Origin of the sequence: Rhodococcus gannanensis (genome assembly GCF_042681175.1) — a bacterium.
Taxonomy (GTDB): domain Bacteria; phylum Actinomycetota; class Actinomycetes; order Mycobacteriales; family Mycobacteriaceae; genus Rhodococcus_G; species Rhodococcus_G gannanensis.
Genome location: NZ_JBHUFB010000010.1, coordinates 398,540 through 453,988, shown reverse-complemented (window position 1 = coordinate 453,988; position 55,449 = coordinate 398,540). Strand labels below are relative to the sequence as shown.

Below are 55,449 nucleotides of genomic sequence, written 5' to 3'. Positions count from 1 at the left end.
TGTCGTGGGGAGTGACACTCGGACTGGCCTACGCGCAGGCGCACCCCGATCGGGTGCTCGCAATGGCGCTGGGAGCCGTCACGGCCGGCACCCGGAAGGAGGTCGAGTGGGTCACGCGTGACATGCGGCGCGTCTTCCCGCGTGAATGGGAGCGGTTCATCGAACCGGTGCCCGAGAACGAACGTGAGGGGAACATCGCCGCCGCGTACGCGCGCCTGCTCGCCGACACGGATCAGGGGGTACGTGAGCTGGCCGCTCGGCGGTGGTGCGAGTGGGAAGACGTCCACGTCTCGCTGATGCCCGGCTGGACGGCCCGCGCGAGCTATCAGGACCCGTCGTTCCGAATGATGTTCGCGCGAATGGTCACCCACTACTGGGGCAACGACTGCTTCCTCGTCGACGGCCAGATCCACGACCGGATGGACAGGCTGGCCGACGTACCCGCCGTCCTCGTTCACGGCAGGTACGACGTCTCCGGCCCGCTCGACACCGCCTGGGGCCTGCATCGCCGGTGGAAGGGGAGCACTCTCGTCGTCGTCGACGACGCCGGGCACGGCGGTGGCAGCTTCGGCGATCGGTTTGCAGATGAGATCAGCGCCATCGCTGAATTGGACATCCCTCGGGCGTGACACCTACTGCCGACAGGTGAGTCCGGCCCAGCAGGTCGGTACACGCAGCGGCGAGCAGCCTGTGTGCGGTCGGATGCGCTTCCGGGTCGACTTCAGCAGGTCCACGTAAGTGCCTGACAGCGACGCCGATTCGCCAGGCTCCGACGAGCGCGCTTCACACATCTGGGACGTCACCTGTTCACTCGCGTGAATTGCTCTGGAGGCATCGCCGTCCCGGACGCGTCGGGAATGCTGCCGGCTCCTCGATGCTCGAGCACCCCCGAGCCTGAATCCGCGATCCGACGCGCAGGTCCCCGACCTGTGTACGCAGGTCGGGGACCCGTTGTCGTCGCGGTGACCGAGGTCGGGACCTTCGGCCCTGTTTCTGCCGCGTCGAAGGTGGAACCCTCGCATTGTCGAGGAAAGGCGATGGAAATGAGGCAGAACTCGCGAACTCCGGCGAGTACCCACCTGTTGGCACCGCGCGACGCCGATGAGCACGTCGCGCGCACACAGTTCGTCCTGGCGATGCTCATCGCGCTGTCCGTGGTGGCCGCAGGCGTCCTTCTGCTCCTGGCGTTGAGCTGACCGACCGCCGGTGTCGGCGCCGACGGCGATGGCCGGTAGCATTCCCGTGCGCCCGCATCGATTTCCGGATCCGCGGGCGGACGGGGCGGTAGCTCAGTCGGTTAGAGCCGTGGACTCATAATCCATTGGTCGCGGGTTCGAGCCCCGCCCGCCCCACCGTTTCCCGCTGCGATCGCGGCGCAAGGCTGACACCCCACAGCTTAGGTAAGGCATGCTTAACTCCGTCGAGTGACAACAACTCTGCGCACCTGGCTGACAAACAGCAGCGACTACGTGATCGCGACGTTCCGGATCGTCATCGGATTCCTCTTCCTGTGCCATGGCACCACGAGCCTGTGGGCCTGGCCTGCCGAGCCGTACGGCGGCAACACGGCCGAGCTCGGCGCCTGGCCCGGTTGGTGGGGCGCCGTCATCCAGGTCGTCTGCGGTGCGGCCCTGGTCGTCGGGTTCGGCACCCGCCTGGCCGCGTTCCTCGGGTCGGGTTCGATGGCCTACGCATACTTCTGGAGCCACCAGGCCGACGGCGCGCTCCCCATCCAGAACGACGGCGAGTCCGCGGCCCTCTTCTGCTGGGCGATGTTCGTGCTCATCTTCATCGGTTCGGGAGCCCTGTCGGTCGACCGGATTCTCGAGCGGCGCCGCAGACCGGCCGCCGAGTCCGCGCCGTCGCCGTCCGGAGACGTGGAACTCGTCGACGCCTGAGTTCGTCACCCTCTGATCCGTAGGGGCGCCGCCAACGATGTCGGCGCCCCTTCTTCGTGTCCGGGCCCGGTCGTCACTCGTCCCATCGTGGAAGTGGATCCGGCCATCGCGTCCACGATTCGGCGCCCGCGAGCAACTCGTCGTCGTCGAGGACGCAGGCGTCGAGTTCGGTGGTGAGCCGAGCGACGTCGAGATCGACGCCCGTGAATGCGATGTCCTGCCCGATGGTGAGCGGCTCCCCGTCGGAGTGGTCGTGTCGGAGGAGTGAGAACGTCATCGCGGTTCCGCACTGGTCCCACAGCGCGACCTCGTCGGGCCGGCTGGAGATCGTGAAGAAGCCGGCGGACCGGACGATGCGACCGCCTCCGTCGGAGTCGTCCGAGAACAGTTCCGCGAGCCTGCCCGGGTGAAATGGGCGCACATTCTCGTAGCGGAACGTCGCCACCCGGTCGTGAACCGTTCGGGGCGTGAAGGTTCCGCTCAACACGTGCATCCAGCCGGCGTTCGCCATCACCGCCGACGCGATGTCCCGATGGCGGCCGTCGTCGACTCCGATGGACGAATCGGAGCCGAGCAGCACAAGGGAGGCACTCGGATTCAGATGGCCCAGTAGAGCGACGAGCAGTGTGACCGATTCGGTGTCGAGGGCGCGCCACTCGGTGAGGACCACGGTGGTCGCGTGCTCGATCTGTGCGGCGACCGTGACCGCGGACGCGGTTCCGGGTGACCGGCCGGTCAGGGCGTGCCAGGTCGATTCGGTGTCGAGGGTCGTGACGACGGATGCAAGTGCGATCGGGTCGTCGGAACTCAGGCGGGCAGTCGTGAAATCGGTGAGGACGTGGCGTGGACACGCATCCGATGGGCATCGAAGCAACGTGTCGTCGTGGAACTGGTCCAGGCGATCGATCGCATCGGCGAAAGGGGTGGGTGCGCCGATCCCGGCTCGGACGACCGCGGCGTCGAATGCGTCTGTCGCCTCGGTCTGGATGAAGTGCAGGTGTGCGCGGGCTGTCATCGGGTGTCCTTGTCTTCGCGGTGTATCGTGAACGATAACCGTTATCGATAAGGAGATGAAGTGAAGGTTCGCAACTCGTTGAAGGCACTGAAGGCGCAGCCGGGGTCGCAGGTGGTGCGCCGCCGTGGCCGGGTGTTCGTGATCAACAAGAAGAACCCGCGCATGAAGGCGCGGCAGGGCTGAACGACGGCAAGTCGCGGAAGGGAGGGGATGCGCGCGCAACGCGAGCATCCCCTCCCCTCGTGTCACAGGCCGTGAGACGCCTTGTACTCCAGCGCGTACCCGATCTTGCCCGGCTTGGCATCCGAGTACGGCTTGGACAGCTTCGCGAACTCACCCTTGTCCGCGGCCTTTCCGTCGTTCCACGCCGCGAGCACGCCGAGTTGTGACGCGGTGAAACCGGCCGTCACCACCGAGTCGGTGGGCAGCGCGGTCTGTGCCCGGGTGACCCGGTCCACGGCGGCGAGATAGCTCGCGGAGTCGTTGTTGTCCCACCCGGCGACACCGCCCGCGCCGCCGCCGCGCAGCCAGTCGCCCCAGTAGAACTCCTGGAACGGGATGGTGCCCGCGGTGTAGCCGATGTCGCGGCCGAAGTACATGAGGCTCCGGTACGGATCGTCGGCGAAGTTCGCCAGCCCCACACCCTGGGGGAGTGCGGCATACGCGACCTCGTTGCCGTTGACGTCGTGGTTCCACACCCATCGGTTCGCCTGCATCTGCGCCCAGAAGTCGGGGATGCTCAGGGTCGACAGGTTGCCGAGCACCCGCAGGCGCACGTGCACGTCGGGGCCCTCCACCTCCTGGAACGAGGTCAACGTGTGGTGGCCGTCGGTCAGGTACAGCAGGCCGCCCGGGCCGACCACGACGGTCTTCATCGGCGCGATGGTCTCGGGGGTTTCCTGACCCACCGCGACCTCGCAGGTGAAGGACGCCGGATCGCTCAGGCGCGCCTCCGGATTCGCGGCGATCGCGGTGCCCTGGCCGTTCGCCTCGCACCAGTCCTCGAACTTCTTGTTGATCTCGTCCTTGCCCAGTGTGTAGCGACCGAGCTTGTAGTACACCTCGTCGTACCCCAGGGACGGCTGCGTCGTCCGGACGTCACCGATCCGGACGTCGAGCAGATCGCCCTCCTGTGCGCACAGGTACGGGGAATCGGTCGACCCGCCGGCGGATCCGGTGGCGAGGAGAGTGGTGAGGCCGCCGGTCGTGGTGCAGGGTGCGGTCGGAGAAGCGGCGGCGGTGCCCACGGTGACACCGGTGAGGGCGAGCGCGGCGGCGCCGAGGGCCGCGACGCGCGAGGCGAGGGACATGGGTGGTGATCTCCTGTCGTTGGGCATTGGCCGGGCCACCGTCGCGGACGCCGGTGAGCGTCGGGTGGCCGCCATGCGACGGTTGTCCGGACGATGGGTGAACGCGCGGCTAGGGTGGCGGCATGGCGATCACCCCGGATTCGAAGAACTGGACCTGGGTGGTGGAAAAGCCGTGCCCCGAATGCGGATTCGATCCCTCGGAGGTCGAGTTCGAGCGGATTCCCGATCGGGTCCGGGCGAACGCGGCGCGGTGGCCCGTGGTGCTCGCCCGGCCCGACGTCGCGGCGCGGCCCGACGACCGGACCTGGTCCGCGCTGGAGTACGGCGCCCACGTGCGCGACGTGTTCCGGATCTTCCGCACGCGGCTCGACCTGATGTTGTCCGAGTCGGACCCGACCTTCGCGAACTGGGACCAGGACGAGACCGCGATCGCGGAGAACTACCGCGCCCAGGACCCGACGACGGTCGCGGCGGATCTGGTCGCGGCGGCCGAGGCGATCGCGGCCGCCTTCGCGGCCGTGCCGGACTCGGCTCGGAGCCGGCGCGGATTGCGCAGTGACGGGTCCGCTTTCACCGTCCGAACCCTCGCCGTGTACTTCCTCCACGACCCGGTCCATCACCTTCATGACGTGCGGGGCTGACAATCGCAACGCGATGACCTGGTAAAACGTAACTACGTTAGACCCTGTTACGAAACTCTTCTAGAACGTGTTCCAAATTGGGGACTTTCCGGCTATGGTGGGCCCTTGTGATCGCCGTCACCTCGATCACCTGTAGCTGCTGTGGACGAAAGGCCGGAACAAGATGAAGACAAAAGGCGCGCTCCTGTGGGGACTGAACGAGCCGTTCTCGGTCGAGGAGATCGAGCTCGGTGACCCTCGTGAGGGCGAGGTCCAGATCCGCATGGAGGCGGCCGGAATGTGCCACTCCGACTACCACATCGTCACCGGCGCCACCCCGATGCCGTCCTTCCCGGTGCTCGCCGGGCACGAGGGCGCGGGCGTCGTCACCAAGGTCGGCCCGAACGTCAAGCGTCTCAAGGAAGGCGACCACGTCGTCCTGTCGTTCATTCCGGCCTGTGGCACCTGCGACCCGTGCCGAAAGGGTCAGTCGAACCTCTGCGATCTGGGCATGGGCCTGCTCACCGGACAGTCCATCTCCGACGGCTCGTACCGCGTTCAGGCTCGCGGCCAGAACGTCATCCCGATGTCGCTGCTCGGGACCTTCTCGCCGTACATGACCGTGCACGAGTTCTCCGCGGTGAAGATCGACGAAGCCATCCCGTTCGACGTCGCCGCCCTCGTCGGTTGCGGTGCAACCACCGGCTGGGGTTCGGCCACCCGCGTCGCGCAGGTGAGCCCGGGCGACACCGTCGCGATCGTCGGCGTCGGCGGCGTCGGCATGTCGGCTCTCCAGGGCGCGGTCGTCTCGGGTGCGCGCAACATCATCGCCATCGACCCCGTCGCGTTCAAGCGCGAGCAGGCACTCAAGTTCGGTGCGACCCACGCCTACGCCAGCCTCGAAGAGGCCATCGTCCCGGTCATGGAACTGACCTGGGGCAAGATGTGCGACAAGGTCATCCTCACCATGGGTGAGATGGACGGCGCGATGATCGATCCCGCGCTGACCCTGACCGCCAAGGCCGGAACCTGCGTCGTCACCTCCATGGGCAAGATGTCCGACATGGACGTGAAGATGAATCTCTTCCTCTTCGCGATGCTGCAGAAGACGCTCAAGGGCAACGTCTTCGGTGGGGCCAACCCGCAGACCGAGATCCCGATGCTCCTCGACCTGTACAAGTCGGGTCAGCTGAACCTGCAGGACATGATCTCCAACACCTACAGCCTCGAGCAGATCAACGAGGGCTACCAGGACATGCTGGACGGCAAGAACCTGCGCGGCGTCATCAAGTACACCGACGCCGATCGCTAGATCGCACACGGCACACCGGCGCCGGGTCGCTCCCAGGAGCGGCCCGGCGCCGTCGTGTCCGGCGTGCGCCGCAGCAGGATTCGGCGACCTCGTACGCTGACGGGATGCACGCACTCGACGCACTCGACACCTGGCCGGTCGACCACGCCGCCGCGGCCGTCATCGGCGCCGACGGCGCCCTCGCGACGGCAGGCGACCAGGATCGCGTGTTCGAGCTGGCGTCGGTGACCAAGTTGCTCGTCGCCTACGGAGTGCTCGTAGCGGTGGAGGAGGGTGCCGTCGACCTCGACACGCCTGCGGGGCCACCCGGCGCCACGGTCCGGCACCTGCTCGCGCACGCCTCGGGGCTCGCATTCGGTGATCGCACCGTGGCGGCGGAACCGGGCGCCAAGCGGATCTACTCGAGCGCAGGGTTCGAGGTGCTCGCCGAACTCGTCGCGTCGGAGAGCGGGATCGCCTTCCCCGACTACCTGCGTGAGGCGGTGTTCGAGCCGCTCGGCATGACCGGGGCCGAACTGTCCGGGCCGGCCGGTCACGGTGCGCGCGCGTCGACCGCGGACCTGACGCGGTTCGCCGCCGAGTTGCTGCGGCCGACGTTGCTCTCCGCGCACACCGTCGCCGAGGCGACGACGGTGCAGTACCCCGGTCTGCGAGGGCTACTGCCCGGCTACGGGGTGCAGCGGCCCAACGACTGGGGGCTCGGCTTCGAGATCCGGGACGGCAAGTCGCCGCACTGGACGGGGCTCACGAACGCCCCGTCGACCTTCGGGCACTTCGGGCAGGCGGGGACGTTCCTCTGGGTCGATCCGACCCGTGACCTGTCCTGCGTCGCCCTCGCCGATCGCGCATTCGGGGACTGGGCGAAGGACGCGTGGCCACCGCTGAGTGACGCCGTCGTCGCGGAATTCGCTCCTCGCTGATTCGTCCCGCTCACAACGAAACTCTCGTTCAACTGGCGCACCACCGGTAACAGGGGGCACACTGTTATCGCGCCGTTGCTCCGCTGCGACGACAGAGGCCGTTGGGGAAGACGACCCTCGTCGACGCTGGAGGTGCCCCGTGCGCGAATTGGATCAGTTCGCCGACGTGACGACCGGTGTGCTTCACGTGCACTCGTCGCCCGCGGCTCTGTGCCCGCACATCGAGTGGGCCCTTGCGGCCACACTCGACTCCCAGGCGAACCTCAAGTGGACCTCCCAACCCGCCTCGTCGGGCCTGCTGCGTGCCACGACGGACTGGATGGGTCCGATCGGCACGGGGGCGCGCCTCGTCAATGCGCTCCGGGCGTGGCCGATGCTCCGCTTCGAGGTGACCGAGGACGCCAGCGAGGGAGTGGACGGTGAGCGCTTCGCACATGCGCCGGGACTCGGCCTGTGGCACGGCGCGATGAGCGCGAACGGCGACGTCATCGTCGGTGAGATGCGACTGCGCACCCTGCTCGCGGAGCACGGTGGGTCCGGCTCGCTCGCACGCGAACTCGAGTTCGCACTCGGTTCCGCCTGGGACGAGGAACTCGAGCCGTACCGGAGCGGCGGTGAAGGCGCCGAGGTGACCTGGCTGCGGCGCAACGTCGGGTAGGCCACGATGAGTCCATGATGGTTCTCGGACTCGTCACGCTCGTCCTTCACGGCACGCTCGCCGGGCTGTATTACGCGTTCTCGATGTCGGTGATGCCGGGACTTCGGGCGGTCGACGCGACCGCGGCCGGAGAGGCGATGCGCGGCATCAATCGAAAGATCCAGACGCCGTGGCTGTTCGTGCCGTTTCTCGGTGCCCCGGTCGCGGCGCTCGTCGCGGGATTCCTGGCATCGGACCCGGCGGCGCCCTGGTACTTCGCCGCGGCAGGCGTCAACCTCGTCGGATCGCTCGTCGTCACCGCCTCGATCAACGTGCCGCTCAACAATGCACTCGACGCCGGACGAATCACCTTCGGTGACTACGCTCCACGCTGGACGGCCTTCAACACGGTGCGTGCGGTCGCGACGGTGGCCTCGCTCGTTCTGGTCGGGGTGGCGCTCACGAGGTGAGAACGCAAACGAGGGTGCGCCCCGGTGGGCACACCCTCGATCGCCTCGGAATCCGCCGTCCTACAGCGGAATGTTCTTGTGCCGTCCACGGCGCGCAGGCGCGGCCGCCAGGGCGGCCGTGAGCATGCTGCGGGTCTGCGCAGGCTCGATCAGTTCGTCGACGACGCCGATCGCGATCGCGCGTCCGACACCGCCCGCGATCGCCTCGTGCTCGGCGGCGAGGCGGTCGTGCAGCGCCTCGCGCTCCTCCTCCGGCGCGGCGGCGAGCGCGCGCTTGTGGAGGATCCCGACAGCGGCCTTGGCACCCATGACGGCGACCTCGGCCTCCGGCCAGGCGTACACCTTGGTTGCACCGAGCGCACGCGAGTTCATGGCGATGTAGGCGCCGCCGTAGATCTTTCGCGTCACCAGCGTGACGCGGGGAACGGTGGCCTCCGCGAACGCGTGCAGCAGCTTGGCGCCGCGCCGGACGACACCCTCCCATTCCTGGCTGACGCCGGGGAGGTAGCCAGGGACGTCGACGATGACGACCAGCGGAATGCCGAACGCGTCGCACAGGCGCACGAAGCGGGCGGCCTTCTCGGCGCTCTCCGAGTTCAGGCAGCCGCCGAGGCGCAGCGGATTGTTCGCGATCACGCCGACGGTGCGGCCGCCCATCCGGCCGATGCCGGTGACGATGCTGCGGGCCCAGTTGCCCTGCAACTCTTCGAGGGTGGACTCGCCGTCGACGTTGTCGAGCAGCTCGTGGACGATCGGCCGCACGTCGTAGGCGCGCTTGGCCGACTCGGGCATCAGCGCCCGCAGGTCGGTGTCGCCGCGACGGGCCGCGTTCTGGTCGAACTCGCCCTGGTCGGCGATCATCGACACGAGCCGGCGGGCGCGGTGCAGGGCGTCGAGTTCGTCGCGCGCCGCGATGTGTGCGACACCCGACTTCTTGGTGTGTGTCGCCGGTCCGCCGAGGGACTCCATGTCCACTTGCTCGCCGGTCACCGAACGCACGACGTCGGGACCGGTGACGAACACGCGACCTTCGGGCGCCATGATCACGACGTCCGTCAGCGCCGGACCGTAGGCTGCGCCGCCCGCGGCGAAGCCGAGGACGACGGAAATCTGGGGGACGAGGCCGGACGCGCGGACCATGGCCTCGAACACGAGGCCGACGGCGTGCAGGGCTTGGACGCCCTCCGCCAGGCGGGCCCCGCCCGAGTGCCAGATTCCGACGACGGGGACCTGCTCTTCGATCGCGGTGTCGATCGCCGCGACGATGTGCTTGCAGCCTTCCACGCCCATCGCGCCGCCCATGACGGTGGCGTCGGAGCAGTAGGCGACGGTGCGGACGCCGTCGATCTCACCGGACGCGGCCAGCACACCCGACTTGTCGCGGGGGTGGAGCGTGACGGTGGTGCCGGCGTCGAACAGCTTCTCGAGCCGGGCCAGGGGATCGCGGGGGTCGAGCTGCGAATCGGATCTGGTGATCGGATCAAGAATGGTCATCGCCGGTCCTCCTTCAATGCGAGCCGCTGACTGCGGAGTGGGTGGTGAGGGGCCCGGTGGATTGCCGAGCCCCTCACCGTCGAACGTCGAGCCGATCCGTCAGGCGCGGCCGAAGGCGAGCGCAACGTTGTGCCCACCGAATCCGAACGAGTTGTTGAGTGCGAAGTCGATCTGACCGTTGCGGGCCTCGCCCGCGACGACGTCGAGATCGATTTCTGGATCCTGATTCTCGAGATTGAGCGTGGGGGGAATGACCCCGTCACGCACACTCAGGACCGTGAGCACTGCCTCGAGCGCACCGACGGCGCCGATCGAGTGCCCGAGTGCGGACTTCGGTGCGTACACCGCGGTGTGATTGCCGACGGCAGCGTTGATTGCCTTCGCCTCCGCGATGTCACCGATCGGGGTGGCGGTCGCGTGGGCGTTGACGAACGAGATGTCCGACTTCGACAGCCCGGCGGACTGGATGGCCCGGGTCATCGCCCGCGCCGCTCCGGTGCCCTCGGGGTGCGGTGCCACGATGTGGTAGCCGTCCGAGGTGATGCCCGCACCCAGCAGTCGTGCGTGGATGGTGGCACCGCGAGCCTTCGCGTGCTCCTCGGTCTCGAGGACCATCATCGCGCCGGCCTCGCCGAAGACGAAGCCGTCACGATCCTTGTCGAACGGGCGCGACGCACCCGCGGGATCGTCGTTGCGCGTGCTCAGCGCCCTCATCATCGCGAAGCTGGCCGTTGCGACGGCATCGAGTTGCCCCTCGACACCACCGGCCACCACGATGTCGGCGTCGCCGAGGGCGATCATCCGGTACGCGTGCGCAATGGCCTCGGACCCCGACGAACAGGCGGACACCGGTGTGATGACGCCGGCACGAGCGCCGAGTTCGAGTCCGACGGTGGCCGACGGACCGTTCGGCATGACCATCTGAACAGCGAACGGGGACACCTTGCGGTACCCGCCGGTGTTCAGCTTGTCCACCGCGTCGATGAGGGCTTCGCCGCCACCGAGTCCGGTGCCGATCACGACGCCGAGGCGATCCTTGTCCACCTCCGGGCTGCCCGCGGACTGCCAGACCGCCCGGCTGAGGGTAAGCGCCACACGCTCGGCGAACGCCATCCGGCGAACCTCGACGCGGGAAAGGCCCTCGTCGGGGCTCACCTTGAGGCGACCGCCGATACGCACGGGGAGGTCGTACTCGTCGACGAATCCGTCGAGCGTGCCGATCCCGCTCTCACCGGCGAGCAGCGACTTCCACGTGGCATCCACGTCACCCGCGAGCGATGTCGTGGCAGCGAGGCTGGTGACGACGACGTTGGGCAACGTGCGGGGAGAGGTGGAGGACACGTCGGGGCTCACTCGCCGTCGGTGGAGCCGGTCTGGATGCCCTCGGCCTCGAGCTTCTGGATGTAGGCGACGGCGTCACCGACGGTGCGCAGGCTGGCGAGATCCTCGTCCGGGATCTTGACGCCGTACTTGTCCTCGGTCTGGACGGCGATCTCGACCATGGACAGCGAGTCGATGTCGAGGTCGTCGACGAAGGACTTCTCGATGGTCACCTCGGACGGCTCGATACCGGTGACCTCCTCGATGATCTCCGCGAGACCGGCGATGATGTCTTCCTGGTTGTGCGCCACGGGGTGGCTCCCTTCATTGGTGTGTTTATTTTCGGGTCCTGCGTTCGGCCGATATCTCTACCGGCCGAGTGATGCAAGCATTGGTGTACTTCGAGCACGGCATGGGGCCGTGACGAGTCAGGCCGGCTGTGCGAGCTGCGCGAGCGCGTCCAGGTCGGCGGGGGTCTTCAGGGCGAGCGTGGGGGTGCCCTTCATCTCGCGCTTGGCGATACCCACCAGCGTTCCGGCGGGCGGCAGCTCGACGACCGCGGACGCCTCGACGTCACGGAGGTAGGCGCTGCACAGATCCCACCGCACGGGGCGGGTGACCTGAGCCGCGAGCTTCGCGAGGGCATCGGCGCCCGAGATGACCGGCTGCCCGTCCGCGTTGGACAGCAGCGTCTGGGTCGGGTCGTTCGGCACGATCCTCGAGGCCGCTTCCGTCACAGCGTCCTGGGCCGGGCCCATGAACCGGGTGTGGAATGCGCCGGCGACGGGCAGTGCACGCACCCGCGCCTTCTCCGGCGGGTTCGCCGCGAGCTCGTCGAGCTGCGTCAGCAGTCCGGCCGCGACGATCTGCCCGGCGGCGTTGCGGTTGGCCGGCTCGAGGTCGAGTTCGGCCAGTCGGGCGAGGACGGCCTCCTCGTCGCCACCGAGGACCGCGGACATGCCAGTCGGCTCGAGGGCGCACGCCTTCGCCATCTCCGATCCGCGGATCGCGGCGAGTGTGACGGCGTCGTCGGCGGTGATGACGCCGGCGATCGCGGCCGCGGCGAGTTCGCCGACGGAGTGGCCGGCTGCGATGAACTCCGCGGGGAGTTCGCCGCGGCGCTCGAGCTCCTCGAACGCGAGGAGCGCGGACGCCACGACCAGAGGCTGGGTCACCGCGGTGTCGGTGATCTCCTCTGCGGTGGCGGTGGTGCCGAGGCGGACGAGATCGAGTCCAGCCGCCTTCGACCAGATCGCAAGGCGATCAGCGGTGCCCGGCAACTCCAGCCAAGGGCTGAGCATGCCGGGGCTTTGGGACCCCTGACCCGGGGCGAGCATCGCAATCACAGGAATAAGGGAACACTGAGAGGGCGGTTCTGCGGGGTGTTGTTGACGATGAACCTTCGACAAGTGTTTTAGAGGGTTCCAACAAAACTCCTAGTCGGCGGCCGCCATCGTTGTTGGCCTTTGTGCCGTTACAGCCGGTTCCCCTGACTTGTTACAGATGTTACTGCTGTGACTGAATGGAATGGTTCGTGATGGTTTCGAGTCAGTCTTCCCACTGTTGCCGCAATACGGAGTACGTAGGCGTCCCTGGGGTTGGTGGGATCCCTGCCGGTCACCTCCGCGATTTTCTTCAGGCGATATCTCACAGTATTTGGATGGACGAACAGTTGCCGTGCGCAGGTCTCGACCGCGGCGCCGCAGTCGAGGTAGGCGTCCAGGGTGTCCGACAGAGCCGAGCCGGAATCCTCCAGCGGTCGCACCAGCTGGTCGTAGAGGGCGTCGAGGGCGGCCCGATCGCCGAGCAGCGCCCGCTCGGGCAGTAGTTCGGCCGCGTGCACGGGTCGGGGGGCACCCCGCCAGCCCGGCACGGCGTCCATGCCTGCCAGCGCCTCCACCGCGCTGAAGTGCGCCGCGCCGAGCGTCCCCGTCGTCGGGCCGATCACGACGGGCCCCGGTGAGAACGCCGCGAGCAGGTCGCCCAGGAACGGTCTGTTCTCGGCAGTCGGCCGCATGTCGCCGCTCACCACGGTGACCAGGCGCGACCCCTGCACGACCGCGAGTGCGGCGCGACCGTGGCGCCCGGCGACGGTGTGCACGGTGCCGACCACGGACACACCCTGGTCGGGGGGCGGTGTACCGACGAGGACGGTCGCCGGGGCGTTCGCGTCCCAGTTCAGGGTTGCCGCCCGCGAGAGCATGTCCGGGCCGGTGTCCCCGCGCACCACCGCGTCGACCACGAGCGCCTCGAGGCGTGTGTCCCACGCACCCCGGGACTCCGCGGCGCTGGCGTACACCGACGCCGCGGTGAAGCCCAGTTCACGGCCGTACCGCAACACCGCCTCGGTCAGCGCGACCAGTTGCTGCTCGTTGCGGGCGAGCGCGGGAAGCCACTGTTCGAAGAACTCCATCGCGACACGCACCATGTCGACCGTCTGGCGGAGGGTCAACCGCCGGGCCAGGTCCTGCGGAATCACCTGGAAGGCGTCGAGGCTGAACCGCATGTCGCTGTCCGCGGGGTTCTGCAGCCAGTCCAGGAAGTTGACGATCGCGGTCTGTACCAGCAGTTGCACGCTGGCCCGCTGATCGGCGTCGAGGTCGTCGAAGAACGGCAGCTGCGTCTGCATCGACGAGACCGCCTCGGTGGACAGTCGGCCCGAGAATTGCTTGACCCGGCGCAGCAGCGCGTCGGGCAGCGGATCGCGCTGTACGCGCCGCCGCGCGAATGGTGGCGGCGCGATCGGTGCCCGTGCGGGCGTCGGTTCCGCGGCCTCGGAGCCGTCACGCGGGTCGGTCGGCTCGGCGTGTGGGGCCGCGTCCTGATCACCCATGACACCGAAACCTACGCCACCGGGTCCCGGAGATGTGCGACACACGGTGGCCGGGCACCGACTGTTACAACGGCGGCGCCCCGCCACCGTGACCGGTGGCGGGGCGCTCGTGGGCTGTCGGATCAGGCGCTGCCGGGATCCTTCATCGACGTCGGCGCGGCGAGCACGTCGTCGATGCGGTACTGCTTGGCCGCGGCGGCAGGGGTGTTGTGCTCGACCTTCCCGGCGCGGGCGAGGCCGGCGAGCGCCGCCACCGCGATCGACTCGGCGTCGACGTTGAAGTAGCGGCGGGCGGCCGTGCGGGTGTCGGAGAAGCCGAACCCGTCGGTGCCGAGGGTGGTGTAGTCGCCGGGCACCCACTGCCGGATCTGGTCCGGTACCGCGCGCATCCAGTCGGAGGCGGCCACGAACGGGCCCTCGGCGTCGGCGAGCACGGAGGCGACGTACGGCACCGGTGCCGGCTGGTCCGGATTGCGCAGGGCCTCGCGGTCGCACTCGATGCCCTCGCGGCGCAGCTCGCCCCACGACGTCACCGACCACACGTCCGCGGCGACACCCCAGTCGTCGGCGAGCAGCTGTGCGGCGCGCAGGCCCTCCGGCATTCCGACGCCGGACACGAGGATCTGGGCGCGCGGTCCCGTTCCCTCTGCTCGCTGGTACAGGTAGATGCCGTTGAGGAGGCCGTCGACGTCCAGGTCCTCGGGCTCTGCCGGTTGCACGTACGGCTCGTTGTAGATCGTCAGGTAGTAGAAGACGTTCTCGCCGCCGAATCCGGGGACTCCCGGGGTGCCGCCGAACATGCGGCGGATGCCGTCCCGGACGATGTGCGCGATCTCGTAGGAGAAGGCGGGGTCGTAGGTGACGGCCGCGGGGTTGGTCGACGCGAGCAGCAGCGAGTGGCCGTCGGCGTGCTGCAGGCCCTCACCGGTGAGGGTCGTGCGGCCGGCGGTGGCGCCGAGGACGAATCCGCGGGTCATCTGGTCGGCGGCCGCCCAGAAGCCGTCGCCGGTCCGCTGGAAGCCGAACATCGAATAGAAGATGTACAGCGGGATCATCGGCTCGCCGTGGGTGGCGTAGGAGGTGCCGACCGCCGTGAACGACGATGTCGATCCGGCCTCGTTGATGCCCTCGTGCAGGATCTGGCCGACGCTCGATTCCTTGTAGGCGAGCATCAGCTCCGCGTCGACGGACGTGTAGAGCTGTCCGTTGCGGTTGTAGATCTTCAGCGACGGGAACCACGAGTCCATACCGAAGGTGCGGGCCTCGTCCGGGATGATCGGCACGATGCGGTGACCGATCTCCTTGTCCCGCAACAGTTCCTTGATGACACGCACCAGCGCCATCGTCGTCGCCACCTCCTGCTTGCCGGATCCCTTGCGGATCGGGTCGAGGGCGGAGATGTCCGGCACCGGCAGCGGGGCGGCGTCGGTGTTCCGGGACGGCAGGAACCCGCCGAGCGCCTTGCGGCGGTCGAGCATGTACCGGATCTCCGGGGCGTCCGGGCCGGGGTGGTAGTACGGCGGCAGGTACGGGTCCTTCTCCAACTCGGCGTCGGAGATCGGGATGCGCTGCAGGTCGCGGAACGCCTTGAGGTCGTCGAGCGTCAGCTTCTTCATCTGGTGGGTCGCGTTGCGGCCCTCGAAGTGCTTGCCGAGGGTGTAGCCCTTGATGGTGTGGGCCAGGATCACCGTCGGCTGGCCCTTGTGCGCCATCGCCGCCGCATACGCCGCGTGGATCTTGCGGTAGTCGTGACCGCCGCGCTTGAGGTTCCAGATCTCCTGGTCGGAGAGGTCCTTGACGAGTTCCTTGGTGCGCGGGTCGCGGCCGAAGAAGTGTTCGCGGACGTAGCCGCCGTCGTTGGCCTTGTACGTCTGGTAGTCGCCGTCGGGGGTGACGTTCATGAGGTTGACCAGGGCGCCGTCCTTGTCGGCGTGCAGCAGCGAATCCCATTCGCGGCCCCAGACGACCTTGATGACGTTCCAGCCGGCGCCGCGGAAGAAGGACTCGAGTTCCTGGATGATCTTGCCGTTGCCGCGGACGGGCCCGTCGAGGCGCTGCAGGTTGCAGTTCACGACGAAGGTGAGGTTGTCGAGCCCCTCGGTGGCGGCGACGTGCGCCAGACCGCGCGATTCGGGTTCGTCCATCTCGCCGTCGCCGAGGAACGCCCACACGTGTTGCTGCGAGGTGTCCTTGAGGCCGCGGTCGTGCAGGTAGTGGTTGAATCGGGCCTGGTAGATGGCGTTCATCGGGCCCAGGCCCATGGACACCGTGGGGAACTCCCAGAACTCGGGCAGGAGCCGCGGGTGCGGGTACGACGGGAGGCCGCCGCCTGCGTCGGCGTGGCTGGCCTCCTGACGGAAACCGTCCATCTGCGAGGCCGGGATGCGGCCCTCGAGGAAGGCGCGGGCGTAGATGCCGGGGGAGGCGTGGCCCTGGATGAAGATGTGGTCGCCGCCGCCGGGGTGGTCCTTGCCGCGGAAGAAGTGGTTGAACCCGACCTCGTAGAGCGCGGCCGACGACGCGTAGGTGGAGATGTGACCGCCGACGCCGACGCCGGGGCGCTGCGCCCGGTGCACCATGATGGCCGCGTTCCAGCGGATCCAGGCGCGGTAGCGGCGCTCGACCTCCTCGTCGCCGGGGAACCACGGCTCGTTCTCGGTCGGAATGGTGTTGACGAAATCGGTGGACGTCAGTGCGGGGATGGCGACGCGGTTCTCGCCTGCGCGCTCGAGCAGTCGCAGCATCAGGTATCTGGCGCGCGCGGGCCCCGACCGTTCGAGCAGGTCGTCGAAGCTCTCGATCCATTCACCGGTTTCGTCCGGATCGATGTCGGGGAGATACGACGCGACGCCCTCTCGGATGACGCGGACCCGGCCGTCGGAACCGGGTGTGGGACCGGGTGTTGCTGGAGATACCGGGTCCTGGATCTGCTCGGACAACATTTGCTCCTCATCGCGGTGGGCGCTCGGTGTGGCGCCCGTTCCATTCCGGTTCGCCAACTGTGACGGCGTCCCGGTTCGTTCATGATGGTGACCTGTGTCCAATCCTGCCAAACCCGGTCGCCGGTTGCGCGTGGGAGTCTCGATCGCCGGGCGTCTGACCACCGGAAGCCGCGAATCGGGACATTAGTTGGGGCAAATCGGCGCGGCCCGCTTGCGCGAGCGGCCCTGAGCATGTTCGCTTTCACTACCGATCAACACCGATCGGGAAGCTGGAGGTTCAGCTGTTCGACTTAGAGGAGGACACCACCGTGGTCGCCGCGGCCGACGCTCAGAGTTACATCCAGAAGCTGGGCATCACCGAAGACATGGCTGTGCAGGAACTGGGTTGGGACGAGGACACCGACGACGACCTGCGGTCCGCGGTGGAAGACGTCATCGGCGGGGAGATGCTCGACGAGGACTCCGACGAGGTGATCGACGTCGTCCTGCTGTGGTGGCGGGACGGTGACGGCGATCTGGTGGATGCGCTCATGGACGCGATCGGTCCGCTCGCCGACGAGGGATTCGTCTGGGTGTTGACCCCGAAGACCGGGCAATCCGGGCACGTCGAGCCGAGCGAGATCGCCGAGTCGGCGCCGACCGCAGGGCTGACGCAGACCTCCGCCGCCAATCTGGGATCCTGGTCGGGAAGCCGCCTGGTGCAGCCGAAGGCACGTCCCGCCAAGCGCTGACGGACGCGGTAGCACCGGCTTCACCACCCGAGATTCGAGGAGTTCGTCATGCCGTTGGCCGTCGGTACCGTCGCGCCCGATTTCACGCTCAAGGACCAGAACAACCAGGAAGTGACGCTTTCCGACTACCGCGGAAAGAAGAACGTCCTCGTCGTGTTCTACCCGTTGGCGTTCACCGGAACGTGCCAGGGCGAGCTGTGCAAGGTACGTGACACGCTCCCGACCTTCGAGAACGACGACACCGCTGTCGTCGCCATCTCCGTCGGGCCCCCGCCGACCCACAAGATCTGGGCCGCGGAACAGGGGTACACGTTCCCGCTGCTGTCCGACTTCTGGCCCCACGGCGCGGTCTCGCAGGCGTATGACGTCTTCAACGAGAAGGCCGGGTTCCCGAACCGCGGAACCTTCGTCGTCGACAAGGAGGGCGTCATCCGGTTCGCCGAGATGAACGGCCCCGGAGAGGCCCGTGACCAGGGGGCTTGGGAGAAAGCGCTCGCCGCGCTAGATTCCTGAGTGCAACTCGGCGTGCGGTCCGGCACCGCGCGCCGGGTTTCGGGCGTGTAGCTCAGTGGTAGAGCTCTGGTTTTACACACCAGCGGTCGCAGGTTCGATACCTGTCGCGCCCACCCGAGAATCCCGCACCCCCACGGTGCGGGATTCTGCGTCTTCCGCTCAACCGGGGTACTGGTCGCTCCACCAGGCTCCTTCGGATGCCAGTCGATTCGCGACGGACTCGGGCATGGTCGAGCAGCTGTCGGGGTCGTCGAGCGGGTTGTTGTCGCTCGCGGAGTCGAGGATGCCGACCGTTTCCACGGTGCCCTCCCACCCGCCCATCTCCTCGACCCGCTGCGGCACCTTCGTGCGCGCCCGCGTCACGGTGCTGGCGACGACCCACTGGCCGTCGCTGGTGATGTCCACGCCGCCCCCGGGGGCTCGCTTCGCGTCCTCGCCGAGGGGTAGCAGACCCGCCAGAGTCGCTGCGTCCGCGCCGTTTCCGTCCCAGGGCGGGCGGTTGAAGTAGTACCAGCTCGCGGCGCAGATGCCGTACAGGTTCGGTCCGAACTGCGCGTAGTTCAGGTACAGCTCGAGCTGCCTGCGATCCCCGATCAGGTTGAACGGCCATGCCAGTACCGCCTCGACACCCTTGCGGACGGCTTTGGTGACGACCCACTCGCCCCGGAACAGGAAGATGTTCTTCACGAGTTGCTGCGGGATCGTCGATCCCGAGTTGTCCTCGCCGGTACCGAGATAATTCGTCGTGCGATCGACGAACTCGCCCAGGTGGTACGGACCCGTGCGGGTGCCGAGCTTCGCGTCCTCGTGGACGATGACCGCGGCGACGTAGTGCCTGCTGATGTAGTCGAGGGAGACGTCCTGGAAGACGGTCGGGCCGTCGGCCTCGTCGGTCAGCATGAACAGCGTCCGGGGCGGTGTCGCGACGCGGTACACGATCGGCATCAGGACGCAGAGGGCGAGGAACGCGGCCATCCCGCGCAGCCCCCAGCCGATCGAGGACCGGCGGAGTCGATCCCAGTCCGGTTTCCCGGGCGGAGGCGGTGGCGGTGTGCCCGGACGGACCTCGTCCGGGGGAAAGACAGGCGGCGAGCCGGGGGGAGTGGTGACGACCGAGGACGGTGGTGGCGATGACGGCCACATCGGTGGGCGCCGGCGTTCGACCCGGGGTCCAGGCGTCCCGCTGCCCGGTCGAGGTGGCGTCGGTTGCGGTCCAGGCCATCGTTGTGGTGGTTCGCCCTGCGGGACCGGCGGGGTCGGCAGGGGGTTCCGGCTGTCGCCTGGACGTATTCTCATGACTCCTCGGGTGGCGGTGGTGCGGGGCATCCGAATCTGGCGGATCGCCGTGACGACGATGGTAGCCGCGGTCGAACCGTCCGATTCTCACGCGGCCGCTGCCTGCGACAGCGCCGGTCTCCGCGTTCGTCGCGCGAGCGAGAAGTGCTCGCGCGCGGTCGATACGGAGTGATGTCTGTCGTGGAGCCGACGGCCTCGGCGCAGCCTGAGGCCGGCGAATCCGCCCCCGCGTGGTTGCGAACCCCCGGCACCGTGCGTGCGCCGGGCTACCTCACTTGTAGAAGCCGTCGCGCAGGTTGATCCCGTGCTCGACCCACACCTTGAGCGCGGCGAGCATTCCGGTCCATCCCATGCAGTTGCCGAAGGCGTTCTTCGCGCCTTCTTCGGTCGGCTGCCACGACGACTCCGTGATCGAGACGCGGGTGCGGGTGTCGTCGTCCACGGGTTCGAACTCGAACGTCGTCGTGGTGGTGCCGGTCGCTGACGTCGTTGCGGACCCGTCCCATTCGACGACGATGCGGCGCGGTGGGTCGGCGTCGACGACCGTGACCGGGAAGGCGCCGGGGAAGTCGTGGAAATCCCAGGTGACGTCGGAACCTGGTTCGAGGCGGCCGCGCGCACCGCCGGTGGTGAAGTACTTCGACAGTTGCTCCGGGTCGGCGACTGCTTCGTAGACCTGTGCGCGTGGTCGGGCGACGTGACCGGAGACGCTGAACGTCAATTCGGTGAGCGGGCTGTCATCTGCCATGGGTCAAGAATTCACGATGGATGCTGCGGTGGCCAGGGCCTGTGCGCACTTCTGGTAGCTCCAGCTACCAGAAGTGCGCACAGGCCTAGCCGCGGAAGGTCTTGCGGTAGGCGGACGGCGACACCCCGAGCTGTGCGGCCATGTGCTGGCGCAGGGACGTCGCGGTTCCGAAACCGGCGTCGGAGGCGACGGCGTCGACGGACCGGTCGGTGGTCTCGAGCAGTCGCCGGGCGTGGTCGACCCGCTGTGTGATCAGCCACTGCGTCGGGGTGGTGCCGGTCTCGTCGGCGAAGCGGCGGGTGAAGGTGCGCACGCTCATGTTGGCGTGCCCGGCGAGCCGGGTCAGGGTGAGCGGTTCGTGCAGGTTGGCCGCGGCCCAGTCCCGCGTCGCTGCAGTCGAATCCGCGGACCGGGCGGGAAGCGGCCGGTCGATGAACTGGGCCTGTCCGCCGTCCCGCCATGCCGGGATCACCGACCGTTTCGCGACACGGGTCGCCACCTCGGCGCCATGGTCGCGGCGCACGATGTGCAGGCAGAGGTCGAGCCCGGCAGCGACACCGGCCGAGGTGAGGACGTCCCCCTCGTCGACGTAGAGCACGTTCGGGTCCACCTGCACCTGCGGATAGGCGGCCTGGAAGTGGTCGGCGTGCCACCAGTGGGTGGTCGCCCGCCGTCCGTCCAGCAGTCCCGCCGCTGCCAGGACGTACGACGCGATACAGATCGAGACGTACCGGCTTCCGGGTCGAACGTGGTCCAGCGCCGCCGCGATCGGCGCGGGGAGCGTTCCTTCGTAGGCGCTGCCCAGATCGTGCGACGCGGGAATCACCACGGTGTCCGCGGTCGCAAGCAGTTCCGGTCCGTGGTCCACGGCGACCGTGAAATCGGCGTCCGTCCGCACCGGGGCACCGTCGGCGGTGCAGGTGAGCACCTCGTACAGGAGATCGCCTGAAGGGCCTTTCGCGGCTCCGAACACGCGTGCGGGGATGCCGAGCTCGAACGGGATCACCCCGTCCAGCGCCAGGACCACCACGCGATGCATGGCTGGATTCTTTCACATATTGGCATTCAGGCCAATGGTTCGTCCGGGTCACGATCGAGCAGACTGATCGCCGTGACCTCCGAACTCGCGCCCGACCGGCCCACCGCGACGGGTGGTCGCTTCCGCCTGCACCCCGCCTGGCTCGTCGCCGCCGTCGCCTTCCTCGCCCTCGTCGGCGCCGCGGGATTCCGGGCGGCGCCGTCGATCCTCATCGACCCGCTGCACGCCGAGTTCGGATGGTCGCGGGCCGCGATCGCGTCGGCGGTGTCCGTCAACCTCGTCCTGTACGGGCTGACGGCACCGTTCGCAGCCGCGCTCATGGAACGGTTCGGGCTGCGGCGGGTGGTGTCGTTCGCCCTGCTGCTCGTCGCGGCAGGCAGCGGACTGACAGTGTTCATGACCGAGCAGTGGCAACTCGTGCTGCTGTGGGGTGTGCTCGTCGGCCTCGGCACGGGCTCGATGGCACTCGCCTTCGTCGCGACCGTCGTCGACCGCTGGTTCGTCGCCCGGCGCGGACTCGTCACCGGCGTCCTCACCGCGGGCGGTGCGGCCGGACAGTTGGTGTTCCTTCCCGTGCTCGCGATGATCTCCGAGCGGTACTCGTGGCAGGTGGTGGCACTGACCGTCGCGTTCGCGGCACTCGCCGTCGTCCCCCTGGTCGTGCTGTTCCTGCGCGACCGCCCGAGCGAAGTCGGGTTGCAGCCGTACGGAGCGCCGGACGGGTACGCGGCGCCCACGCCCGTCATCGCCGGTCGAGGTGGCGCCGTCGGGCGCGCACTCTCGGTTCTCGGATCGGCCGCACGGACCCGCGTCTTCTGGCTGCTCGCAGGCACGTTCGCGATCTGCGGCGCCAGCACCAACGGGCTCGTCGGAACGCACTTCGTACCCGCCGCCCACGACCACGGGATGCCGACCACCGCGGCCGCGAGCCTGCTCGCCGTCATCGGCATCTTCGACGTGGTGGGCACGATCGCTTCCGGCTGGTTCACCGACCGATTCGATCCGCGAATCCTGCTGGGCGTCTACTACCTGTTGCGCGGGGTGTCCCTCGCGTTCCTGCCCATCCTGTTCGCCGACAGTGTGCACCCGCCCATGATCGCGTTCGTGATCTTCTACGGGCTGGACTGGGTCGCCACGGTGCCGCCGACGATAGCGCTGTGCCGCACGCACTTCGGTGCGGATTCGCCGATCGTGTTCGGCTGGGTCTTCGCATCACACCAGATCGGCGCCGGGATCGTCGCCTTCCTCGCCGGGCTGGTACGGGACGAGCTCGGCGGGTACGACGCCGCGTTCTTCGTCGCCGGGGGACTGTGCGCGATCGCGGCGGTGATGGCGCTGGCCGTGTCCCGCACCGTCCGAGAGCCGGCGGTGCGGTGAGGTGGTCTAGACGAGATCGACCGTCGTGATGCAGGTCGGGTCGTCCGGACCCGTGCCGACCGTCGTCCGGCCGGTGCGTCCGGCGTACTCGACCACCACGTCGGCCTCGATGTCTCGCGGGAGCCAGAGGCCGACGAAACCGTTGTCGTAGGTGCGGGTCGTCGAGTCCGCCAGGACGGCCCCGTCGGCGCGGTTGGTCGCCAGCACCCGGACGGGCTCGTCGCGGAGCTCGCCGAGGCACGTGGTGAGGCTGTGGAAGTAGCACTCGTGCGTAGTGCCCACGTAGGGGGCGATGGACAGGTAGAACTCGTCGACGGGAAGAGGGACGGCCGTTTCCGGGCCCTCGTCGTCGGATACGAGCACGGCGTCGGGTCGGACCGACGCGATCAACCCGTCCGGACGATCCGCGACGGGCATCGTGTCGAGTCGTTCGATCAGCGCCCGGCCGTCGAGGCCGTTCAGCCCGTTCGCGGAGAGTGCGTCCGGTGCAGGCGGGACCGGATCGGCCGAGCATGCCGTCAGGGACAGTGCGCCGACGGAGAGGGCGGCCGCGAGCAGGTACTTCGAGCGCATCGGGAAACGTGCCATGACCACACGGTATCCGGCGTGTCCGCTTTGCCGGTTTCGGGGTGGGGTGGATGAGGATGGAGAGACGTGGATCACGTCTGACCTGCGGAAAGTGCGGGATGTCACAGGCGGAGTTCACGTTGCATTCACCGTGGGATGCGGTCGGGTCACTACCGTGATGTGAAGGGCGGTTCGCTGGCGTTGGAGAAGCCCGAGGGCGCCACGAACGCCCGCCTGCAATCGTCCGACATCTGCCCACGGAGGTGCCCATGACGCTCCTCGCAGTGCTGACGCTGATCTTCGCGCCCGTGTGCGTGATCGCCGCCTACGCCACCGTGTGCGCCGTGTACCTGCTGGAGTTGCGCCGCAACGAGCGAGAGCAGGCAGCCGCGCAGGTTCCCACCCGCCCGACACCGGACATCTCATTGCGGTCGCGGCGCCGTCAGCCCTTCTCGGGTCCGAGGTCGTGGCGCTCCAGGAAGTCCAGTGCGAGGTCCGCCACCTCGCGCCAGCCGTCGTCGCCGGCCAGTGAGTGGCCGCGATCGGGCAACACCGCGTACTCGGTGGCGCCAGTGTTGCGTCGCTGAATGTTGTACTCCGACTTCACGATCGACTCGGGAACCATCCGGTCCTGACCGCCCGCCACGATCAGCAGTGGACCCCGTGCCGTCCGTGTGTCGATCTTCGCGGGGCTGCCGAATGCGACATTGGCGAGCGCCGCCTGGAACAGGGGTCGCGCAGGGGCCGGGATCGAGTGGGCGTCGAACAACCGGTCCGACTCCTCGCGCGAGATCGCGTTCGCGAAGCTGCGGTGGAACGACTCCGGGGTGTGCGTCCACGTCTTGTTCCGTAACAGCGGATTCCGCAGGATCGGCATGACGCTGCGCACCTGGTCGAGGGGGAGTCGCAGGACGCCCTTGAACTGGGCGGGGGCGATCGCCACCGCACCGCGCACCCCGCCGTCGCCGAGCAGCTTCTGCGCGATCAGGCCACCGAAGGAATGGCCGACGACGATCGGCTGCGAGGGCAGGGCGTCGATCACGGTCCGGTAGTGGCGCGTCACCTCGGCGATGCCGACTCCGCCCAGCCGGTCGGGATTCTCGCGTGTCGCGACCGCCGAGTCGCCGTCGCCGGGCCACCCCGGCGTGATCGGCACGTAGCCACGTGCGGCGAACAGTTCGGTCCACGGCTGCCAACTGCTCGAGTGCATCCACAGCCCGTGCACGAACACCACGGGGATCGGGTCGGACTCCATGGACGCTCCTCGGCTCGACGTTTCGTCCAGCGTAGAACGGCGACGCCGTTATCGTGACGCGGTGCGTTTCATCACGATCGTCCAGGCGTCCCCGTTCGTCCCGGTGTGGTTGCGGATTCTGCTGCTGCTCGCTGCCGGAGCGCGTGTCTGGGGTGCGGGCATCTACTCCGGATGTCACTTCGGCGGCAAGGACATTCGGATGGGGCTCGGCACCTTCGTCAATCGGGGTGTGCTGTTCGACGGGACCGCGCCGATCACCCTGGGCACCCAGGTCGCGGTCGGACACGGGGCCAGGTTCATCACCAGCACTCACGAGATCGGCCCCGAGGACGGACGGGGTGGACGGGTCCGCAACCTGCCGATCACCATCGGTGACGGGTGCTGGATCGGCGCGGGAGCGATCGTGCTGCCCGGAGTCACCGTCGGCCCGGGTTGCATCGTCGGGGCTGGTGCCGTCGTCACCCGTGATTGTGAACCCAACGGTCTCTACGCGGGCAACCCCGCCCGGCGGGTGCGGGACCTGCCGGTTGGTGCCGCACGATCCGGACTGCCCGGCTGAGAGCGGGCTCGTTCCGGCCGAGCAGTCGTCACGCCGAATTCTTCTTCTTTCGCTTCGCCCGCTTCTTCTTGCGGGCCTTGGCCTTGGAGCCGCGACGACATGTGGCGGTCGCCGACGACGGATCCGCATCGGCGGACCGATCCGGCGCAGGCGGAACGAGGGTGCGGGCCAGCTCGCGGCGCAAGCTGTCCATCAGCTCGGGGGAGCGGAGCAGGAACGTGGCCTCCTGAAGGGCCGTGTAGTGGGCGAGAGAGACGAGCACCGCGCTGTCCGTCTTGCCCGTGATCTCGACCGCGACGGTGCCGGTGTTGACCTCGTGGACGAGGGACGCCAAGCGCTTGCCCGCGGACTTCACCGTGGTCGCTGCCACCGCTGTCGACTCCCATCCCCTGCTGATCGTGTCGTCGGGCATCTTCGCATCGCCCGTGCCGGTTGCGGCCACGGACACGACGGGCGGCCGAATCGAGAGCACACGGGATTGATAGAACTGGTGCCGTGAACAGGCCCCACATCTCCGCACGCGCGACAGGTATCGTCCTGGGATACGCGGCCGACCGGGTGTTCGCCGACCCGACCCGGCGGCACCCCGTCGCAGGGTTCGGACTGGCGGCGGCCGCACTGGAGAACCACACGCATCGCGATTCCCGTCCGGCAGGTGCGGGCCATACGGCGCTGCTCACCGGCGCGGTGGTCGCAGGCGCGGTCGTCGCGGGCCGGCTGACGCGCGGCCTCGGCTGGGCGGGGGAGGCGGCGCTCGTCGCGGCCGCGACCTGGACCGCGCTCGGCGGTACGTCGCTGTCGCGGGTAGGGGACCGGATGGCCGACCGGCTCGACGCGGGAGACCTCGACGGTGCACGCGCACTCGTCCCGTCCCTGTGCGGTCGTGACCCGAATTCCCTCGACGAGGCCGGGATCGCCCGCGCCACCGTCGAATCGATCGCCGAGAACACCTCCGACGCCACCGTCGGCCCCCTGGTGTGGGCGGCGATCGCCGGGGCACCCGGCGCGCTCGGATATCGCGCGGTGAACACCCTCGACGCCATGATCGGATACCGCTCGCCGCGTTACCTGCGCTTCGGCTGGGCCGCCGCCCGCCTCGACGACGTCGCGAACCTCGTCCCGGCCCGGCTCACCGGACTGCTCGCGGTCGCGTCCGCACCGGTGGTCGGCGGTTCCCCGGCTGCCTCCGCCCGGGCATGGCGTCGTGACGCGTCCGCCCACCCCAGTCCCAACGCGGGTGTCGCGGAGGCGTCGATGGCGGGAGCGCTCGGCGTCCGGCTCGGCGGGCGCACCGAATACTCCCACGGCATCGAGGAGCGGCCCTCGCTCGGTGACGGACCGGTACCGGAGGTTCGCGACATCGCGCGGGTCACCCGGCTGTCCGAGGTGGTGCAGATCGGAGCCACCGTGGTGTGCGCGACGGTGGTTGCAGTCGTCGCCCGCAGTCGGGTGCGGTAGCGGTCAGCGCCGCTTGCCGTAGCGGTCGGCGAGCTTCGCCTCCGCCGCGGTCATCGGCGCCGGTTCGGCCTCCGCCTGGCGTCCGAAGCGTCGACGCGGCACCGTGACGTCCTCGACGGGTGCCGGTTCGGTGGCGACGGACGCGACATCTGCGATGGGAACATCGGCCGCGACGGGCTCGGCGGCGACGACCGTGCTCGCACGCTCGCGGCGCCGTTCCCGAATCTCTGCGCGGACGAAGTAGGCCAACCCGAGCGGTGCCATGATCCCGAACGCGAGCCACTGCAGCCCGTAGGAGAGATACGGGCCCGCGTCGAGTTGGGGGAGCGGAATCGGATTCAGCGCGCCCGGCTCGCCCGCCGAGAGCTGGAACCACGCGTCGACGAGTGGCAGACCCACTGTGGTGCCGACCTGCCCGGCGTCGAGGAAGTACACCTGCGGGATGCCGTTCTCGACGATCGGATCCTTCCCGGGGACGGTTCCCTCCGACACGCGGGCGCGGGCGTTGACGGTGACCTCGCCGGCGGGTGCGGGTTCGATCGGCGGAGCCAGGGTGCCCTGGACCGGACGCACGAAACCGCGGTTGACGAGGATGACCTCGCCGCCGGCCAGACGCATCGGCGTCAGCACCTCGTATGCGGGATCGCCCTCGATCGACCGCAGTCGCACCAGCGCCTCGCGGTCCGACAGGTACGTGCCCGTCGCCGTCACCTGCCGCCACTCGTCGTCGGGGTTCAGCGGCCCGGATTCCGGCAGGATCGACTGGACGGGCACGGGATCCGCGTTCACCGACTGCTCGATCAACGCGTTGCGGTGCTCGGTGTTCGTGTTCTTCCCGAGCTGCCACGGTGCGAGCACGGTGAAGCACATGTAGGCGAAGCCCGCCACGACGACGGCGAGCACCAGCCAGCCCGGACGCAGCAGAAAACTCAGTCTTCGCACGCCACCACGGTACTGGGAGCGTCGGCTGAGACCGAAATGTCGGTGTTCGGAATCACTCGGTCACAGGTGCTCGCGAACCCACGCGAGCAGGCCGGGGACGGCCGCCTCGATCTGCTCCCGGACCAGATCGAAGTCGGTGGCATCGCCGTAGTACGGATCGGGAACCGAGGCGTCGTCCGCGTCCGGGTCGAAACTGCGGAGCAGCCGCCTGCGGTCCGTCGGCACCCCGAGGTGCGCGAGCTCGCGGTCGTGGCCGGTGTCCAGGGCGACGACCAGATCCGCGTCCAGATGGTCGTCGTCGACCTGCGCGGCGCTATGCCCGACCGGGTAGCCGTGCGCCCGCAGTACCGCCGTCGTTCGGTGATCGGCCTCGTCGCCGACGTGCCAGCCGCCGGTCCCCGCGCTCGACACCCGCACCTCGTCGGCGAGGCCCGCCTCACGGAGATGCCCGAGCAAGATCTTCTCCGCCATCGGGGAGCGGCAGATGTTGCCGGTGCAGACGAACGTGACGTGCAGGCGCGCCGAGTCGGCGGAAGATGCGTCCAGGACCACGGCGGCAGGTTACCGCGGTGGTCCGTCAGTGCGTGGGCAACAGGATCGCGTGCAGGTCCGCGACCGTCTCCGCGGTCCACGCGGCGTCGTCGGCCTCCGAAGCGTCCCCGTATCCCCACCGCACGAACACCGTCGGAATGCCCCAGTGCGCCGCGCCGTGCACGTCGTGGATGCGGTCGCCGACCATCACCACACCGTCGGTGCCGCCCGCGACGGGGTCGACGCCGAGCGAACGCAACGCGTGTTCGATGACGTCCGCCTTCGCCCGCCGCGACCCGTCCGCGGACGCCCCGGCGATCACCTCGAAGCGGTCGGCCAGCCCGAAGTGGTCGAGGATCCGGTGCGCGAACCGCTCCGACTTCGACGTCGCGACCGCCAGCCGCCGATCGGTTCCCGCCAGCGTGCCGAGGAGCTCCGCGATGCCGTCGAATACCGCGTTCTCCGCCCAGCCGACGCGGTCGTACCGGTCGAAGTACACGGCGAGCGCCCGTTCCGCCCGCTCCTCGTCGAGACCGACGGCGCGCAGGGAGTCGGCCATCGGCGGACCGAGCACCAGGCGGGTCAGATCGCCGTCCGGCTCCGCGGCGCCGACCGATGCCAGCGCGTGCCGGAAACCGGTGACGATGCCGGGAGCGGAATCGGTGAGGGTGCCGTCCAGGTCGAAGAGGGTGATGGCGGAGGAACTCACGGCGACCATCCTGCCTCCCAGTCGGGAGCTGCGCCGGACCGCCATAGACTCCGGGCGTGGACTCACCGCCCCCCGACGGGATCGACCGCCCCCGCTCCGACGGAATTGATCTCCGCCATCACGGCGACGTGGACGCCGTGCCCGGACTGCTCGACTTCGCCGTCAACGTCCGCGGCGACGGCCCGCCCGACTGGCTGGTCGATCGGCTGGCCGCGTCGCTGCCCGTCCTCGGGCGGTACCCGTCCGCGGACGCCGAGCGTGCGGCCCGTGAACAGGTCGCCGCGCGGCACGGCCGCAGTCCTGACGAGGTGCTGCTGCTCGCCGGCGGCGCCGAGGGGTTCGCGATGCTGCCGAGACTCGAGCCGCGACTCGCCGCGTTGATCCATCCGTCGTTCACCGAACCCGAATACGCGCTGCGGCAGGCGGGCGTCCCGGTGCAGCGGGTGCTGCTCCCGCCGCCGTATCTGCTGGACGCCGCGGCCGTTCCCGCCGCCGCGGACCTGGTGGTCCTCGGCAACCCGACGAACCCGACGTCGGTACTGCACCCAGCAGACGAGATCCTCGCCCTGCGTCGCCCCGGCCGCGTCGTCGTCGTGGACGAGGCATTCGGGGACGCCGTCCCGGGCGAACCCGAGTCCCTCGCCGCTGCGGCTTCGCGCGACGTGCTGGTGCTGCGGTCCCTGACCAAGACGTTCGCGCTGGCCGGTCTGCGGTGCGGGTACGCCCTCGGGCATCCCGACCTGCTGGCGAAGCTGGTCGTCGGCCGTCCGCACTGGCCGCTCGGCAGCCTGCAACTCGAGGCGATCAGGGCCTGCAGCGAACCGGCCGCGGTCGCGTGGGCCGAACGCGAGGCCGAGGTCATCGCATCGGAGCGCGCCGAGATGATCGACGTGCTCACCGGCGCCGGGATCGAGGTCACCGGACCCGCGCGGGCACCGTTCCTACTGCTCCGCGTCGGCGACGCCGACCGCGTCCGGCAGGCACTGACCGAGCGAGGTATCGCGGTCCGGCGCTGCGACACTTTTCCCGGACTCGATGCGGACCACATCCGCGTCGCGGTCCGCGCGGCCGAACCGGCGCGACGACTCGCCCTGGCGTTGGAATCCGTTCTGGAGGTGGTGGCATGACCGTGGCCCTGTCCGAGGTGATCTCGGCGCTCGAGGAGGCGTACCCGCCGGCGCTCGCACACGGGTGGGACTCCGTCGGCCTGGTCTGCGGCGACCCGACCGAGCCCGTCGAGAAGGTGATGGTCGCGGTGGACGCGACCGCCGCCGTCGTCGACGAGGCTCTCGCCGCGGGCGCGCAACTGCTGCTCGTGCACCATCCGTTGCTGCTGCGCAGCGTGGACACCGTCGGGGCGCACACCCCGAAGGGGGCGCTGCTGCACCGACTGATCCGCGGTGGCTGCGCCCTGTACACCGCGCACACCAACGCCGACTCCGCGGACCCGGGTGTCTCCGACGCCCTTGCGGAAGCCGTCGGCGTCACCGTCACCGGTCCGCTCGACCCGTCCGCGTCCGAGCCCCTCGACAAGTGGGTGGTGACGGTCCCGCAGTCGGCGAGCGCGGCGGTCCGGGACGCCCTGTTCGCGGCGGGCGCCGGCCAGGTCGGGGACTACAGCTGCTGCAGTTGGACCGTCGCGGGCACCGGACAGTTCCTGCCCGGCGACGGCGCCACCCCCGCGATCGGCACGGTCGGTGCGGTGGAGGAGGTCGTGGAGGATCGGATCGAGGTCGTCGCGCGGCGGCCGCTGCGGTCGAGGGTGCTCGCCGCCTTGCGCGACGCCCACCCCTACGAGGAACCCGCATTCGACGTCCTCGAACTCGCCGACACCGGGTCGGCGCTCGGCATCGGTCGTATCGGTGTCCTCGACACCCCGCTGACGCTGCGCGAGTTCACCGACCGGGTGCGGCGCGGCCTGCCGGAGACGGCGTGGGGGGTCCGGGCGGCCGGCGATCCCGACACCGTCGTCCGCACGGTCGCCTTGTGCGGCGGCTCGGGCGACTCGTACCTCGGTACCGCGCGGGCCCGGGGCGTCGACGCCTACCTCACCGCGGACCTGCGACACCATCCCGCCGACGAGCACCTCCGCGGCGGCGGTCCGGTGCTGATCGACGTCGCGCACTGGGCCAGCGAGCAGCCGTGGTGCGCGCAGGCGAAGGGCGTCCTCGACGCCCGCTTCGGGGACGTCGACGGCTGGTCGGTGACGGTTTCCGAGGTCCGGACCGACCCCTGGACGCTCGGCGGTTGACCATCCCCGTCCCCTGGCTGAACGCCACGTTCACGCGGTCTGTCCGCATGAACGTGGCGTTCAGCCGTTCGGAGGGTGGGCTGCGGGCGGTAACGTATGCGGAGCCCTCACCCCTCGAACCACAAGCAGGAGCGAAGCCCGCGTGAACGTCGACCCCCGGATCCAGGCCAAGCTGCTCGACCTCGCCGCGGTCGACACCGAGCTGACCAGGATCGCGCATCGCAGGCGCACCCTTCCCGAGCAGGAGGAGGTGCAGCGCCTCGAGGCGGACCGGGTCGGACGCAAGGACGCCGCCGTCGCCGTGCAGATCGTCCTCGACGACCTCGACCGCGACATCGCCAAACTCGAAGGCGAGGTCGACGCAGTGCGCAAGCGCGAGGACCGCGACCGTCAGCTGCTCGAGAGCGGCACCGTCGCCGCCAAGCAGCTCACCGAGCTCGAACACGAACTCGTCAGCCTGACCCGCAGGCAGGGCGCGCTCGAAGAGGACCTCCTCGAGGTGATGGAACGCCGCGAGGCCACCCAGGCCGACTACGACCACGCCGGCGGGCAGGTCGACCAGATCGACGAGACCCTCGTCGACGCCACCCGCCGACGCGACGACGCGCTCGCCGACCTGGACACCGCACAGCAGCGCTGCGACGCCGATCGGACCGCGCTGGCCGCCGAGTTCCCCGGCGAACTGCTCGCCCTCTACGACCGCCAGCGCAGCGGCGGCGGTGTCGGTGCCGCACTGCTGCAGGCGCGACGCTGCGGAGCGTGCCGGATCGAGATCGACCGCGGTGAGCTCTCCCGCATCGCCGCCACCGCACCCGATGTCGTCGTCCGATGCCCCGAGTGCAGCGCGATCATGGTGCGCACCAAGGAATCCGGTCTGTGACCACCCGTGTCCGCGTCGAAGCCGACGGCGGTTCGCGTGGTAATCCCGGTCCCGCCGGCTACGGCGCGGTCGTGTTCGACGCCGACACCGGTGCGGTTCTCGCGGAGCGATGCGACGACCTCGGGATCGCGACCAACAACGTCGCCGAGTACAACGGACTGATCGCAGGCCTGTCCGCAGCCGCCGAGCTCGGTGCCGAGGTCGTCGACGTCCGGATGGATTCCAAGCTCGTCGTCGAGCAGATGTCGGGACGGTGGAAGGTCAAGCACCCCGACATGATTCCGCTGGCGAGGCGCGCCGGGGAGATCGCGGACGGGTTCGCGCGCGTGACCTACACGTGGATTCCGCGCGCAGAGAACGGACACGCCGACCGGCTGGCCAACGAGGCGATGGACGGGGAGGTCCGCACCGCCGCGACCCCGGTTCCCTCGCGAGAGGACGTCGTCGAGGTGGCCCCGGTACCCGCAGCGGTGGAGAAGGTGCCGACCTCGCCGGGGTGGACGGGCGCGGTCGGTGCACCGACCCGACTGCTGTTGCTCCGGCACGGGCAGACCCCGCTGTCGGTCGAGCGTCGCTATTCCGGCCGAGGCAACCCCGACCTGACGGATGTCGGACTCACCCAGGCGGCGGCCGCGGCGAAACGGCTCGCGGATCGCGGCGGCATCGCGGCGGTCGTGTCGTCGCCGCTCGGTCGCGCCCGGCAGACGGCGCAGGCCGCGGCGGATGCGCTCGGCCTGCCCGTCACCGTTCTCGACGGCCTGACGGAGACCGACTTCGGTGACTGGGAGGGCCTGACGTTCCGCGAGGCCGCAGAGCGGGATCCGGAGCTCCACAGGTCCTGGCTCGGTGACACCTCGGTGCGGCCCCCGGGTGGGGAGAGCTTCGACGAGGTTCGGCTTCGCATCGAGGCCGTCCAGGACGACCTGGTTCGCGAGTACCCGGGGCAGAACGTGCTGGTCGTCTCGCACGTCACGCCGATCAAGACGCTGTTGCAGTTGGCGCTCGACGCCGGGCCGTCGCTGCTGTATCGCCTGCACCTGGACCTGGCGTCGCTGTCGATCGCCGAGTTCTACCCGGACGGCGGGGCGTCCGTCCGCCTGGTCAACGACACCTCCCACCTCTAGGGCCGGTGCGCGTTTCTGGTAGCTGGAGCCACCAGAAACGCGCACAGGCGCGAAGCGCACTTTTTAGCGGGGGTAACATGTTGCGCGTGAACTCGCTGCTGACCAGTCGACGCTTCGTCGACAACTGTCTGCAGTCGAGTGCCGTCTGTATCAGCTGACCCCGGTCGACGATCGTGTCCCGGGCGGCCGTGTCCATTCACCGGCCGAGGAATTCGCTTCCCATGTCAGCCCCCTCTGCGTGCACGTGTGATCCGTGCTGCGCGCATCCAGAAAGGTCCGTCGAATGTCGGCCCCCTCCAGCGCCCCCACCCGGCGCAGCCTGCCCTCCTGGGCAACGTCCTTCGGCACGCAGATCGTCATCGGTCTCGTCGCCGGTGTCCTGATCGGCCTGCTCGCCCGTGCCATGCCGACGGCCGCCGACGGCAACCCGAACTGGCTGGTCGGCACCATCACGACCATCGGGTCCAGCTACGTCGCGCTGCTCACCGTCGCGGTGATCCCGCTGGTGTTCACCGCGATCGTCAGCTCCATCGCCAACCTGCGACAGGTCGCGAACGCGGCTCGTCTCGCGGCGCAGACCCTGCTGTGGTTCGCGATCACCGCGTTCGTCGCCGTCGTGATCGGCATCGTCGTGGGCCTCATCGTCCAGCCCGGCGCCAACACCACCGTCGATGCCGGAGCGGCCGCGGCACCCAAGTCGTCCGGATCGTGGTGGGCGTTCCTCACCGGCCTCGTGCCGCAGAACTTCCTCGCGCTCGGCGCCAAGACCACCGTCACCGACGCCGGCGCTGCGACGACGTCGCTGAGCTTCAACGTGCTCCAGCTGCTCGTGATCGCCATCGCCATCGGCATCGCCGCTCTCAAGGTGGGGGAGAAGGCGAAGCCCTTCCTCGACTTCAACGCCGCGCTGCTGGCGATCGTGCAGAAGGTCCTGTGGTGGATCATCCGGCTCGCGCCGATCGGTACCGCAGCGCTCATCGCGAAGGCCGTCGCAACCTACGGCTGGGACGCGCTCGGGCAGCTCGGCTGGTTCACCGTCGCCGTGTACGTCGGCCTGGCGCTCGTGTTCTTCGTCGTCTACCCGGTCCTGATCCGCGTGCACGGACTCTCGGTGCGGCGCTTCTTCTCGGGCGTGTGGCCTGCGACCCAGCTGGCGTTCGTCTCCCGCTCCTCGATCGGCACCCTGCCGCTCACCGAACGCGTCACCGAACGCAACCTCGGCGTGCCCCGCGAGTACGCATCCTTCGCGGTCCCGCTCGGCGCCACCACCAAGATGGACGGCTGCGCCGCGATCTATCCGGCGATCGCCGCGATCTTCGTCGCCCAGTTCTACGGTCTCGACCTGACCCTCACCGACTACCTGCTGATCGCGGTGGTCGCGGTGATCGGATCGGCCGCGACGGCGGGAACCACCGGCGCGACGGTGATGCTGACCCTGACCCTCTCGACGCTCGGCCTGCCCCTCGCCGGCGTGGGTCTGCTGCTGGCGGTCGAGCCGATCGTCGACATGGGCCGGACCGCCGTCAACGTCACCGGTCAGGCGCTCGTCCCGACGGTCGTCGCGAAGCGGGAGGGCATCCTCGACGAGGACCTGTACAACGCGGAGCGGAACGGCGATCCGTTCGCGGACGAGGACACCGAGTCGCCGGCACCGTCGACCGAGCGTGAATCCGTCCACGCCTGACGGCCCGCTGCGCCGCCGTGCGTGATCTTCTCCCCTCTCCGGGGAGAAGATCACGCACAGGCGCGGAGCGCCTTCTGCAGGGTGCGCAGGTTCCGGTTGGTGGTTGTCGACTTGTACTTCGCCTTGCCGGTCAGCTTCCCGAACGGACTCTTCAGCGTCTGACCGCGCTCGACGTGCCAGTACAGGACTCCGTCGCCGAGCCGGATCTCCTCGTCACCGAGGTCCAGATCCGCGGCGGCCGACATCATCTCCGCGAGTACGGCCGGATCGGACGCCAGCAGTACGTACGGATGCCAGCCCTCCCGCTCGGCGTCGAACGGGAAGGCGTCGACGATCCGCGTCAGCGTCGGCACGTCGACCAGCACGATCCACGCGTCGTAGCCGAACCGCTCACGCAGCACTGCCTCGATGTCGGACTTGACCTCCGCGGAGTCCGTGCGATCGGAGTCGAACAGGACGTTGCCCGACGCCAGCACCGTCTTCACGTTCTCGAAGCCGCCGGCGGCGAGCGCGTCCCGGACATCCGCCATCGTGATGCTGATGCCGCCGACGTTCACGCCCCGCAACAGGGCCACCCACCGTGTCATGTCCTGACCCTACGACCGAGTAGTCTGTACGGGCGGACGAGTTGGTCGGGCGGCCGCGGCGAGGGGAACCGTGCGCGTCGTGCGCGCAGGCCCGGCGCCGAGGAAAGTCCGGACTCCACAGAGCAGGGCGGTTGCTAACGGCAACCCGGGGTGACCCGCGGGACAGTGCCACAGAGAACAGACTGCCGGTGCGCGAGCGCCGGTGAGGGTGAAACGGTGCGGTAAGAGCGCACCAGCACCCCGGGTGACCGGGGTGGCTAGGTAAACCCCGCCCGGAGCAAGGTCGAAGGCCGCACCTCACGGTGCGGCTGCGCAGGTGTTCGAGGGCTGCTCGCCCGAGCCTGCGGGTGGACCGCTCGAGGTACCCGGCAACGGTGTGCCCAGATGGATGGCCGCCGCCCGGCGCTTCGCGCGCCGGGAACAGGATCCGGCTTACAGACCAACTCGTCCGCGTCCCGGCATCGCCGGACCGGCGAACAACCGGCCCCGGACACGACTGTGCCCCCGTCCGTCGACGGGGGCACAGTCGGATCCGGGGAGCTTCAGATGGGGTTGACGACGAGCAGCGTGGCCCAGTGCTTCGCCTCCTGCTCGCCGACGTGCGGCAGCAGGGCGTCGAAGAGGATGTACGACATCGGCTCCATAGTGGGTGGTTCTCCGTTCAAGGTTCGTCGCGACGCAGCCGATCCAGGACAGATCGAAGGCCACGGTCAGCCGAGGGGAGTCGACGTACCGTGGCCCGCTGCGGCCGTAAGAGTCTCATGGTTGTGACTTCCACTCAAGGGGACTGGTGGAATTCCTGTGGGGACGACCAGAATTTGGTGGCAATTCGGTCTCGTGGTGGGTTCGCGCGTGATGGAGCACACTGGAGAAATGAGCGACGACGACAACTGGTACTACTGCGTTGCGGACGGATCGGTGCGTCAGGGCAAGGATGCCCGCGGACTCGACCGGATGGGTCCCTACCCGGATCGGGCCACGGCTGCACGGGCCCTGGAGATCGCCGCCGAACGGAACCGCGCGGCCGACGACGCCGATCGCGACTGGGACGACTGATCTCGTCGGCGGTGCCGCGCGCGGTGACCGGCCGAGACGGCCCGCCACGGTGGCACGGGTCGTAGGCTCCGATCGTGACCATGCGCATCACCGCCCCGGGCATCGACTTCGACGCGATCCGAACCGAATTCGCCCTCGACGGCGACTTTCCCGCGGCCGCGCTGGCGGAGGCCGACGGTGCGCGGGACGGCTTCGCGGCGGACCGGGTCGATCGCACGGACCTCTCGTTGGTCACGATCGACCCTCCGACGTCGATGGATCTGGACCAGGCGCTGCACCTGGAACGGGCCGACGCCGGATTCGTTCTGCACTACGCGATCGCGGACGTCGCGGCGGTGGTCAGGCCGGGAGGATCACTCGACGCGGAGACCCGTCGGCGCGGTCAGACGTACTACCTGCCCGACGGTTCGGTGCCGCTGCATCCGCGGGTGCTGTCGGAGGGCGCGTCGAGTCTGCTTCCGGATCAGGTCCGCCCCGCCGCGCTGTGGCGGATCGACCTCGACGAGAACGCGGAACCGGTCGCCGTCGACGTCCGCCGGGCCCTGGTGCGGTCGGTCGCGCGATTCGACTACGCCGGGGTGCAGGCGGATCACCGTCGGGGAACGCTGCATTCGTCCATCTCTGCGCTCCCCGAGTTCGGCAGGCTCCGTGCCGCGTCGGCGCTGCGGCGCGGCGCGATCGAACTGAAGCTGCCCGAGCAGGCCGTCGTCGCGGACGGCGCGGGATGGCGTCTGGAGGTGGAACCCCGCACCGAGGCCGACGACTGGAACGCGGAGGTCTCCCTGCTGACCGGGATGTGCGCCGCACGGATGATGCTGGACGCGAGGATCGGGCTGGTGCGGACGCTGCCGCCGGCGCCGGACGACGCGGTGGCGGCGCTGCGCCGGTCGGCCCGCTCGCTGGGACTGCCGTGGCCCGAGGACGTCCCGGTCGGATCGATGCTGGCGGGACTCGACCCGAACACTCCCGAGGCGCTCGCGATGATGAGTGACGCGACGGCGCTGCTGCGCGGCGCGGACTACGCCGCATTCGACGGTGGAGCCCCCGATCTGACGGTGCATGCCGGTATCGGCGCCCCGTACGCCCACGTGACGGCGCCGCTGCGGCGCCTGGGGGACCGATTCGCCACCGAGGTGTGCCTCGCGGTGTGCTCGGGCGAGGAGGTGCCGTGGTGGGTGCGGCAGGCGCTGCCGCGCCTGCCCGACACGATGCGTGGGTCGGATCAGTTGGCGGGCAAGGTCGATCGGGCCTGCGTCGACCTCGCCGAGGTGAGCGTGCTCGCCGACCGCGTCGGCGAGACCTTCGACGCAGTCGTCCTGAGATCCGCGGAACGCAAGCGTGACGCCGAGGTGTTCGTCCTGGATCCGATCGTCGTCGCGCGGTGCGCGGGCGACCCGCCCGAGGGTGTGCGGGTCCCGGTGCGCCTCGTCTCGGCGGACGCCGTGACGCGCCGAGTGCAGTTCGCCTACGAGCTCTGACACGTCCTGGGGAGTCGGCTACAGGCTACGGCGCATCTCGTCGCCGCACGACGTTCAGTGCCCGGCGTCCCGCCTTGCTCGACGTCCGTGCCCGCCGGGTTTCCACGGCCGCGACGACGCCGTAGGTGAAGGTGTCCTCTCCCGCGGCCCGCGCCCGGTCGGCGGCCGCGAGCAGCTCGTCACGGGCGACGACGGCGTCCTGATGGGTACCGAGCACCGTCTGCAGATCCTCGGCTGCGGAGGCGATCCGCTTCGCTCCGGACCTCGACGCGCTGAGCGCCTCGCCGGCGTACCGCAGCGCTTTCGCTCGTTTGCGGGTTCGGTGCAGGGCCGTGTCCGGGCCGGGGGCCGTGGCGTCCGAGCGCAGTCCCGCCTGCCGTCCCGCCTTCAGCACGCGACGCCGGGCTCGCCGGAACTCCTTGCGAGGCCGGCCGGAGGATGCGGGTCGTTCGCACAGCGCCTCCAGGTCGGTCAGGAGCGCCGCGAAACGCGGGCTCGCGAGTGCGTCCACCACCTCGCCGTGCGCGACGCGGTATCGGTCGCGGTACGCATCGACCAGCCGGTACCGTGCCGTACCGCGGACCAGGTGCGGCGAAAGACCGTCCAGCACGTCCGCGAAGTGGTCGGCGAGCACCTCCGCGTCCCGTGCCTCACCGAGAACCGTTCCCAGCCAGCGTAACTCGTCGCGAACCGCCTCCGACCGGGGGAACGTCGTCGAGTACGTCCGGAGCACGCTCCGCAAGCGGCGGGCCGTCACGCGCATCTGGTGCACCGCATCCGGTTCGTTCGCGCGTACCGCGTCCGTGGCGGAGGACAGTCGCCGTGTCAGTGCACGGGCGTGGTCGACCACCGCCGCCCGGTCCCGCCGTCTCCGTGTGCCCATCCTTCAGGTGTACCGCACCGGGCGACGCGGTGCAGGACGCGTCAGCGACCGCGGAACGAGTCCGTCGCCTCGATCAGGCGATCGGTGATGCCGGGCTCCGCGGCGGCGTGCCCGGCGTCGTCGACGATGTGCAGCCGCGCCGACGGCCACGCCCGGTGCAGCGCCCACGCCGTCGTCACCGGGCACACGACGTCGTACCGACCCTGCACGATGACGGCGGGGATGTGCGCGATCGAATCGATCCGGTCCAGTAGCTGGTTCTCCTCGAGGAAACCGTGATTGACGAAGTAGTGGTTCTCGATCCGCGCGAACGCGAGTGCGAACCGCTCCTCGGCGCTGCGGTCCACGTGCTCCTGCCTCGGTACGAGCTCGCTCGTCGAGCCTTCCCACGTCGACCAGGCGACGGCTGCCGCGGTCGCGACGTCCGGATCCGGATCGTGGAGCAGCCGGTGGTACGCCTCGACCAGGTCGCTGTCCCGGTCGGATTCCGGGACAGCGGCGACGAACTGCTCCCAGCGGTCCGGGAAGATCGCGCTCGCGCCGCCGTTGTAGTACCAGTCGATTTCGCTGCGCCGCAGCAGGAAGATCCCCCGCAGCACCAGCTCGGTGACCCGATCGGGGTGTGCCTGCGCGTACGCCAGCGCGAGCGTCGAACCCCACGAACCGCCGAACACCTGCCACCGCTCGATCTCGAGGTGCGCCCGGAGCTTCTCGATGTCGGCGATCAGATGGCCGGTCGTGTTCACCGACAGGTCCGCGCCGTCCGCAACGTGCGGTGTGGAGCGGCCGCAGCCGCGTTGGTCGAACAGGACGACGCGGTACGCCTGCGGGTCGAAGAACCGGCGATGGTCGGGGGTGGTGCCACCGCCCGGCCCGCCGTGCAGGAACACCACCGGCTTGCCGTCCGGATTCCCGCTCTGCTCCCACGCGATCGACTGTCCGTCACCGACGTCGAGCATGCCGGACAGGTGTGGCGCGGTCGGCGGGTACGGGGTGCGGATCACCCGGGCGGCGTGCATCCCCGGGGCCGTTCCGCCGCCGTGCTCCGACTTGTCGCGGTCCACTCAGAACCCGATCAGACCGGAGGCGAGGTCGGGGATCTCGAGCGCGTAGAGGGCTCCGTCGCGCACGTCGGGGCACTGCGCGGTGGTGATGACGTCGATGCGCGCCTTGTGGGCGACCAGGTCGATCATGTTGATGCCGTTCTGCGCGGCCCAGGTGCCGACGACGGTGTTCAACCCGCCCTTGCCGATGGTCGGGGTGTACGTGCGCCAGTTCTGCAGCTGAGCCTCCATGTCGGAACAGAGCTGTTGGGCCTGCGTCGTCGTCACCCCACCGGAGTCGCCGGGGATGACGCTGCCCGGGGCCGTACCCGTCGCGCCGCCGTCGGGCGACGGAACCGGGGCCGCCGTCGTGGTGGGCTCGGGTGTCGTGTCGCTCGCGCACCCCACCGTTCCGGCGAGGAGGGCAGCGGTCCCGGCGACGGCGAACGCGTAACGGCGGATTGGCATGTGGCGACCCCGGTCTCTCGGCTGTACAGGACGGTTGCCGCGGCCCGCCTGGGCGGTCACGGCACCGTCGAGTGTGCCACCGATGCATGGGCCGAATGTCGCATCGTGTGCGTCCGACGCGCACGATGTGACATTCACCCCATCAGGTGGGGAGCGATCAGAAGCTGTGTTCCTCCGCGGGGAAGGTGCCCGTCCGGACCTCGTCCGCGTACGCGGCGGCAGCGCCACGCAGCGCGTCCCCGACGGCGGCGAACTGCTTGACGAACTTCGCGGTCTTGCCGCCGGTGTAGCCGGCCATGTCCTGCCAGACCAGGACCTGCGCGTCGCACTCGACGCCGGCGCCGATGCCGACGGTCGGGATGGTCAGCTTGCGGGTGACCTGCCCGGCGATGTCGGCCGGGACCATCTCCATGACGACCGAGAACGCGCCGGCCTCCTGGACCGCGATCGCGTCGGCGACCAGCTGCTCGGCGCCGTCGCCGCGTCCCTGGACCCGGAACCCACCGAGGCTGTTCACCGACTGCGGGGTGAAGCCGATGTGCGCCATCACGGGGATGCCTGCGGCGGTGATCGCGGCGATCTGCGGTGCGACCCGCTCGCCGCCCTCGAGCTTGACGGCGTGCGCGAGGCCCTCCTTCATGAAGCGGGTCGCGGTCGCGAGGGCCTGCTCCAGAGATGCCTCGTAGGTGCCGAACGGCAGATCGGCGACGACGAGCGCGTGCGGTGCACCGCGGACGACGCCGCGGACCAGCGGGATCAGCTCGTCGATCGTGATCGGCACGGTCGTGTCGTAGCCGTAGACGACGTTCGCGGCGGAGTCGCCGACCAGGAGTACCGGGATCCCCGCCTCGTCGAAGATGCGCGCGGTGGAGTAGTCGTACGCGGTGAGCATGCCCCAGCGCGTCCCCTCGGCCTTCATGGCCTGCAGGTGGTGGGTGCGGATCTTGGTGCGCTTCGGCGTGGGAGCCGCCGGTGTGCCGCCGTAGAGCGAGGTGGCGGTGTCGGACGCAGAGGTGTTGGACATCAGTGTCCCTTTCGTGCCTCGAGGCCCAGTGCGGGTCCCCGGGTTGTGGGTGATGACTCCCACAGTCTGCCATCGAGCGGGCCGGTTCGGGCCGTGCAGTTCGTCACACCGCCGCCCCGCGCAGCGGCGGGATCGGCCCCCTGACCGGCTCGGATCCCGCCCTGGTGGTGCGCTCGGGGTGTCGTGGCACCATCGACGACATGCGAATGGGGACTGCCGACCGGCGATGGGCGACCGCGGTCGCGCTGGCCGCGGCCGTGGCACTGACGGTGGCGGGCTGCTCGGGCACCGGAGATGACAACGCCGAGGCGGCCGGCGGGCAGGCCGAAACCTCCGTCGCGCCGCCGTCGGCGATGCCACCCGGACTCGACGCCTTCTACACCCAGACCGTGTCGTGGGGATCGTGCGACGACTTCGAGACGGACGGCCCGCTCGCAAGCCGGTTGGAGTGCGCCCGGGTGACGGTGCCGGTGAACTACGACGAGCCGGACGGTGAGACCGCGCAGATCGCGATCTCGCGGAGCCCCGCGACCGGTGACCGCATCGGGTCGCTGCTGGTGAACCCGGGCGGTCCGGGAGCGTCGGGTCTGTCGATGGCGAACGTCGCCGACATGACGGAGCTGTCCGAGCGGTTCGACGTGATCGGGTTCGATCCGCGCGGGATCGGTGCGTCGACGCCGCAGGTCCGGTGCCTGACGGACGCCGAGTTCGACGCCGACCGAGCCGACCCGAAGGTCGACATGAGCCCGGGGGGGATCGCGCACGCGGAGTCCGTCAACGCCGACTACGCCGCGAAGTGCGCCGAGCGGATGGGTGACGACTTCCTCGCCCACGTCGGTACCCGCGAGGTGGTCCGCGACATGGACGTCGTCCGGGCGGTCCTCGGCGACGAGCAGTTGACGTACCTCGGCTTCTCGTACGGCACCCGGATCGGCAGCGAGTACGCGGAGGCGTTCCCCGGCAACGTGCGCGCGATGGTGCTCGACGGCGCCATCGACCCGGAACAGGACCCGGTCCAGGCGATGGTGCTGCAGGCGGCGGGGTTCCAGGAGGCGTTCGACGACTTCGCCGCGAACTGTGTGACGGTCGCGCAGTGTCCGCTCGGATCGGATCCCGTGCAGGCGAACGCGCGGTTCCGGGAGCTGGTGGACCCGCTGGTCGACAGTCCTGCCGCGACCACGGATCCTCGCGGCCTCGGCTACCAGGACGCGATCACCGGCGTGCAGCAGGCGCTGTACTCGCCGCAGTTGTGGGGTGCGCTGCGCAGCGGGCTCTCGGCGCTCGCCGACGGCCGTGGTGATTCGCTGCTGATGCTGGCGGACCAGTACCAGGGTCGCCGCGACGACGGCACCTACGCGAACATCAACGACGCGTTCAACGCGATCCGCTGCGTGGACGATCCGCCGGTGACCGACCGTGAGGTGGTCGCGGCGGGTGACCTCGCCTACCGGCAGGCCGCCCCGTTCCTGGACGACGGCCGCGGCACCGGTGCCGCGCCGCTCGACACGTGCGCCTTCTGGCCGGTTCCGAACTCGGCGACGCCGCACCAGGCGAACGCGCCGGGGCTCGCACCGGTCGTCGTGGTGTCGACGACGCAGGACCCGGCCACGCCGTATCAGGCGGGGGTGGATCTGGCGAAGCAGCTCGGCGCATCGCTGATCACCTATCGCGGGACGCAGCACACGGTGGCGCTGAACGGGGTGGCGTGCGTGGACGATCCGGTGGTGGAGTATCTGATCGACCTGCAGATTCCGGCCGCTGATCTCACGTGTTCATAACCACCCCAGTCATGTAACACAGATTTAACGCGATGTGCTTACTCTCGCGTGCATGGATCGCCAAATGGAATTCGTGCTCCGTACCCTCGAAGAGCGCGACATTCGTTTCGTTCGACTGTGGTTCACCGATGTCCTCGGGTATCTCAAGTCGGTGGCGATCGCTCCGGCCGAACTCGAGGGAGCGTTCGCGGAGGGTATCGGCTTCGACGGCTCCGCCATCGAGGGCTTCTCCCGCGTCTCCGAGGCCGACACGGTCGCGCTCCCGGATCCGTCGACGTTCCAGATCCTGCCGTGGGAGCACAAGGACGGCAGGCAGCACTCGGCCCGCATGTTCTGCGACATCGCGATGCCGGACGGGACGCCGTCGTGGGCGGACCCGCGCCACGTGCTGCGTCGCCAGCTCGGCAAGGCCAGCGACCTCGGCTTCAGCTGCTACGTGCACCCCGAGATCGAGTTCTTCCTGCTCGAGAACGGGCCCCTCGACGGAACCCCCCCGATCCCTGCCGACACCGGCGGCTACTTCGACCAGGCCGTCCACGACTCGGCGCCGCACTTCCGTCGTCACGCCATCGACGCGCTCGAGCAGATGGGCATTTCCGTCGAGTTCAGCCACCACGAGACGGCGCCCGGCCAGCAGGAGATCGATCTGCGGTACGCGGACGCACTGTCGATGGCCGACAACGTGATGACCTTCCGCTACGTCGTGAAGGAGGTCGCCCGCGCCGAGGGCGTGCGCGCATCCTTCATGCCGAAGCCGTTCGCGGACCATGCCGGTTCCGCGATGCACACCCACATGAGCCTGTTCGAGGGCGAGAACAACGCGTTCCACAACCCGGACGACCCGATGCAGCTGTCGGCGACGGGCAAGGCGTTCATCGCAGGCATCCTCGAGCACGCCAGCGAGATCAGTGCCGTCACCAACCAGTGGGTGAACTCCTACAAGCGCCTGATCCACGGCGGCGAGGCGCCCACCGCCGCGTCGTGGGGTCCGTCGAACCGGTCCGCGCTCGTGCGGGTTCCGATGTACACACCGAACAAGGCGTCGTCGCGGCGCGTCGAGATCCGGAGCCCCGACTCGGCGTGCAACCCGTACCTCACCTTCGCGGTACTGCTCGCGGCCGGCCTGCGCGGCATCGAGAAGGGCTACGAACTTCCGCCCGAGGCCGAGGACGACGTGTGGTCGCTGACGTCGGCCGAGCGCCGCGCGATGGGCTACAAGGAACTGCCCGGCAGCCTCGGCGAGGCGCTCGAGGAGATGGAGAAGTCCGAGCTGGTCGCGGAAACGTTGGGCGAGCACGTCTTCGACTTCTTCCTCCGCAACAAGCGGCGGGAATGGGCCGAGTACCGCAGCAAGGTGACCCCGTTCGAGCTCCAGAGCTACCTCGGGCTGTAAACCGACGATGGTCAAGCCTCCCACCGCCCGGTCCACCATCCCCGGCGTCGGTCGACTCGGCCTGGTCGAGCCGTCGGCGCCCGCCGAACTGGCCGCCCTCGACTGGGTGAACACCGACAGCGTCGAGCTGCTGTGGTCGCTCTCGCGCGCCGCGAACGCGGATCTCGCGCTGCGGACGCTGGTCCGCGTCAAGGACGCGCTCGGGGAGGAGGGCTGGGCGGAACTCGACGCGGCGCTGCGCACCGACACCGGGTTGCGCGGCAGGCTCTTCGGCGTCCTCGGTGCGTCGACCGCGCTCGGCGACCATCTCGCCGCGGATCCCGGGCGGTGGACGCGGCTTCGCGGTCACGTGCAGTTGCCGACGAAGCAGCAGCTCGTCGACGAGTTGCTCGCGTCGGTCGGGGCGGTGCCGGACGGCTCGGCGTCCCCGACGAACCTGGTGTACCGCGCTGCGGTGACCGGTCCGGACGCGGTGCAGGCGCTGCGCAGCACCTACCGGAACCAGATGATGGTGCTCGCGGCGATGGACCTGGCGGCGATCGTCGAGAACGAGCCGGTGATCCCGTACCAGGTTGTCGGACATCAGCTGTCGGACATGGCGGATGCCGCGCTGACGGCGGCGCTCGCCGTCGCGGTCGCGACGATCCACCCGGACGACCCGTGCCCGTCCCGCCTCGCCGTCATCGCCATGGGCAAATGCGGTGCGCGGGAACTGAACTACGTCAGCGACGTCGACGTCGTGTTCGTCGCCGAGCCGGCGGACTCGTCCGCCAGCAGGCTCGCGGGCGAGATGATGAGGATCGGGACGTCGGCCTTCTTCGAGGTGGACGCCGCGCTCCGCCCGGAGGGCAAGCGTGGCGAACTGGTCCGAACCCTCGACTCGCACATCGCCTACTACGAGCGCTGGGCGAAGACATGGGAGTTCCAGGCGCTGCTGAAGGCTCGGCCCGCGACCGGTGATCTCGCCCTCGGGCAGGACTACTTCGACGCCCTGAACCCGAAGGTGTGGACCGCGGCCGAGCGCGAGGACTTCGTGCCCGAGGTGCAGGCGATGCGCCGCAGGGTCGAGGAGATGGTGCCTCCGGAACTGCGCGAACGCGAGATCAAGCTCGGTCGCGGAAGCCTCCGGGACGTCGAGTTCGCCGTCCAGTTGCTGCAGTTGGTGCACGGCCGCGCCGACGAGTCGCTGCGCGTGCAGAGCACCATCGACGCACTCACCGCGCTCGCGGCGGGCGGGTACGTCGGTCGTGACGACGCCGCCAACCTCACCGCGTCGTACGAGTTCCTGCGTTTGATCGAGCACCGGCTCCAGCTGCAGAAGCTCAAGCGCACGCACACCCTGCCGCCCGCGGACGACGAGGAGGGGCTGCGCTGGCTCGCCCGGGCCGCGCACATGCGACCCGACGGTCGCCTCGACTCGCTCGGCGTTCTGAACGCCGAGGTCAAGCGCAACGCGCTCCGGATCCGCCGGCTGCACGCGAAGCTGTTCTACCGTCCGCTCCTCGATTCCGTGGCCCGCCTGGACAAGGAGGCGCTGGGGCTGTCGTCCGACGCCGCGATCCGGCAGCTCGCCGCTCTCGGCTACAGCGCGCCGGAGAACGCCCTCGGTCACCTCAAGGCGCTGACCTCGGGGGCGTCACGCAAGGGGCGGATCCAGGCGCTGCTGCTCCCGACACTGCTCGAGTGGCTCAGCGACACACCGGATCCCGATGCCGGCCTGCTCGCGTACCGGCGGCTGTCGGACGCGCTGATGGACGCGGAGTGGTACCTGCGACTGCTCCGCGACGAGGGTGCGGTCGCGAAGCGGCTGATGACCATCCTCGGGTCCTCCGCGTACCTGCCGGACCTGCTGATCAAGGCACCGGACGTGCTCCGCACGTTCGCCGACGGTCCCAACGGTCCCCGCATGCTCGACGTCGACCCGCAGGACGTCGCCCGGGGGATCCTCGCGTCCTCCGCTCGCTACGACGACCCGACCCGGGCCGTCGCCGCGGCGCGTTCGCTGCGGCGTCACGAACTCGCCCGCGTGGCGTCCGCCGACGTGCTCGGGCTGCTCGACGTGCCGCAGGTGTGCCGGGCGCTGTCCTCGGTCTGGACGGCCGTGCTCGGTGCCGCGCTCGACGCGGTCGTGCGCGCGTCGGAAGCCGAACTCGGGGACGAGGCGCCCGCGTCGATCGCCGTGATCGGCATGGGCCGCCTCGGTGGCAACGAACTCGGGTACGGCTCCGACGCGGACGTGCTGTTCGTCTGCGAGCCGCGTCCCGGCGTCGACGAGACGCGGGCCGTGAAGTGGGCCAACATGGTTGCCGACCGGGTGCGCACCCTGCTCGGCGCACCGAGCACCGATCCGCCGCTCGAGGTCGACACGGGACTGCGACCGGAGGGCCGCAATGGTCCGGTGGTCCGCACCCTCGCCTCGTATCAGGCGTACTACCGGCAGTGGGCGCAGGCGTGGGAGTTCCAGGCGCTGCTCCGGGCGCACGCGGTCGCCGGCGACCCCGACCTGGGTCTCCGCTTCCTGACGATGGTCGACGAGTTCCGGTACCCGGAAGGCGGAGTCACGGAGTCGGTCGTGCGGGAGATCCGCAGGATCAAGGCGCGTGTCGACTCGGAGCGGCTGCCCCGCGGCGCCGATCCGGCGACCCACACCAAGCTCGGTCGCGGCGGGCTCGCTGACATCGAGTGGACCGTCCAGCTGATCCAGCTTCGGTACGCCCACGAGGTGCCCGGGCTGCACAACTCGTCGACGCTCGAGACGCTCGACGCGATCGGTGGGGCGGAACTGCTCGCCGAAACCGACGTGGAACTCCTCCGCGAGTCGTGGCTCACCGCGACCAAGGCGCGCAACGCGCTGGTGCTGGTGCGCGGTAAGCCGGTGGATCAACTTCCGGGTCCGAGTCGGGTGCTGTCCGCGGTCGCGCAGGTCGCGGGCTGGCCGGGTGGCGACGCCAACGAGTTCCTCGACAACTACATGCGCGTGACCCGCCGGGCGAAGGCCGTGGTCGAGCGCGTGTTCGGGGCCTGACGAGAGGTTTTCGACGCTGTACGTCGAATCCCGTTGTGGTTACGCATTTATCACAAACGGGTATACGCGCACGTGGTTCCACGGTCGTTCTGTCATCTGAATCTCGGAACCCTTCGATGGGAACGCCGGCACCGTGTCGGCGGGAGACCCGGAGGACCACCGAACATGTCGAAGCACCGTGAGTCAGGCACCCCGCGATCCGTTCGAGGACTGGTTGTGGCCGCCATCGCAGGAGGGCTCCTCGCGCTTCCCGCTGTCCCGGCGATGGCACAGCCGATCACAGTCCCCGGAGTCGGAACCTTCGACGTTCCCGGAGTCGATTCGGCGCGGGTACCGGCCCCGGCACCGGTGGTGACCAACGGTCAGCGGGCACTCGACGCCGCGCTGTCGAAGCTCGGATCCCCGTACGTCTGGGGTGCCACCGGCCCGAACTCCTTCGACTGCTCGGGGCTGGTGCAGTGGGCGTACCGGCAGGTCGGTGTGTCCGTGCCGCGCACCACCTACGACCAGGTGCGGAGCGGAACCTCGGTGGCGCGCGACGGCCTGCTGCCCGGCGACGTGGTGCTCTTCGCCGGAGCCGAGCACGTGGGGCTCTATGCCGGTGACGGCATGATCGTGCACGCCCCGACCGCCGGTCAGCCGGTCAAGAAGTCGCCGGTGGATTCGATGCCGTTCTTCGCGGCGCGCCGCTACTGAACCGGTCGGCGGTGGCTGCGGCGGCCGTAGACTTCGCTCAGTATCCCCAGGAAAGGAACGACCTTGAACGCTCCCGACCCGAACGACTGGAACGCGAAAACCATCGCCGAGTTCCGTGCGAACGAGGGCAGGGTCGGCGGACAGTTCGAAGGCGCGCCGTTGATCCTGCTGCATCACACGGGCCGAAAGTCCGGTCGTGAGTTCGTGTCTCCGATGATGTACCTGCCCGACGACAGCGATCCCGATCGGATCTTCGTGTTCGCGTCGAAGGCGGGCGCACCGTCGAATCCCGACTGGTACCGCAACCTGATCGCGGCGGGTACCGCCACCGTCGAACGCGGCACCGAGACGTACACGGTCGTCGCCGAGGAGATCACCGGCGACGAGCGTGACTCCGTCTACACCGAACAGGCCGACCGGTACCCGGGTTTCGCCGGCTATGCCACGAAGACCGAAGGGGTCCGTGTCATTCCGGTGGTCGCGCTGACCCGCGCCTGAGGTCCGTCGCTCAGCCGCCGGCGAACAACCGGATCCGCTGTTCGCGGCTGCGCTCGAGGTGTGCGCGCATGTGCTCGCGGGCGGCCCGCTCGTCGCGGGCACGCAGCGCGTCCAGGATCAGGTCGTGCTCGGAGTTCAGAAGATCCGGTTCGCCGTAGTTCGACGGCGGCCCGCTGTCGTAGATGCGCAGCTGGGTGGTGAGCCGCACGAGCAGCGCGGTGATGGTCGCGTTGTGCGCCGCCTGCCACAGCGCCTCGTGGAATCGGAAGTTGCCCGAGCGGACCTGGGTGTCGTCGGTGGCGTCGCAACAGAGGTGGTGCAGGCGTTCGAGCCGCGCCATGTCGAGGTCGGTGTGGCGCAGCGCCGCGGCCCCTGCGGCCTCGGACTCGAGCGCGACCCGCGCGGCGTAGATCTCGATGACGTCCTCGGGTGTGCCGGACCGGACCCGGAACCCGCGCGCCGCGCGTTCGAGCAGACCGTCGTGGGCGAGCCAGTTCAGCGCCTCCCGGATGGGGGTCCGCGACGCGCCGTACGTCTCGCTGAGCTGGGTCTCGTGCAGCGGCGAACCCTGTGCGAACTTGCCGTCGAGGATGTCCGCCCGCAGACGCAGGTACTGCTTCGAGGTCTGGTCGGAGCGCCCCGCCGCACCCGTCGACATCAGCGTGCCCAGATCGTCGTCCTCGAGCGTCATCGCGTCCCCTCCGTGAAATCGTCCGCGGCCGTTGCCGCCGCACTGATTATGCCAGGGAACACAGCTGGATACTTGCGTATACGCTCGTGCTCGCTTAGGTTCGGTTCCGATCCACTCACGTGAAAGGGGTGCCGGTGCAACCAGTGATCCAGGCTCGGGAGTTGGCGGCGCTGCTCGGCGGGCACGATGCTCCCGTCCTGCTCGACGTCACGGTCGTCCTCGCGCCCGCCCGCTTCGACGGTGACTATCGCCCGGAGTCCGGTGCATCGCTGTGGCGCGATGCCCATCTGCCCGGATCCCGTCACGTCGACCTGCTCACGACGCTGTCCGACACCGCGAGCGCCCTCCACTTCACCAGACCCGCTCCGGACCGGCTCGCTGCCGACCTCGGAGCCCTCGGGATCGGGCCGGGCAGTTCGGTCGTGGTCTACGACCAGGGCGGCGCGACCTGGGCCGCGCGGGTGTGGTGGCTCCTGCGGGGAGTCGGCATCGACGCCCGCATCCTCGACGGCGGCCTCGTCCGATGGATGTCACTCGGTCTGCCCGTGGAGACGGGTGAGCCGTCGTCGCGCGTGCCCGTCGACGTCCCGGTGTCGGCCCTCACCGATCGTGGCCTCTGGGTCGACCGCGTGGAGGTGACGGACATCGTCGCAGGGCGCGCGCCCGGAACGCTGGTGTGTGCGCTCGCGCCCACACAGTTCACCGGAGCCGACGCGACCCGGTACAGCCGGCGCGGTCACATCCCCGGCAGCCGCAATCTCTCCGCGAAGACGGTCGTCGACGACCGGGGACTGCTGCGTTCGCGCGACGAACTGGTCGCGCTCGCCGCGTCCGCTCTCGGCGATGCGGACGAGCCGCTGGTCGTGTACTGCGGCGGCGGAATCTCGGCGTGCCTGACCGCACTGGGATTCGTCGTCGCCGGGCATGACGCGGTCCAGGTGTACGACGGATCGATCGAGGAGTGGTCCGCGGACCCGAGCCTGCCGATGGTGACGACCGCAGGCGGTGACGCCTGATGCGATGTCGCCCTCACCACTGACCCCACGACCACGACCAACGCCTACCGCACAGGAATCTCCATGACCATCACCTCCGCCGACCTCGGCGTCGCGCTCGACGCACTGCGTGCCCGGGTCCCGCTCGTCCACTCGCTCACCAACATCGTGTCGGCGAACTTCCTCACCAACGTGCTGCTCGCCGCGGGTGCGAGCAACGCGCACATCGACAACGCCCACGAGGCAGGTGATTTCGCACGGATCGCCGGGGGAGTGCTGGTCAACCTCGGCACCCCCGACGACGGCACCGCCGTCGCGTTCACGGCGGCCGCCGAGGCAGCGCACGACGCGGGAACCCCGTGGGTGCTCGACCCGGTCGGCGTCGGCGGTCTCGCCTGGCGCAGCAGCCTCGCCGCCGACCTGCTGAAGTTCCGTCCCACCGCGATCCGCGGCAACGCGTCCGAGGTGATCGCCCTCGCCGGACTCGGCGGTGACACCCGGGGCGTCGACAGCTCCGACGACCCGGCCGCCGCGGTGCCCGCAGCCGTCGCGCTGCTGCAGCACGCCGAGGTCGTGTCGGCATCCGGACCGGTGGACCACCTCGTCGGGCACGACGCCGACGGCGGCCTGCTCGGGGTGCGGATCGGCGGCGGCAGCGCGATGCTGCCTCGCGTGACGTCCACCGGCTGCTCGCTCGGAGCCCTGGTTGCCGCCTACCTCGCCGTCGCGGAGACGCCGCTCGTCGGCCTCGCGGCCGCGCACGCCCATGTCGCGGTCGCGTCGGAGATCGCAGAAGCCGCGTCCTCGGGACCCGGCTCGTTCGCCGTCGCATACCTCGACGCCCTGTACTCGCTCGATGCCGCCACGCTCGCCGAGCGGGTCGTCCTCGACACCTTCGACATCGCCGAGATCCGATGAGCATCAAGACCTTCTGGTACCTGACGCAGGCCGACGGCGACTTTCCGTGGAGCCCCGGCGGGCTCTACCCCGTCGACGGGCAGCGGCAGATCGAACTCGCCAAGACCATCGACGACGGCGGTTTCGAGGGCGCTCTGGTCGCGACCTGGTCCAACGACCCGTTCCTGTCGGCGACCTGGGCGGCCTCGCACACCTCGCGGATGAAGTTCCTCGTCGCGGTGTACGCCAACATGACTCCCGCACGGCTGCTCGCCGAGAAGGCGTTGACATTCGACGCGTTCAGCGGCGGCAGGCTGATGATCAACTCGGTCAACGGCCGCGACAACATCCTCACCAAGTACGACATGAACGTGGAGCACGACCGGCGCTACGAGCTCGGCGAGCAGTACTGGGCGGACTTCCGGCGCTACTACCGCGAGGGCACGGAGTCGAACTTCCCGAACACCCCGCTGCGGGTCGATTCTGCGGACGGCCACACCGTTCCGCTGTGGGGGACCGGGGACTCGCCTGCGGGACTGGAGAACTCGGGCAAGGTCCTCGACGCCTACCTGGTGATGTCGCGCGAGACGTCCTTCGTCAAGGAGAAGTTCGACGGAGCCCGCGCCGCCGCTGCCGCCGCGGGTCGCGAGTTCACCGACTTCGGTGCCCTCTCCGGTGTCATCGTCCGCCCGAACCGGGACGAGGCGATCGAGCGATTCCGGTCGCTGTTCGAGAAAGCCGGGATCGACCAGATCACCGACGTCCTCGACAACGCGGTCCGGCGCCGCACCGGTGGCAAGCAGGACCTGAGCACCTTCACGGCGCGTGACGCGCAGCGCCAGGGCTGGGTCGACACGATCGTCGCGGGCAAGATCCCCGAGCCCGACGACCTGTACATCGGTGACGGTCTCTACGCCGGTATCACCGCCTGGTCGCCGCTCGACATCTTCGCCACCGGGTCGTCGGCCGTGTACTACGTCGGTGATCCGGACGAGATCACCGGACACGTCCACGACCTGCAGGCCCGCACCGGCCTCACCTCGCTGATCCTCGCCGGCTGGCCGCTGATCGACGAGGCGAAGCAGGTTGCCGAGCACCTGATTCCCCGCCTGGCCTAGACCTGTGCGCGGTGTCGGTAGTGGGGGCTACCGACACCGCGCACAGGTGCCGCAGGCGCACTACAGCGCCGTCGCGACCTTCCACGCCGAGTGCATGGCGCCCTCGATGTAGTCGACGCTCCCGGCGTCGCCGACGACGCGGGTGTTCACCCCGGCACGGGCGAGCTCGTCGGCGAGCGGCGCGGACGCCGTCACCCCGGCCGCCATCACGACCATGTTCGCGGGCGCCGACAGCGACTTTCCGCCGACGGTGAACTCGACCGTCGTGCGGGTGATCCGCTCCACGGTCGCCTCACGGTGGACCGTCACACCGACCTCACGCGCGTGCTTGACCGCCGTCCACCGGCGCGGCATCGCCATCGGCACGCCGAGCTGCCTGCCCTCCGCCAGCAGGGTGACGTTGCTGCCGCGTTCGGCGAGGAACTCCGCCAGTTCGAGTCCGACGAGCGAGCCGCCGATGACGACGACGTTCCTGCTCATCGGGAGGAACTTGAGGTACTTGCGACTCAGGTCGCGGATCCGGCCGGGGCTCTTGGTGATTCCGGTCGACCCGGCGAGCCTGCCCGCGATCCGGAACAGTCGGGGCTGGTCCGAGACGTCCCCCGAGCCGGTCATCAGGGCGCGCATGGTGTCGCCGGTCTGCACGTGCGGAAGGTTGCCGCCGGGCACGCTCGGACGGTCGCGGACCGCGCCGGTGGCCACGACGACCTCGTCCGGGTTCAGGGCACGCACCGACGCGGCGGTGGCCCCTGTGTTCAGGCGGATCTCCACGCCGAGCCGGGTCACCTCGCCCTTCAGCCAGTTCAGCAGCCGCTCGTTGTCCGGGGTGGTCAGGGTGGAGAACCACAGGGTGCCGCCGATGCGGTCGGTCTTCTCGAGGACGGTGACGCGGTGGCCGCGTTCTGCGGCGACCCGGGCCGATTCGAGTCCGCCCGGGCCGGAGCCGACGACGACGACGTGCTTGCGGGTCGTGATCGCCGGGAACGGCAGCAGTGTCTCGTTGCCGAGCGTCGGGTTGACCGCGCAGAGCGGCGTCTCGTCCCAGAAGTTCTCCTGGACACAGACGTAGCAGTTGATGCAGGGGCGGACCTGCTCGGGCCGTCCGGCCCTGAGCTTGTTCACCAGGCCGGGGTCGGCCAACAGCTGACGTCCCATGGCGACGAAATCGGTTCGGCCGTCGGCGATCATCTCCTCACCGACCTCGGGAAGCATTCGTCCGACAGTGATGACCGGGATCGACACCGCGCGCTTGACGACCGATGCGTTGTCGGCGTAGTAGCCGACCGTGTTCGGGAGCGGTCCGTCCGTGAAGTTCGCGAACGCGTTGAGGGCGGTTCCGGTGACGTGGATGGCGTCCGCGCCTGCCGCCTCGAACAGGGCTGCGGCGCGCGCCGCCTCGTCGGCGGTCAGGCCGTCGGACTCGCCGTACTCCTGACCGGCGAGCCGCACGATGACCGCCAACCCGTCGCCGACCGTCGACTTGACCGCACGGATGACCTCACACGCCAGCCGGGCGCGGTTCTCCAGCGATCCGCCGTACTCGTCGGTGCGCTGGTTCGAGTACCGACTCAGGAACCCGCCGAGAACGTAGTTGTGGGCGCAGTGGATCTCGACTGCGTCACCTCCGGCGACGAGGACGCGGCCCGCGGCGGCCGCGAACATTTCGACCAGCCACTCCAGGTCCTCGGAGGTGGCCTCGTGATAGGTGGCCTTCTTGCCTTCCTGGATCGCCGCCATCTTCTGCAGTTCGGCGGGCGTGCAGTCGAGCATGGCGCTCATGTCACCCGGCGGCCTCGGCTTCGACGGGACCAACTGCGCGCGGCCGTCGAGATTGTCGATTCGCGCCACCTTGCCGTGGTGCACCATCTGCACACACAGCTTGCTGCCCGCCTCGTGGACGGCGTCGGCGAGGGCCTTGAGGCCGGGAATGAAGCGGTCCTCGGACAGCCCCGGTTCCTTGCGGCTCGTGCAGCCCGCGGGATACGCAACAGCGGCGCACCCGGTGATGATCAGGCCGGTGCCTCCGGCGGCGCGCGCGACGAAGTGGTCGATGTCGGCCTGGTGGATCTCGCCGTCCTCGCACAGGTTCATGTCCATCGCGGGCAGAACGACGCGATTGTCCAGAGTGATGGGACCGATGGTGCCGGGCGAGAGCAGGTGCGGGAACGTCTGATTGCGGATCGTCACCGTCGGAAAGTTATGCCGCGCCGGCCGGCCGCACGGCGATCCTCCCGCTCATCGGGACCGTCCGGTGCGGAGCCGCGACCTCACCCACGCCGCCACACGGCACAGCGGCAGGGTCGAGCTGCGCGACGGTTCCGGCATTCGGCCCCGACGGCGATCGCCCTCGCGATATAAGAATCAATGCCGACACCATCTGCCAGACATGCGACACGGGTCCGGACCGCCTCGTGGACCTACAGGGGACGACTCACCGGATGGGTGGCGGCCCTCGCACTGTGGCCGCTGCTCGCCGGAGCCCCGACGCCCCTGGCCCACGCGTCCGCACCTCCCGTCTCGGCCGAATCGGGAACGTTGCGAGCGCTGACATACAACATCGCGGGGCTGCCCGAGATCCTGTCGAGCGCGGAGACGGACCGGCGGACGAGCACCACGGCGATCGGTGCGGGGCTCGGTTCGTACGACCTGGTGAACGTGCAGGAGGACTTCAACTACCACGCGTACCTGTATGCGGCGGACGGGCACCGCTATCGGACACCGACGAGCGGCGGCGCCGGCATCGGCAGCGGACTGAACACCTTGTCCGCCTTCCCGGTGGAGGGCCCGGAACGGGTGACCTGGGAGCGTTGCTGGATCGGTACCGGCGACTGCCTGACGCCGAAGGGGTTCACCTTCACCCGAGTACGCCCTGCCGAGGGTGTTGTGATCGACGTCTACAACCTGCACGCCGACGCCGGATCCGAACCCGCCGACATGAGGGCACGTGCCTCGAACCTGGAGCAACTGACCCGCTTCATGACGGAGCGGTCCTCCGGCAAGGCCGTGATCGTCATGGGCGACACCAACAGTCGGTACACGAGGTCGGGGGACTCGATCGCCGAGTTCGTCGCAGCGAACGACCTCCGCGATCCCTGGGTGGACCTGATCCGGAACGGCGACGTCCCGGTCACGGGCACGCCCGCGTTGGGTTGCGACGACACCGCTCCGAGCGAGGCGTGCGAGGTCGTCGACAAGGTGCTCTACCGCAGTGGCGACCGGGTGACGCTCGAGGCGACCGGCTATCGCAACGACCACTCCCGCTTCGCCACGGACGACGGCGCCCCGCTGTCGGACCACTTCCCGATCGCGGTCGACCTCGACTGGTCCTGCGTGGGCGTCTGTGTCGACGACATCGAGGATCCGCTGCGGTCCGACGGTGTCGGC

The 55,449-nt window shown here is 69.4% G+C and carries 53 protein-coding genes, 2 tRNA genes, 1 other RNA gene and 1 pseudogene (1 of these 57 running past the window's edge); 33 read left to right on the top strand and 24 right to left on the bottom strand.

Features of this window, described 5'->3' with window-relative positions; genetic code table 11:
• From pip (ACFSJG_RS13120) to ACFSJG_RS13105, 4 genes are all read left to right on the top strand, one after another.
• Positions 1-629: the 3' portion of a prolyl aminopeptidase gene (gene pip / locus ACFSJG_RS13120; RefSeq protein ID WP_378485650.1), read on the top strand. Its footprint begins 340 nt before the window's first position; only the last 629 of its 969 coding nucleotides appear in the window; its start codon lies beyond the left edge, outside the window; its stop codon occupies positions 627-629.
• A gap of 414 nt (positions 630-1,043) precedes the next feature.
• The gene (locus tag ACFSJG_RS13115; RefSeq protein WP_378485649.1) at positions 1,044-1,196 is read left to right on the top strand and encodes a hypothetical protein; all 153 of its coding nucleotides are present in this window, start codon (positions 1,044-1,046) and stop codon (positions 1,194-1,196) included.
• Between the two features lie 82 nt (positions 1,197-1,278).
• Positions 1,279-1,352, top strand: a tRNA-Ile gene (locus ACFSJG_RS13110).
• 84 nt (positions 1,353-1,436) lie between these two features.
• A complete protein-coding gene (locus tag ACFSJG_RS13105; protein ID WP_378485973.1) occupies positions 1,437-1,898 on the top strand; it encodes a DoxX family protein in 462 nt (153 codons plus the stop codon).
• 73 nt (positions 1,899-1,971) lie between these two features.
• Here ACFSJG_RS13105 and ACFSJG_RS13100 read toward each other — a convergent pair whose 3' ends face one another.
• Positions 1,972-2,913, bottom strand: a complete 942-nt coding sequence (locus ACFSJG_RS13100; RefSeq protein ID WP_378485648.1) for a GTP-binding protein — start codon at positions 2,911-2,913, stop codon at positions 1,972-1,974.
• A 60-nt stretch (positions 2,914-2,973) separates the two neighbouring features.
• On the opposite strand from ACFSJG_RS13100, the gene ykgO reads away from it, so the two are divergent.
• Positions 2,974-3,096: a type B 50S ribosomal protein L36 gene (ykgO, locus tag ACFSJG_RS13095; protein WP_378485647.1), complete on the top strand. Its 123-nt coding sequence runs from the start codon at positions 2,974-2,976 to the stop codon at positions 3,094-3,096.
• A 62-nt stretch (positions 3,097-3,158) separates the two neighbouring features.
• Here ykgO and ACFSJG_RS13090 read toward each other — a convergent pair whose 3' ends face one another.
• The gene (locus ACFSJG_RS13090; RefSeq protein WP_378485646.1) at positions 3,159-4,223 is read right to left on the bottom strand and encodes a ParB-like protein; all 1,065 of its coding nucleotides are present in this window, start codon (positions 4,221-4,223) and stop codon (positions 3,159-3,161) included.
• A gap of 122 nt (positions 4,224-4,345) precedes the next feature.
• On the opposite strand from ACFSJG_RS13090, the gene ACFSJG_RS13085 reads away from it, so the two are divergent.
• The 5 genes from ACFSJG_RS13085 (at position 4,346) to ACFSJG_RS13065 (ending at position 8,182) form a co-directional block, all read left to right on the top strand.
• A complete protein-coding gene (locus ACFSJG_RS13085) occupies positions 4,346-4,864 on the top strand; it encodes a DinB family protein (RefSeq protein ID WP_378485645.1) in 519 nt (172 codons plus the stop codon).
• Between the two features lie 163 nt (positions 4,865-5,027).
• Positions 5,028-6,155 (top strand): NDMA-dependent alcohol dehydrogenase, encoded by a 1,128-nt coding sequence (locus ACFSJG_RS13080; protein ID WP_378485644.1) that lies wholly within the window; start codon positions 5,028-5,030, stop codon positions 6,153-6,155.
• Between the two features lie 104 nt (positions 6,156-6,259).
• Positions 6,260-7,075, top strand: a complete 816-nt coding sequence (locus ACFSJG_RS13075; protein WP_378485643.1) for a serine hydrolase domain-containing protein — start codon at positions 6,260-6,262, stop codon at positions 7,073-7,075.
• A gap of 139 nt (positions 7,076-7,214) precedes the next feature.
• Positions 7,215-7,733 (top strand): DUF3145 domain-containing protein, encoded by a 519-nt coding sequence (locus ACFSJG_RS13070; protein WP_378485642.1) that lies wholly within the window; start codon positions 7,215-7,217, stop codon positions 7,731-7,733.
• Between the two features lie 14 nt (positions 7,734-7,747).
• Complete coding sequence (locus ACFSJG_RS13065) at positions 7,748-8,182, top strand: anthrone oxygenase family protein (protein ID WP_378485641.1); 435 nt, start codon at positions 7,748-7,750, stop codon at positions 8,180-8,182.
• A 60-nt stretch (positions 8,183-8,242) separates the two neighbouring features.
• Here ACFSJG_RS13065 and ACFSJG_RS13060 read toward each other — a convergent pair whose 3' ends face one another.
• The 6 genes from ACFSJG_RS13060 to aceE all read right to left on the bottom strand — a co-directional run bounded on the left by ACFSJG_RS13060 (position 8,243) and on the right by aceE (position 16,771).
• Positions 8,243-9,676, bottom strand: a complete 1,434-nt coding sequence (locus tag ACFSJG_RS13060) for an acyl-CoA carboxylase subunit beta (RefSeq protein ID WP_378485640.1) — start codon at positions 9,674-9,676, stop codon at positions 8,243-8,245.
• Between the two features lie 99 nt (positions 9,677-9,775).
• The gene (locus ACFSJG_RS13055; protein WP_378485639.1) at positions 9,776-11,017 is read right to left on the bottom strand and encodes a KasA/KasB family beta-ketoacyl-ACP synthase; all 1,242 of its coding nucleotides are present in this window, start codon (positions 11,015-11,017) and stop codon (positions 9,776-9,778) included.
• Positions 11,018-11,025: 8 nt separating this feature from the next.
• A complete protein-coding gene (gene acpM / locus ACFSJG_RS13050) occupies positions 11,026-11,307 on the bottom strand; it encodes a meromycolate extension acyl carrier protein AcpM (RefSeq protein ID WP_007535194.1) in 282 nt (93 codons plus the stop codon).
• A gap of 117 nt (positions 11,308-11,424) precedes the next feature.
• On the bottom strand, positions 11,425-12,342 hold the full coding sequence (locus ACFSJG_RS13045; RefSeq protein ID WP_378485638.1) for an ACP S-malonyltransferase: 918 nt from the start codon (positions 12,340-12,342) through the stop codon (positions 11,425-11,427).
• 128 nt (positions 12,343-12,470) lie between these two features.
• Positions 12,471-13,829 (bottom strand): PucR family transcriptional regulator, encoded by a 1,359-nt coding sequence (locus tag ACFSJG_RS13040; protein ID WP_378485637.1) that lies wholly within the window; start codon positions 13,827-13,829, stop codon positions 12,471-12,473.
• Between the two features lie 122 nt (positions 13,830-13,951).
• A complete protein-coding gene (aceE, locus tag ACFSJG_RS13035) occupies positions 13,952-16,771 on the bottom strand; it encodes a pyruvate dehydrogenase (acetyl-transferring), homodimeric type (RefSeq protein WP_378485636.1) in 2,820 nt (939 codons plus the stop codon).
• Between the two features lie 308 nt (positions 16,772-17,079).
• On the opposite strand from aceE, the gene ACFSJG_RS13030 reads away from it, so the two are divergent.
• The 3 genes from ACFSJG_RS13030 to ACFSJG_RS13020 all read left to right on the top strand — a co-directional run bounded on the left by ACFSJG_RS13030 (position 17,080) and on the right by ACFSJG_RS13020 (position 18,128).
• On the top strand, positions 17,080-17,502 hold the full coding sequence (locus ACFSJG_RS13030; protein WP_378485635.1) for a DUF3052 domain-containing protein: 423 nt from the start codon (positions 17,080-17,082) through the stop codon (positions 17,500-17,502).
• A gap of 48 nt (positions 17,503-17,550) precedes the next feature.
• A complete protein-coding gene (locus ACFSJG_RS13025) occupies positions 17,551-18,015 on the top strand; it encodes a peroxiredoxin (RefSeq protein ID WP_378485634.1) in 465 nt (154 codons plus the stop codon).
• 41 nt (positions 18,016-18,056) lie between these two features.
• Positions 18,057-18,128: transfer RNA gene (locus tag ACFSJG_RS13020), tRNA-Val, on the top strand.
• A gap of 46 nt (positions 18,129-18,174) precedes the next feature.
• Here the strand turns inward: ACFSJG_RS13020 and ACFSJG_RS13015 are convergent.
• The 3 genes from ACFSJG_RS13015 to ACFSJG_RS13005 form a co-directional block, all read right to left on the bottom strand.
• On the bottom strand, positions 18,175-18,990 hold the full coding sequence (locus ACFSJG_RS13015) for a biosynthetic peptidoglycan transglycosylase (RefSeq protein WP_378485633.1): 816 nt from the start codon (positions 18,988-18,990) through the stop codon (positions 18,175-18,177).
• A gap of 592 nt (positions 18,991-19,582) precedes the next feature.
• Positions 19,583-20,059, bottom strand: a complete 477-nt coding sequence (locus ACFSJG_RS13010; RefSeq protein ID WP_378485632.1) for an SRPBCC domain-containing protein — start codon at positions 20,057-20,059, stop codon at positions 19,583-19,585.
• 85 nt (positions 20,060-20,144) lie between these two features.
• Positions 20,145-21,098, bottom strand: a complete 954-nt coding sequence (locus ACFSJG_RS13005) for a GlxA family transcriptional regulator (protein WP_378485631.1) — start codon at positions 21,096-21,098, stop codon at positions 20,145-20,147.
• A gap of 72 nt (positions 21,099-21,170) precedes the next feature.
• On the opposite strand from ACFSJG_RS13005, the gene ACFSJG_RS13000 reads away from it, so the two are divergent.
• Entirely contained in the window at positions 21,171-22,475 is a 1,305-nt protein-coding gene (locus ACFSJG_RS13000) for an MFS transporter (protein ID WP_378485630.1), read from the top strand.
• Positions 22,476-22,481: 6 nt separating this feature from the next.
• Here the strand turns inward: ACFSJG_RS13000 and ACFSJG_RS12995 are convergent, their stop codons facing one another.
• Complete coding sequence (locus tag ACFSJG_RS12995; protein WP_378485629.1) at positions 22,482-23,063, bottom strand: CueP family metal-binding protein; 582 nt, start codon at positions 23,061-23,063, stop codon at positions 22,482-22,484.
• Positions 23,064-23,484: 421 nt separating this feature from the next.
• Entirely contained in the window at positions 23,485-24,297 is an 813-nt protein-coding gene (locus tag ACFSJG_RS12990; protein ID WP_378485628.1) for an alpha/beta hydrolase, read from the bottom strand.
• Between the two features lie 61 nt (positions 24,298-24,358).
• Here ACFSJG_RS12990 and ACFSJG_RS12985 point away from each other — a divergent pair, with 61 nt between their 5' ends.
• Positions 24,359-24,856 (top strand): acyltransferase, encoded by a 498-nt coding sequence (locus ACFSJG_RS12985; RefSeq protein WP_378485627.1) that lies wholly within the window; start codon positions 24,359-24,361, stop codon positions 24,854-24,856.
• A 28-nt stretch (positions 24,857-24,884) separates the two neighbouring features.
• On the opposite strand, the gene ACFSJG_RS12980 is transcribed toward ACFSJG_RS12985, so the two are convergent.
• Positions 24,885-25,328, bottom strand: a complete 444-nt coding sequence (locus ACFSJG_RS12980; protein ID WP_378485626.1) for a type II toxin-antitoxin system Phd/YefM family antitoxin — start codon at positions 25,326-25,328, stop codon at positions 24,885-24,887.
• A gap of 23 nt (positions 25,329-25,351) precedes the next feature.
• Between ACFSJG_RS12980 and ACFSJG_RS12975 the strand changes: the two are divergent.
• Positions 25,352-26,311: pseudogene (locus ACFSJG_RS12975) on the top strand (cobalamin biosynthesis protein); the annotation flags it as partial.
• A 6-nt stretch (positions 26,312-26,317) separates the two neighbouring features.
• On the opposite strand, the gene ACFSJG_RS12970 reads toward ACFSJG_RS12975, so the two are convergent.
• The 3 genes from ACFSJG_RS12970 to ACFSJG_RS12960 are packed head-to-tail and all read right to left on the bottom strand — an operon-like array spanning position 26,318 to position 28,505.
• Entirely contained in the window at positions 26,318-27,256 is a 939-nt protein-coding gene (locus ACFSJG_RS12970) for an SURF1 family cytochrome oxidase biogenesis protein (protein WP_378485625.1), read from the bottom strand.
• A 60-nt stretch (positions 27,257-27,316) separates the two neighbouring features.
• Entirely contained in the window at positions 27,317-27,808 is a 492-nt protein-coding gene (locus tag ACFSJG_RS12965) for a low molecular weight protein-tyrosine-phosphatase (RefSeq protein ID WP_378485624.1), read from the bottom strand.
• A gap of 25 nt (positions 27,809-27,833) precedes the next feature.
• Positions 27,834-28,505, bottom strand: a complete 672-nt coding sequence (locus tag ACFSJG_RS12960) for an HAD-IA family hydrolase (RefSeq protein ID WP_378485623.1) — start codon at positions 28,503-28,505, stop codon at positions 27,834-27,836.
• A 47-nt stretch (positions 28,506-28,552) separates the two neighbouring features.
• Between ACFSJG_RS12960 and cobC the strand changes: the two genes are divergently transcribed.
• The 5 genes from cobC to ACFSJG_RS12935 all read left to right on the top strand — a co-directional run bounded on the left by cobC (position 28,553) and on the right by ACFSJG_RS12935 (position 34,435).
• Entirely contained in the window at positions 28,553-29,623 is a 1,071-nt protein-coding gene (gene cobC / locus ACFSJG_RS12955; RefSeq protein ID WP_378485622.1) for an Rv2231c family pyridoxal phosphate-dependent protein CobC, read from the top strand.
• Positions 29,620-30,747, top strand: a complete 1,128-nt coding sequence (locus ACFSJG_RS12950) for a Nif3-like dinuclear metal center hexameric protein (RefSeq protein WP_378485621.1) — start codon at positions 29,620-29,622, stop codon at positions 30,745-30,747. Before cobC ends, ACFSJG_RS12950 begins: the two co-directional genes overlap by 4 nt.
• Positions 30,748-30,889: 142 nt before the next feature.
• Complete coding sequence (locus ACFSJG_RS12945) at positions 30,890-31,627, top strand: zinc ribbon domain-containing protein (RefSeq protein ID WP_378485620.1); 738 nt, start codon at positions 30,890-30,892, stop codon at positions 31,625-31,627.
• Positions 31,624-32,751: a bifunctional RNase H/acid phosphatase gene (locus tag ACFSJG_RS12940; RefSeq protein WP_378485619.1), complete on the top strand. Its 1,128-nt coding sequence runs from the start codon at positions 31,624-31,626 to the stop codon at positions 32,749-32,751. Before ACFSJG_RS12945 ends, ACFSJG_RS12940 begins: the two co-directional genes overlap by 4 nt.
• A gap of 283 nt (positions 32,752-33,034) precedes the next feature.
• Positions 33,035-34,435 carry a dicarboxylate/amino acid:cation symporter gene (locus tag ACFSJG_RS12935; protein WP_378485618.1) on the top strand — a complete coding sequence of 467 codons (1,401 nt, stop codon included), beginning with the start codon at positions 33,035-33,037 and terminating at the stop codon, positions 34,433-34,435.
• A gap of 50 nt (positions 34,436-34,485) precedes the next feature.
• Here ACFSJG_RS12935 and ACFSJG_RS12930 read toward each other — a convergent pair whose 3' ends face one another.
• Positions 34,486-35,022: a DUF1697 domain-containing protein gene (locus ACFSJG_RS12930; protein WP_378485617.1), complete on the bottom strand. Its 537-nt coding sequence runs from the start codon at positions 35,020-35,022 to the stop codon at positions 34,486-34,488.
• Positions 35,023-35,059: 37 nt separating this feature from the next.
• Here ACFSJG_RS12930 and rnpB point away from each other — a divergent pair.
• The 3 genes from rnpB to ACFSJG_RS12915 all read left to right on the top strand — a co-directional run bounded on the left by rnpB (position 35,060) and on the right by ACFSJG_RS12915 (position 37,556).
• Positions 35,060-35,473, top strand: an RNA gene (gene rnpB / locus ACFSJG_RS12925) — RNase P RNA component class A.
• A gap of 422 nt (positions 35,474-35,895) precedes the next feature.
• Positions 35,896-36,078 carry a hypothetical protein gene (locus tag ACFSJG_RS12920; protein WP_378485616.1) on the top strand — a complete coding sequence of 61 codons (183 nt, stop codon included), beginning with the start codon at positions 35,896-35,898 and terminating at the stop codon, positions 36,076-36,078.
• An 80-nt stretch (positions 36,079-36,158) separates the two neighbouring features.
• The gene (locus tag ACFSJG_RS12915) at positions 36,159-37,556 is read left to right on the top strand and encodes an RNB domain-containing ribonuclease (RefSeq protein WP_378485972.1); all 1,398 of its coding nucleotides are present in this window, start codon (positions 36,159-36,161) and stop codon (positions 37,554-37,556) included.
• 25 nt (positions 37,557-37,581) lie between these two features.
• On the opposite strand, the gene ACFSJG_RS12910 is transcribed toward ACFSJG_RS12915, so the two are convergent.
• From ACFSJG_RS12910 to panB, 4 genes are all read right to left on the bottom strand, one after another.
• Complete coding sequence (locus ACFSJG_RS12910) at positions 37,582-38,439, bottom strand: CHAD domain-containing protein (RefSeq protein WP_378485615.1); 858 nt, start codon at positions 38,437-38,439, stop codon at positions 37,582-37,584.
• 41 nt (positions 38,440-38,480) lie between these two features.
• Positions 38,481-39,458, bottom strand: coding sequence for a prolyl aminopeptidase (gene pip / locus ACFSJG_RS12905; protein ID WP_378485971.1), 978 nt, complete (start codon positions 39,456-39,458; stop codon positions 38,481-38,483).
• 45 nt (positions 39,459-39,503) lie between these two features.
• Entirely contained in the window at positions 39,504-39,950 is a 447-nt protein-coding gene (locus ACFSJG_RS12900; RefSeq protein WP_378485614.1) for a hypothetical protein, read from the bottom strand.
• A gap of 157 nt (positions 39,951-40,107) precedes the next feature.
• Positions 40,108-40,974 carry a 3-methyl-2-oxobutanoate hydroxymethyltransferase gene (gene panB, locus ACFSJG_RS12895; RefSeq protein ID WP_378485613.1) on the bottom strand — a complete coding sequence of 289 codons (867 nt, stop codon included), beginning with the start codon at positions 40,972-40,974 and terminating at the stop codon, positions 40,108-40,110.
• Positions 40,975-41,180: 206 nt separating this feature from the next.
• Between panB and ACFSJG_RS12890 the strand changes: the two genes are divergently transcribed.
• From ACFSJG_RS12890 to ACFSJG_RS12870, 5 genes are all read left to right on the top strand, one after another.
• Complete coding sequence (locus tag ACFSJG_RS12890) at positions 41,181-42,752, top strand: alpha/beta hydrolase (RefSeq protein WP_378485970.1); 1,572 nt, start codon at positions 41,181-41,183, stop codon at positions 42,750-42,752.
• Positions 42,753-42,804: 52 nt separating this feature from the next.
• On the top strand, positions 42,805-44,145 hold the full coding sequence (locus ACFSJG_RS12885) for a glutamine synthetase family protein (RefSeq protein ID WP_043807450.1): 1,341 nt from the start codon (positions 42,805-42,807) through the stop codon (positions 44,143-44,145).
• A 7-nt stretch (positions 44,146-44,152) separates the two neighbouring features.
• Positions 44,153-47,170 carry a bifunctional [glutamine synthetase] adenylyltransferase/[glutamine synthetase]-adenylyl-L-tyrosine phosphorylase gene (locus ACFSJG_RS12880; RefSeq protein WP_378485612.1) on the top strand — a complete coding sequence of 1,006 codons (3,018 nt, stop codon included), beginning with the start codon at positions 44,153-44,155 and terminating at the stop codon, positions 47,168-47,170.
• Positions 47,171-47,335: 165 nt separating this feature from the next.
• A complete protein-coding gene (locus ACFSJG_RS12875) occupies positions 47,336-47,866 on the top strand; it encodes a C40 family peptidase (RefSeq protein ID WP_378485611.1) in 531 nt (176 codons plus the stop codon).
• Between the two features lie 63 nt (positions 47,867-47,929).
• The gene (locus ACFSJG_RS12870; protein WP_378485610.1) at positions 47,930-48,364 is read left to right on the top strand and encodes a nitroreductase/quinone reductase family protein; all 435 of its coding nucleotides are present in this window, start codon (positions 47,930-47,932) and stop codon (positions 48,362-48,364) included.
• 10 nt (positions 48,365-48,374) lie between these two features.
• Here ACFSJG_RS12870 and ACFSJG_RS12865 read toward each other — a convergent pair whose 3' ends face one another.
• The gene (locus ACFSJG_RS12865) at positions 48,375-49,055 is read right to left on the bottom strand and encodes a GntR family transcriptional regulator (RefSeq protein ID WP_378485609.1); all 681 of its coding nucleotides are present in this window, start codon (positions 49,053-49,055) and stop codon (positions 48,375-48,377) included.
• 134 nt (positions 49,056-49,189) lie between these two features.
• Here ACFSJG_RS12865 and ACFSJG_RS12860 point away from each other — a divergent pair, with 134 nt between their 5' ends.
• From ACFSJG_RS12860 to ACFSJG_RS12850, 3 genes are all read left to right on the top strand, one after another.
• Entirely contained in the window at positions 49,190-50,071 is an 882-nt protein-coding gene (locus tag ACFSJG_RS12860) for a sulfurtransferase (RefSeq protein ID WP_378485608.1), read from the top strand.
• Positions 50,072-50,134: 63 nt separating this feature from the next.
• Complete coding sequence (gene thiM / locus ACFSJG_RS12855) at positions 50,135-50,968, top strand: hydroxyethylthiazole kinase (RefSeq protein WP_378485607.1); 834 nt, start codon at positions 50,135-50,137, stop codon at positions 50,966-50,968.
• Positions 50,965-52,065: an LLM class flavin-dependent oxidoreductase gene (locus ACFSJG_RS12850; RefSeq protein ID WP_378485606.1), complete on the top strand. Its 1,101-nt coding sequence runs from the start codon at positions 50,965-50,967 to the stop codon at positions 52,063-52,065. Before thiM ends, ACFSJG_RS12850 begins: the two co-directional genes overlap by 4 nt.
• 60 nt (positions 52,066-52,125) lie before the next feature.
• Here ACFSJG_RS12850 and ACFSJG_RS12845 read toward each other — a convergent pair whose 3' ends face one another.
• Positions 52,126-54,252, bottom strand: a complete 2,127-nt coding sequence (locus tag ACFSJG_RS12845; protein WP_378485605.1) for an oxidoreductase — start codon at positions 54,250-54,252, stop codon at positions 52,126-52,128.
• Positions 54,253-54,507: 255 nt separating this feature from the next.
• Between ACFSJG_RS12845 and ACFSJG_RS12840 the strand changes: the two genes are divergently transcribed.
• Positions 54,508-55,449: endonuclease/exonuclease/phosphatase family protein (locus tag ACFSJG_RS12840; protein WP_378485604.1), on the top strand; the 942-nt coding region annotated here is incomplete at its 3' end.

Excerpts from the sequence above, each read along its gene's own strand:
- ACFSJG_RS12885 (WP_043807450.1), top strand. The coding sequence starts at position 42,805 with ATGGATCGCCAAATGGAATTCGTGCTCCGTACCCTCGAAGAGCGCGAC.
- ACFSJG_RS13100 (WP_378485648.1), bottom strand. The coding sequence starts at position 2,913 with ATGACAGCCCGCGCACACCTGCACTTCATCCAGACCGAGGCGACAGAC.
- aceE (WP_378485636.1), bottom strand. The coding sequence starts at position 16,771 with ATGTTGTCCGAGCAGATCCAGGACCCGGTATCTCCAGCAACACCCGGT.
- ACFSJG_RS12900 (WP_378485614.1), bottom strand. The coding sequence starts at position 39,950 with ATGCCAATCCGCCGTTACGCGTTCGCCGTCGCCGGGACCGCTGCCCTC.
- ACFSJG_RS13015 (WP_378485633.1), bottom strand. The coding sequence starts at position 18,990 with ATGGCCGCGTTCCTCGCCCTCTGCGTCCTGATGCCGATCGTGTACCGC.
- ACFSJG_RS13040 (WP_378485637.1), bottom strand. The coding sequence starts at position 13,829 with ATGGGTGATCAGGACGCGGCCCCACACGCCGAGCCGACCGACCCGCGT.
- ACFSJG_RS12875 (WP_378485611.1), top strand. The coding sequence starts at position 47,336 with ATGTCGAAGCACCGTGAGTCAGGCACCCCGCGATCCGTTCGAGGACTG.
- thiM (WP_378485607.1), top strand. The coding sequence starts at position 50,135 with ATGACCATCACCTCCGCCGACCTCGGCGTCGCGCTCGACGCACTGCGT.
- pip (WP_378485971.1), bottom strand. The coding sequence starts at position 39,458 with ATGCACGCCGCCCGGGTGATCCGCACCCCGTACCCGCCGACCGCGCCA.
- ACFSJG_RS13065 (WP_378485641.1), top strand. The coding sequence starts at position 7,748 with ATGATGGTTCTCGGACTCGTCACGCTCGTCCTTCACGGCACGCTCGCC.
- ACFSJG_RS12995 (WP_378485629.1), bottom strand. The coding sequence starts at position 23,063 with ATGGCACGTTTCCCGATGCGCTCGAAGTACCTGCTCGCGGCCGCCCTC.
- ACFSJG_RS12850 (WP_378485606.1), top strand. The coding sequence starts at position 50,965 with ATGAGCATCAAGACCTTCTGGTACCTGACGCAGGCCGACGGCGACTTT.
- ACFSJG_RS13080 (WP_378485644.1), top strand. The coding sequence starts at position 5,028 with ATGAAGACAAAAGGCGCGCTCCTGTGGGGACTGAACGAGCCGTTCTCG.
- ACFSJG_RS13025 (WP_378485634.1), top strand. The coding sequence starts at position 17,551 with ATGCCGTTGGCCGTCGGTACCGTCGCGCCCGATTTCACGCTCAAGGAC.
- ACFSJG_RS12890 (WP_378485970.1), top strand. The coding sequence starts at position 41,181 with ATGGGGACTGCCGACCGGCGATGGGCGACCGCGGTCGCGCTGGCCGCG.
- ACFSJG_RS12865 (WP_378485609.1), bottom strand. The coding sequence starts at position 49,055 with ATGACGCTCGAGGACGACGATCTGGGCACGCTGATGTCGACGGGTGCG.
- ACFSJG_RS12930 (WP_378485617.1), bottom strand. The coding sequence starts at position 35,022 with ATGACACGGTGGGTGGCCCTGTTGCGGGGCGTGAACGTCGGCGGCATC.
- ACFSJG_RS12910 (WP_378485615.1), bottom strand. The coding sequence starts at position 38,439 with ATGGGCACACGGAGACGGCGGGACCGGGCGGCGGTGGTCGACCACGCC.
- ACFSJG_RS12880 (WP_378485612.1), top strand. The coding sequence starts at position 44,153 with ATGGTCAAGCCTCCCACCGCCCGGTCCACCATCCCCGGCGTCGGTCGA.
- ACFSJG_RS13090 (WP_378485646.1), bottom strand. The coding sequence starts at position 4,223 with ATGTCCCTCGCCTCGCGCGTCGCGGCCCTCGGCGCCGCCGCGCTCGCC.
- ACFSJG_RS12950 (WP_378485621.1), top strand. The coding sequence starts at position 29,620 with ATGACCGTGGCCCTGTCCGAGGTGATCTCGGCGCTCGAGGAGGCGTAC.
- ACFSJG_RS12935 (WP_378485618.1), top strand. The coding sequence starts at position 33,035 with ATGTCGGCCCCCTCCAGCGCCCCCACCCGGCGCAGCCTGCCCTCCTGG.
- ACFSJG_RS13085 (WP_378485645.1), top strand. The coding sequence starts at position 4,346 with ATGGCGATCACCCCGGATTCGAAGAACTGGACCTGGGTGGTGGAAAAG.
- ACFSJG_RS13060 (WP_378485640.1), bottom strand. The coding sequence starts at position 9,676 with ATGACCATTCTTGATCCGATCACCAGATCCGATTCGCAGCTCGACCCC.
- ACFSJG_RS12960 (WP_378485623.1), bottom strand. The coding sequence starts at position 28,505 with ATGGTCGCCGTGAGTTCCTCCGCCATCACCCTCTTCGACCTGGACGGC.
- ACFSJG_RS12920 (WP_378485616.1), top strand. The coding sequence starts at position 35,896 with ATGAGCGACGACGACAACTGGTACTACTGCGTTGCGGACGGATCGGTG.
- ACFSJG_RS13010 (WP_378485632.1), bottom strand. The coding sequence starts at position 20,059 with ATGGCAGATGACAGCCCGCTCACCGAATTGACGTTCAGCGTCTCCGGT.
- panB (WP_378485613.1), bottom strand. The coding sequence starts at position 40,974 with ATGTCCAACACCTCTGCGTCCGACACCGCCACCTCGCTCTACGGCGGC.
- ACFSJG_RS13075 (WP_378485643.1), top strand. The coding sequence starts at position 6,260 with ATGCACGCACTCGACGCACTCGACACCTGGCCGGTCGACCACGCCGCC.
- ACFSJG_RS13115 (WP_378485649.1), top strand. The coding sequence starts at position 1,044 with ATGAGGCAGAACTCGCGAACTCCGGCGAGTACCCACCTGTTGGCACCG.
- ACFSJG_RS12990 (WP_378485628.1), bottom strand. The coding sequence starts at position 24,297 with ATGGAGTCCGACCCGATCCCCGTGGTGTTCGTGCACGGGCTGTGGATG.
- ACFSJG_RS12915 (WP_378485972.1), top strand. The coding sequence starts at position 36,159 with ATGCGCATCACCGCCCCGGGCATCGACTTCGACGCGATCCGAACCGAA.
- ACFSJG_RS13005 (WP_378485631.1), bottom strand. The coding sequence starts at position 21,098 with ATGCATCGCGTGGTGGTCCTGGCGCTGGACGGGGTGATCCCGTTCGAG.